This window comes from Idiomarina sp., assembly GCF_019431395.1.
Classification (GTDB): Bacteria; Pseudomonadota; Gammaproteobacteria; order Enterobacterales; family Alteromonadaceae; genus Idiomarina.
The window spans coordinates 2,420,439-2,478,109 of the sequence record NZ_CP080268.1 but is presented as its reverse complement, the minus strand read 5'-3'; the positions used below and the strand labels follow the sequence as shown (position 1 = coordinate 2,478,109).

The window sequence follows — 57,671 nt, the reverse complement described above, 5'->3', positions numbered from 1 at the left end:
AGGCCATCACCGAGAAGTTTTTTGGTGGCGTTCGCAAACCTATTTTTACTTCCAGTAACGCAGCCAATCACCTGATATCGTTGAGCGAAGTCATTGCCATGTATTTGTTGTGCTGGTCTCCACAACCATGGCGCTGGGTAAATATCGAGACGCCAACGTCACTCAGTGAGCAAAATAAACAACGCTTCAACACCGAGTTACAGGCGCTAAATGAATTCAGTGCCAATCTGCCAAAAGCTGCTCGAGCAATGGCCAATATTCCAAACTATATGATTTTCGATGACCATGACGTAACCGATGACTGGAACTTATCGGCACTATGGGAGGAAACAGCCTATGAACACCCCTTCTCCAAACGCGTCGTTGGTAATGCTTTAATTGGCTACTTATTATGCCAAAGCTGGGGCAATCATCGTGACCAATTTCAGCCGTTGATAAATCACCTACAAGAGGGCACCCCATCTGGCTCTATCTGGCCACAATCCATGCAAGATGCCCTTATCGATAAGCTACTGTATTTTGAGCATTGGGATTATGACATTAATAGCCAACCCGCAATTATTGTGCTCGATACCCGCACCCAGCGCTGCCGAAGTCATGTTGAATATTTTTGCGCACCGGAAAACACCTGAACATTTCACTATTTTATCAGGCGATGTGCATTATTCTTTTGCTTACGATGTGCATTTAAAGCACCGCAAGCGATCCCCTCGCATATATCAAATAACCAGCAGTGGCATCAAAAATGAGTTCCCGGATAAACTATTGGAGTGGCTTGATCGATTAAACCGTTGGCTGTTTGCGCCCTATTCACCGCTAAACTGGTTCACTAAACGCCGACGCTTTCGTGTAACACCTCGCCTGCCGAGCGAACGCGACGCCGGGGAGCGCTTGTGGAACCAGTCTGGCATTGGTTATGTCGAGTTCAATAAAGAGGGTATACCGCAGCTAATCCAACAACTTGGTGCATCGCGAGGTGAGTGTACGTTCAACCCTTCGAAAGTTAACAAGGAGTCAACCGAATGAAACAAACCCCGTTTGATATTCAGGTAAACCGTCGAAACAGGGTTTGGGTTGTTTGAACTACTTAGACTCCGCGTATAAGCTCCATGGCTTGCCTCGAACTTTTTCTAACCAGTGACGAAGTTCGTGTTCCAGCGGTCTATCTTCTACTAGCAGTTCGAATTCAGCGGCTAGCGACGCTCGCATTGCCGCCAACTCTGGCCCGGTTTCACGCAGCTTCCCTGCCATACGTTCACGCAGAACACTACCCTGATAGGACGCTAACAAGGTGGCCACTGTCACTTGCTCCGTGAGCTCGAGTACCCGCATACAATCGCGAGCGGCAATGGTTCCCATACTGACTTTATCCTGGTTATGACATTCAGTAGAGCGTGAAAAAACACTCGCTGGCATAGTCAGCTTCAATGCTTCTGCTGTCCAGGCAGAACAACCAATTTGCACCGCTTTAAAACCATGGTTAATCGCTTTTCGCTCGCCTTCAGCCGCCGATAAATTCGATGGCAAGTCATGATTCATTTTCGTATCAAGCAACAACGCCATTTGCCGGTCATGCAAATCGGCCAGGTTCGCTATAGCGGCTTTCATCGAGTCCATGACCATCGCAATGTGGCCGCCGTAGAAGTGGCCTCCATGCAAAACATGCTCGCCAATACCATCAATAATCGGGTTATCGTTAGCACTGTTCAGCTCGTTTTCAATGGTGTCTTTGAACCACGGCAAAGCGTCTTTCAACACACCAATGATGTGCGGCGCACAGCGAATGGAGTAGCGATCCTGCAACCGGGAGGAATTACGCGGATGCTCATGATGATTCAAGTCGTCACGTATCCACTTGGCGACTTGTTGCTGGCCTTTATGCGGTTTAACGGCAAACAGCAGTTCGTCAAAATGGTTTGAATTACCGTCTAATGCAATGCTGGCTAACGCAGTAATGCGGCTGGACAGGCGCGTTAAATAGTCGGCACGATCCCAGGCCAGACAAGCCAGTGCGGTCATCACCGCTGTGCCATTCATTATCGCTAAACCTTCTTTGGGACGCTGTGTGTGAAGTTCGACACCCAGAGCCTTGAAGGCTTCCGCACTTGTCATAATTTCACCGTTAAAGCGAACATCCCGCTCGCCAATTAAAGCGCCAGCAATATAAGACAGCGGTGTTAAGTCACCACTGGCGCCAACACTGCCCTCTTTCGGAATTAGTGGCAGCATATTTTCATTCAGCATCAGTACCAAACGTTCTAACAGCGGCCAACTCACCCCTGAATAACCCTGAGTCAGTGATGCCAGGCGCACCGCCAAAATAGCGCGCGTTTCCTGCTCGTTAAAGTAGTCGCCCAACCCACAGCCGTGGAAGCGTGTTAAATGAATAGGCAGCTCTGAAACCAGGTTATCAGGCACAGAAACGGTACAGCTGTCACCATAGCCCGTGGTCACGCCGTAAATCACGCCATCCTGCTCTAACAGGTCATCGAGGAAACGAACACCAGCGTCAATTCGGGCAACAAATTCCGGCGCTTTACTCAAGGTTGCTGTCACCTCATTGTTAGCAAGCGCTACAACATCCTTTATGGTGACCGGCTGTTCGCCAAAACAAACGTTTGCTGTCGTCATAGTCTTAATTATCCCGTCGCTTTTGCGCATAGCGCGCCAACGTTTCCGCATAAACATAGCGAACTTCCTGGGTAAAGTTCTCAACTGAATACGCCGCAGCACATTCAACCGCTTGTTTTGCCAGTGATTGGCATTGTGTTTTATCTTCGAGTAGGTATTTGACCTTTTCCAACCACAACGCTTGTTGCGCCGGGGTTTTATAGCCGTTAACCCCATCGGCCACGACATCGTCAATACCGCTTGAGCGCACTGCCACGACCGGCAGTCCCGCCGCCATGGCTTCTAGAATAACCATGCCCTGAGTCTCGGACTGTGAGGCAAATAAAAACACATCCCCGAGTTGGTACCATTGCGGCATTTCTTCCGGCGGCACGGCGCCAACGAACGACACCTGCTCGGCCAAACCAAGATCGTTGGACTTTTGCTGTAAGCGCTGGCGCTGATGGCCATCGCCAATCATTAAAAAACGAAACGGTTTATCTGTTTGCGTTTTTAGCTGCGCCAGCGCCTCTAACATAAAGTCGATATTCTTCTCGTTGGACAAGCGCGCCACGCTAACAAATACCGTTTCGTCATTGATATTTTGTTGTGTTTTAAGTTGCTTTATAACTGCCTCGTCGCGCTGTTGAAAACGATCAAATTCAATGCCCGTTGGCTGCACATAGATGGTACTTTTCACACCAATTAAACGCAGGTACTCTTCAGTCGACTGAGTGGGCACGATCACGCTGTCACACTTATTGGCAAACCGCCTGACCAAAAAGTGCGCGATAATATTGCGGAATAGGCTTCCGGGTAAAAATACAAAATGTGCGTAATGCTCTAGCCGCGTGTGATAGGTGTAGACGACCGGTATTTTTAAGCGGCGAGCCATAAATACGCCAACCGAACCAATCCAGAACGGGTGGTGGGAGTGGATAATATCGGGCTTAAACTCGCGGACTTTTTTACGCACATAGCCAGAAAATATGTTGGCAAAACGGAACTCACTCTTATCGCCAAACGAAAACAACGATGGCATGCGAATGACGTTGTTTTCCTTTTTGAGTTTATCTCGATAACGAGGTGCGACAATTAAAACGGTGTCTTTTACCTTGGTTAGGCCGTAGCGCAGGCGTTCGATAGAAATGGGTACCCCACCTATAAACGGCAAGTAGTTGTTGGTAAACATCGCTACTTTTAACGACTTTTTAAGCCATGGTCCGGCATCAATATCATAGTTAGGATAATAATTCTTACCCACAAATACCGCGTTATACAGTTTAATGCTGACCGCCAGGAACAGCGCTAACAATAAGAAAAAATTAACAAAGCCCGTGTAGAATAACGAATAGATAAAAAACCAAAAGCTCTCTAATTGCTTCAATATTGGGTGTTGCCCGACCGGCAACTCGACCACCTGCTGAGAAATGCCATCATTGGCATCGACGGTCACTTTTACATAGTGATAAAAGCTATCATCCTGGTTTAGAACTAAGCCACCACCGCCGCCGGTTATTACATAGGGAACTCCCGCTTCTGTATGCTCCGAAAATACGGAGATATTGGCGGAAAATACGCGATCAACATCAAACTGTTCAAAAGTTGATAATAGCGCCTGGCGAAATGTTTCGGGTTGCAGAAAGTCTTCTTCGTCAGCAAGCAAAAACTCTTCTTTCGGTTCAAACAAGGGGTGTCCAATAAACACAAACCGATGCTCAGATTGATCGGCTCTTAAAATATCCGTTAACCACCGAATCTGCCACTGCCAAGGCGTTTTTCCCGTACTATCCAGAAAGATAAAACGACTGTCACCGGCACTAAAACTGAAAAAGTGTGGCCCGTAATGATCATAAAAACGGAAGCTGCCAAATTCCTCGTACTCGTTTTCGCCAAAAGTTAACAGGTACGGCTTGTTCAAGTGCGACAGCGTTCCCTTTAACGCCCGGTATTTGTCCTCTCCACCACTACTGACCGCATTGCCGGCAGAAATAACAAAATCAATATCGCTATTATTGAGCTCAGGAATGATGCGGCGCTCAAAGATACCCACCGAATTATTAATATTACCTACAACGGCAAAGCTATACTGGGGTTGGCCCTCGATCCGAGCACTAATAGACGATAGCTGCTCACTATGAACCGCAGAGTAATCTACACTCGCGAAGTTTAAATACAGCTTGTAAGCCACCATCGCCAGGAGTATCGCGATATTGAAGTAAAAAAGCAGCTTTAACCACTGGCGTTTATTCATAACCCACCTGCACAGACTGTTTAGAACGGCTAATTAAATAGTGCTGCAAAATAAATAAGCCGATGACCATGCCCAGGTATATGGTTAGCGTGCGCCAGCTAAAGGTTACCAATAACAGATGATGCTGCTCTAATAAGGTATTAAAGAAATTGCCGAACACGCCTTCTGAAATGCCCGAAGCCCCCGGCGTGGGGGAAAAGTACATGATGAACGTTGTCACCACCAACAAACCGACTGATAACAAGTAAGGCACGTCATAGCCCAGTCCCCACATGATCAACGCGGGGAAACTAAACAACGCGAGTAAAAATAGTGCAGTATGTAACACCGACAAGATAATGGCTTTTTTTGGACCGCGCACATAGTCCGAAAAACTTTTTGAAAACTTAAATAACTCGCGCATTAAGGTAAAATTCCAACGACGCATTTTTTCCTGCGAGATCAGGTTAAGCCGATAGAGGCCTTTAACCACTCCCGTCATAGGCGTGACCAACCACACCGCACGCCACAGCAGTACGATAAAAAATGCTAAATAGATAACGGTAAACACAGCTAAGGCCGAGCTGATACTGTTACTTAAGGACGACTCTTGCAACGGTGGAAGGGTCAGCAGAAAAATGGGCGACAATGAGAAAATAAAAAGCACTGCTAATACGGTTCTAATCGTACTACCGGCCATCGCTTTACCCACAGACACCCCGTGTTCGTGCAAAAACCATACTTGCGCAAACCCACCACCGGTCGCCATTGGCGTAATATTGGAGAAAAAGATATTAATAAACACCAGCTTTGTCATAACTTTGGGGCTAACCTTTATACCCAGCGCCACTAGGGTGTAGTAAAAGCGAAGCCCATCACTGACAAAATAGACCGTCAATAAAGCGAGGCTGGCGAGAATAAATTCGGGGCGCAGCAGCTGCCAGTCAAACGTAAGACTACGCCCCGAGAAGTGCTCAAATACCGTGAAAAAGCCTGCCAGTGTTAATGCCACAAACAGCGCAGCAAAAATACTGAGTCGCTTCCATGAAACAGGCTGCTTTTGTTTTTTCACTGACACTCCTTTGTGCGAACAAGTGCTCGAACATGACGCTGTTAGTTATAAGCGGGCATTAAAAATACTTCCCTTACGCAATTACGAGGATGCGCGTTTAAAGCATACAGTACTGCATCTGCAACGTCATCGGGATCTAACTTATCAGGCTTAGGTTCATCAAAAAACGGTGTATTAACCATGCCTGGCGCGATGGTGGTACAGCGGCCATTCCATTCTTTCATTTCTTCGGCAAGGTTTTGGGCAAAGCCGTGCACAAACCATTTGGTCGCACCATAAACTGACCCTTTTAGGGTAATGCGCCCGGCTGCTGAGCCGGTCATTAAAAAATGTCCGGTTGATTCACGCAAATGGGGCAAGGTCAGTTTGGCGGTGTAGAGCAAACCATTGATGTTGACGTCAATCATTGACTTCCACTCGTCTGGATCACCGCCTTCGGTACCTGTTGTATTGACACCAGTGCCTGCATTGGCAAACACAGCATCTAGCTTACCGAAGTGAGCTACGCCCTTATCGACAACCTGCTTGAGTTGCTCGTAGTCGGCTGCATCTGCTGCAACGCCAACGGCATTATCAGCACCCAGTTCACCCACTAGCTCTTCAAGTAACTCTTTACGCCGTGCGGTCAATATGACTTTTATTCCTTCAGTTACGGCTTTTTTAGCTGTTGCTTTACCAATGCCACTCGATGCACCGGTAATTAACAATACTTTGGACATAAATCCTCCACTTACTTTTTAACGTGATATGGAATACTGATCAGTATGACATCTCGATCAATGAAAGGCAGTAATCTAAATCACAGTCTGTCCGTAGTAATAACCACATATTTGACGTTATGGAGTACACAATGTCTGAAGTTAACGGGAAAGTAGTCATTATTACCGGTGCAAGTAGTGGGTTAGGCGAGGCGGCAGCAAAAATGCTGGCAGCTAAGGGAGCCAAGCTGGTACTCGGCGCTCGCCGTGAAGAACGGCTAAAGCAATTAGCCGATGAAATTACCCAGGCTGGCGGCGAAGCCATCTATCAAACGGTCGATGTAACGCATCGTGACCAGGTTGAAGCACTGGCAAAAGCCGCGAAAGATAAGTTTGGACGCATTGACGTGTTAGTTAACAACGCCGGCCTTATGCCGCTAGCCCCGCTTGATGAGTTAAAAGTCGATGAATGGGATCAGATGATTGACGTCAACATCAAGGGTGTTATGTATGGTGTTGGTGCTGTACTGCCGACGATGCGCGAGCAGCATGCCGGACACATTATCAATTTATCGTCAGTGGCCGGTCACGTGGTATTCCCAGGTGCGGCAGTTTACTGTGCGACCAAATATGCGGTTAAAGCGATCAGCGAAGGGATTCGTCAGGAATCTAACGGCGAGATTCGCTCAACCAATATTTCGCCGGGAGCGGTCGCTACAGAATTAACCGACCATATTAGTCATAAAGACTCAAAAGAAATGGCAGACGATTTGTATAACGATGCGATTGACTCAGATGCTATTGCACGCGCCATCACCTTTGCCATTGAGCAACCTGGCGAGGTTGACGTGAATGAAATGATCATTCGCCCAACCAAACAAGAGTTGTAATTGTCGGCCAGCGGTGCCTGACATGTGATTAAAAAAGCCTGCTTTAAACGCAGGCTTTTTTAACAGTCAATGACTTACTTCATTGTCCCTGTTTCTTCAAAACGCTCATGCCAGCTCAACGCTTCGCCGAGGATGTGTGGAGTATGCATTCCTCGCCCAGTCGCACAAGAGCGTTCAAAATAGTCTGATAACTGGTCTTTAAAGTCCGGGTGGGCGCAGTTTTCAATAATTGCCCGCGCTCGCTGACGTGGTGATAACCCTCGCAAATCCGCTAGACCTTGTTCAGTTACAATGACTTTGACATCATGCTCGGTATGATCAACATGTGAAACCATCGGCACTATGGATGAAATTTTTCCATTTTTTGCTGTCGATGGCGACATAAAAATAGATAAGTAGCCGTTTCGTGCAAAATCACCTGACCCCCCAATGCCATTCATCATACGAGTACCCATAATGTGGGTCGAGTTGATGTTGCCATAGATATCCGCCTCAATCATGCCATTGGTCGCAATGATACCGAGTCGCCGAGCAACTTCAGGGTGATTACTTATATCTTGTGAACGCAGGAGTATTTTATCGCGGTAAAACTCAATATTCTCATCGAATTCGGCCAACCCTTCAGGACTTAAAGAAAATGCTGTCGCCGAAGCCATCTCCAGGGTACCCGACTTTAACATTTTCAGCATGCCATCCTGTATGACTTCGGTATAGGCCGTTAAGTTTTTATAGGGGCCACTGTCCAGTGCTTCAAGTACCGCATTTGGGATATTGCCAACCCCTGATTGAAGGGGCAATAATTCTTTCGGTAATCGACCAATAGCGATTTCCCGTTCAAAAAAAGCTAAAATATGCTCAGCAATTTTACGTGAGTTGTCATCAGGCTGTTTAAACGGAGTATTGCGGTCCGGCGCATTAGTTTCGACAACTGCAACCACCTTTTCTATCGGGCAACGCAAGTATTGCTCGCCAATACGCTGGTTAGGTTCCGTCAGCATAATGGGTTTTCGATGGGGTGGTAACGCAACGCCGTAATAAACATCATGCATGCCTTCGAGCAAAGCTTGCTGCTTATGATTGACTTCCAGAATGATTTTGTCCGCCTGCTCAATCCAGGTTTTGTTATTACCCAGTGACGAAGAAGGAATCAGCGAACCATCCTCACGAATCCCCACTACTTCGATAATGGCAATATCCATTTTTCCAAAAAAACCAGACCAGGCGTATTGGGAAACCTCAGACAAATGGTAATCTGCGTAGCTCATGGTGCCGTTATTAATTCGTTCCCGACAAATAGGGTCACTCTGAAATGGCAAGCGCATTTCGATACCATCAACTTCAGCTAACTTACCATCCAGTTCGGGAGCCGTTGAAGCACCAGTTAATACATTGATACGAAACGGTGTGCCACCCAATGCATTATGGCGACGAATACGATCAGCCAGCGCACCCGGCACGGCTTTCGGATAGCCAGCGCCGGTAAAACCACTCATTCCTACGGTCGCTCCGGCAGGAATAAGTTCAGCCGCAGCTTCTGCGGAAGCCACTCGCTTTTGTAACTCTGGATTTAGAATTCGAGACTGCTTAGACATAACATTACCTGTATTGTTAACTCACAAGACTGCATTCTTTGCGGGACAGGGATGCAGGTAGAACGTTTATTGTACGCCTAAAACACTCAGATGAGGTTAGGCTACGACTAAAGTCTACCTAGGGTAGGCTTATCATTTGAACTCTACTTATCTATGCTGGTCTATATCCTCACTATCTGCCCACGATGAGCATCATTATGTTTAAAACATCGCAAAGCCTGATCATTGCATTCGCTGTTATTATTAGCTGTGCCATATTGGGTAGCTTTTTCGTTAAAGGGTTGACCGATTTTCGTGCCATGGAACGCAGTGTGACTGTAAAAGGATTATCCGAGCGTGAGTTTGTGGCAGATACCGTAATTTGGCCTATTCAGTTTGTTTCGGCCAGCAACAGTCTCGAGGACATCTATCAATCCATAGAAACTGGTAAGCAACAAGTAGTGGATTTTCTAACGACTAAAGGCATTCAAACTCATGAGATTTCCATGGGTGCCCCTTCGATAACCGACAAATCGGCCCAACGATACGGCTCGGCTCAAGCGGCAGCGTTTCGTTATACTGCGACACAAACCATCACGGTCTATTCAAGTCGGGTCACGGAAATACGCAACATGATGAGTGCGTTGTCAGAGCTCGGTAAACAAGGGATTGTTTTATCCAGCGACGACTATCAAGCTCAACCTCAATATCTATTTACTCGACTTAACGATGTTAAGCCAGAGATGATTGAGGAAGCGACTAAAAATGCACGTGAAGTGGCTGAAAAATTTGCCCAGGACAGCAATAGTGAGTTGGGCAAAATAAAATTTGCGCGCCAAGGGTTATTTAGCATACAAGCCCGTGATCAACATAACCCACATTTAAAGAAGGTTCGGGTAGTGACCACGGTTGAGTATTATTTATCTGACTAACGCACAATCTTTTTTGTAATTTACGGCTAAAACACGTAGATTACGCGCCTATTTTTTGTTCGGGTGTAAATTGTGATTGCTGCTTCTAATGTCACCATGCAGTTTGGTGCAAAACCTCTGTTTGAAAATATCTCTGTAAAATTTGCTAACGGCAATCGCTACGGTCTGATTGGCGCCAACGGCTGTGGCAAGTCCACGTTTATGAAAATTCTGAGTGGCGAGCTCGAGCCGTCTGTGGGTAATGTCTCGGTAGATCCCGATATGCGGGTTGGCAAACTACGCCAAGAGCAGTTTGCCTACGAACAGTATAGCGTGATTGATACCGTTATTATGGGTCACGAGCAACTGTGGGAGATCAAAACGGAACGCGACCGAATTTATGGTTTAGCCGAGATGAGCGAAGCAGATGGGATGCGGGTCGCCGACTTAGAGACAGAGTTTGCCGAGCTTGACGGTTATACCGCCGAATCACGGGCCGGTGATCTACTGCTCGGCGTGGGAATTCCGCTGGAGTCGCATTTTGGTCCCATGAGCGAAATTGCTCCCGGCTTAAAGCTGCGTGTATTGCTGGCCCAAGTACTGTTTGCCGAACCAGATATCATGCTGCTGGATGAACCTACCAACAACCTCGATATCAATACCATTCGTTGGCTGGAAGATACGCTTAATGAACGCGATGCCACTATGGTCATTATTTCCCACGACCGCCACTTTTTAAACAGCGTTTGCACCAATATGGCGGACATTGATTATGGCGAGCTGCGCGTGTATCCGGGGAATTATGATCAGTATATGTTTGCTGCAACCCAGGCGCGTGAACAGCTATTAAATGATAACGCCAAAAAGAAAGAAAAAATCGCTGAATTACAACAGTTTGTCAGCCGTTTCTCTGCCAATGCGTCAAAAGCCAAGCAGGCAACGTCACGCGCTAAGCAAATAGAAAAAATAGAGTTGGCCGAAGTGAAAACATCGAGCCGCGTTAACCCGTACATCCGTTTCGAGCAAGAGAAAAAACTGTATCGCTTAGCGTTGGAGATGGAGGGATTAAATAAGTCCTTTGACGACAATCATGTGCTGAAAGGTTTAAGCGGTATTATCGAGGTCGGCGAAAAAGTCGCTATTTTAGGTGCTAACGGTATTGGAAAAACCACGCTATTGAAGTGCCTAATGGAACAGTACGATATCGATAGCGGCCTGATTAAGTGGTCTGAGAACGTCAATATTGGCTACTACGCCCAGGATCACGCAGATTGGTTTAAAGACAAAATAACCGTTTTTGAATGGATGAGTCAGTGGAAAAAACCCTACCATGATGACCAGGCGATACGTGGCGTACTGGGTCGCATGTTGTTTTCGCAGGATGACATTAATAAACCCGTTACGATTTTATCCGGTGGCGAAAAGGGTCGCATGATATTCGGTAAGTTGATTCTCCAGCGCCCTAACGTGCTGATTATGGATGAGCCCACTAACCACTTAGATATGGAGTCTATCGAAGCATTAAATCTGGCTTTGGAACAATACGACGGCACGCTGTTATTTGTCAGTCATGACCGCGAGTTTGTGTCGTCACTGGCGTCACGAATTATCGAATTAACCGACCAGGGAATGCGTAACTTTTCGGGAAGTTACGATGACTATCTTAAACAATTGATGTGAGCCAAGTGCAATTCTAGCCAACAGCACTATGCCAAAACGCCGCTATCACGGGGTCTTGTAGTCGCTTTTTTAGACAACATAGACTGACGTGATACGGCTCAATGTCCCGGGGCCGCAGAAATACCTCGATTTGCTCGCGAATCGAACTTTGCTCCACCACAACTTCAGGCACCAATCCAACAGCCAGCCCTAAACCGACCATAGCAACAATGGCTTCGTGCCCTGCCACTTCGGCATAAACGCGCGGTTGCTGACGGTGCGCCTCAAACCATGTAAATAATCGCTCACGCGATAGCCCCATCTGTGCCACCACTATTGGCATGTCGTTCCAGTCAATCTTCCCGGCCAGGGTTTTTTCCCGCACTGCGCATGTCGTTTTCGGCCTAATCATCACTAGCGGCGAGGTGTATAACTGATGCATAAGCACACCATCCGGTACCTGCTCAGGGCGTGTGGCAATGGCAATATCCGTCTGCTGCCGTAACACGTGTTCAAGAGCCAGCGCAGGATCTCCGGTATCAACGCTTAACGCAACGTGGGGATAATTTGGTCGAAAGCCTTCGATAAACTGACGCATAAAAGTCTGCGCTGCTGTTACCGAGCAAAACAATCGTAGCTTGCCTTTTAGTTCGCCGTCATCTGCTAATTGCATTTGCAGCTGCTGCCATTCCGCGAGAATGGATTGACAGCTCTGCAAAGCTTGTTGGCCCTGTTGGGTCAATGTTACGGAGCGGTTATTACGGACGAACAAACGAGTACCCAGGGCATTTTCTAAGCGCTGAATGTGCCGTGATAAAGCAGATGGGCTGACATGCTGTTCCTCACTGGTGCGGCCAAAATGCAATGTCCCGGCCAGTGAAATGAATAACTCCAGAGAACGTAAATCCATGACCTTCCTTATTGTTGCGAGTTGTTGCGACTGTTTGTTGCGGGAATCGCAATACAATAATGCAAATAATTCATTATACGCAACAATTGCTTTGCCGTAAGGTAATCTTAAATTTAAGGAGAAACCTATGGCTGAGAATTACTTTAATCAACTTCCCTTTCGGCGCCAATTAGCGCAATTGCAACAGTGTCGATTTATGCAGGCTAACGAGTTTGAAGCAGGTTGCCAGGAACTTGTTGGTAAGAAGGTTGTAATTGTCGGCTGCGGTGCCCAGGGACTTAACCAAGGGCTTAATATGCGTGACTCAGGCCTTGATGTAAGCTACGCACTGCGACCTGCTGCGATCGACGAAAAACGGCCCTCATGGCAATCCGCGTCACGAGAAAAGTTTTCTGTAGGTAGCTATGAAGAGCTTATTCCAAGCGCTGATCTGGTCATTAACTTAACCCCGGATAAGCAGCACAGCGCGGTCGTTGAAGCGGTGATGCCATTGATGAAAAAAGGCGCAACGCTGGGTTACTCGCATGGCTTTAATATCGTCGAAGTAGGACAAAAGATACGTGACGATATCACCGTCATTATGGTGGCGCCTAAGTGTCCCGGCACCGAAGTTCGCGAGGAATATCTGCGCGGCTTTGGTGTGCCGACATTAATCGCAGTCCACCCTGAGAATGACCCAACCGGCCACGGTCTTGCCTGGGCCAAGGCGTGGGCAGCAGCCACCGGTGGTCACAGAGCGGGCGTACTGGAAAGCTCGTTTGTGGCAGAGGTCAAATCGGACCTCATGGGCGAACAAACTATCCTGTGCGGTATGTTACAGGTGGGCTCGCTGCTGTGTTTTGAACATATGGTCAGTAACGGCATTGAAGCCGCTGAAGCAGCGCACTTAGTCCAGTATGGGTGGGAAGAAATTACCGAAGCGCTAAAATTTGGCGGTATCACCCTGATGATGAGCAACCTCGACAGTGCTTCAAGGGTTCGGGCATACCAGCTTGCAGAGCAGGCAAAAGAGGCGCTAACCCCGTTATTTAATAAACATCAAGATGACATTTTAAGTGGTGCGTTTTCTAAGCAGATGATGCAAGACTGGCAGAATAATGACCATGACTTGCTGAGCTGGCGAGAAAACACGCGACAAAGTGCATTCGAGCAAGCTCCTGATTCTGATCAGCAACGCAACTGTAACGATTTCTTCGCGCGCGGAGTGGTGATGGTGGCACTGGTTAAAGCCGGTGTAGAACTCGCATTCGAAACCATGGTGAATGCCGGTATTCGTTCTGAATCAGCCTACTATGAGTCGTTACACGAGTTACCCTTGATCGCTAACACGATAGCCAGAAAACGGCTCTATGAAATGAATGTTGTTATCTCTGATACCGCTGAATATGGAAATTATTTGTTTGCTAACGCCGCTTATCCGCTTCTGCAAAAAGAGCTTTTTGCTCATATCAGTAGCAGTGATATCGGGTTGGGACTAACTGCTGAATCGGCAACGTTTGACTACCCAGTCTTAAATACAATCAACGAAGCGATTTATCAGCACCCTATCGAGCAAATCGGCCGAAAACTTCGACGTTATATGAAGGATATGCAACCAAAACAAAAAAAGCGTTGACATTAACCTCACGAATGTTAGAACAATAAATAGACACGAACAAAAACAGACCGTTTAGTTAGAGAAAGAGATTTTTACAATGCGTTTAGTTGCTGTTGCAAACATTAACATTCTAGTCCTACTCGTGGTGATTATTAATCGCTGCGCGGGCAGGTGTTGGAATTTGTAAAGCAACAGACAAAAAGCAAAATCCAAAAACCCCCGCTTCAACAAGCGGGGGTTTTTTCGTTTAAGGGCAAAAAAAGGCTAAAAAGTAATGACAGGCGCCGAATCCATCATCGAATTTTTAGAAAGCCAGCACGTTGAGCACGTTTTTGGATATCCCGGCGGCGCTATCATGCCGATTTACGACGCGCTCTATAGATCGCCGGTGCAACATTTCTTATGCCGGCACGAGCAAGGCGCTGCGTTTGCAGCTATCGGCTATGCGAGAGCCAGCGGCAAAACCGGCGTTTGTATGGCAACCTCAGGACCAGGAGCGACCAATCTCCTAACGGCTTTAGCCGATGCCAAACTTGACTCAGTGCCCATCGTTGCTATTACCGGCCAGGTGGATCAAGCCGTGATGGGTACTGACGCATTTCAGGAAATCGATGTACTCGGACTAAGCTTAGCCGTTACCAAACACAGTATATTGGTTAATGAAGCCAGCGAACTTCAGGAAGCCTTGCGACAAGCTTTTCGAATTGCCAGCGAGGGACGGCCGGGGCCTGTCATCATCGACATTCCTAAAAACATCCAGCTGGGCGCTGCCAGCACGACCAAAAAGACAGCAGCTGATCACAGTCCAATGCCGCCACCTCAGCCCTCCCACACGATAAGTAATGCGGCAGCGGTTGCTTTGGCTCGTCACTTGATATCGCAGGCGAAGCGTCCGGTGGCCTATATCGGTGGTGGTGTGACCATGGCAAATGCCGTGCCGCAACTGCGGGAGTTTCTTGCAACAACCCAGTTACCTACCGTATCGACGCTAAAAGCCTTGGGCAGTGTTGCCGGCGACTATCCACATGATTTAGGCATGATTGGTATGCATGGACGGCAATGCGCTAACCTGGCGGTTCAGGAGTGCGACTTGCTAATTAACCTTGGCGCGCGTTTTGATGACCGTGTTACCGGTAAGTTAGCTGACTTTGCGCCCCACGCTAAAGTCATTCACATCGACATTGACCCGGCCGAACTCAATAAAAGACGACGCGCGCTATGCGGTATACACGGTAACCTACGCGAGGTATTGCCATCGTTGCAGGTTACTACGCAGTGTGACGACTGGCGCCAATACTGTCAGGATTTGAACCACCAGTATCCACTGCAGTACCGCAACCCGGAAAAGGGTATTTATGCGCCTAAATTACTTCGCCTTATCAGCGACAGTATGCCGGCCAATTCAGTCATTTGCCCGGATGTTGGTCAGCACCAAATGTGGGTTGCGCAACATATGCGCTTCGCTCAGCCCAACAATCACTTAAGTAGCGGTGGTTTAGGGACTATGGGGTTTAGCCTGCCCGCCGCAATTGGCGCGCAGATCGCTCGCCCTAGTGACAGCGTGTTTGCTATTAGCGGCGATGGTTCTTTTATGATGAACGTACAAGAGCTTGGCACCATAAAGCGCTTTAGCCTGCCGGTAAAAATAATCATCATCGATAATCAACGCTTGGGAATGGTTCGACAATGGCAACAACTGTTCTTTGATGGTTGCTACAGCGAAACAGACCTTAGCGATAACCCTGAGTTTTGTACCCTGGCAAAAGCGTTTGAAATTCCATCTGCTTATATCGATCGTGCCGAGCAGGTGCCTGACGCCATTGACCAACTGCTCAGCAGTCAGGGGCCTTTCCTATTACATGTCCGCATCGATGCCGCCGAAAATGTTTGGCCACTCGTACCGCCGGGCGCTGCCAACCACCAAATGCTGACGGAGAATAACTAATGCATACCATAGTTACCTTACTCGTTGATCATCACCCCATCGCTATTGAACGCATCTTACAGGTCACACGCTATCGCGGCTTTACCGTTACCGGACTTAAGCTGAGCCGCGAGGACACATGTCAACAAAACGTAACACTGGAAATTGCCAGCGACCGAAATATAGAGCTACTCATCAATCAATTAGCAAAAGTCTATCACGTGATGGAGCTAAAAGTCGGTGCCAGTTTGGATATAAACCAAGCCGAACCGGCTATGCAGCAAGCCATAGCGCATTGAACCCATTACAACTGAGCAGTCAACGAGGTTAGTTATGCCCAAGTTACGATCATCAACGGTCACACAAGGAAGAAATCGTGCTGGAGCTCGCGCTTTATGGCGTGCAACAGGCGTAAAAGATACTGATTTTGGTAAGCCCATTGTGGCAGTGGTCAACTCGTTTAGCGAGTTTGTACCCGGTCATGTTCACTTACGCGAAGTGGGCCAACTGGTTGCTGACAGCATCAGCGCCAGTGGTGGTATCGCAAAAGAATTTAACAGTATTGCCATTGATGACGGTATCGCCATGGGTCATGACGGGATGCTTTATAGCCTGCCTTCGCGCGATTTGATTGCTGACTCGGTCGAGTATGTTGTAAACGCCCACTGTGCCGATGCAATGGTGTGCATTTCAAACTGCGACAAGATCACCCCGGGCATGTTTATGGCCGCTATGCGGCTTAATATTCCTGTCGTTTTTGTTTCGGGTGGTCCCATGGAAGCAGGCAAAACGCAGCTTTCTGACCAAATTATCAAACTCGACTTGGTCGATGCTATGGTCGCTGGTGGCAACCCGACGGTATCCGACAGCGATAGCGAGTCGATTGAACAAAGCGCCTGTCCTACCTGCGGTTCCTGTTCGGGCATGTTTACCGCTAATTCGATGAACTGCTTACTCGAAGCGCTAGGGCTGGCATTGCCTGGAAATGGCTCGTTATTGGCCACCCATCAATTGCGTAAACAACTCTTTGTTGATGCCGGCAAAACAGTCATGGATTTATGCCAACGCTATTATCAAAATGACGATGACAGCGCGCTACCACGTCAAATTGCTAACCGCTCAGCTTTTGAGAATGCGATGATGCTGGATATCGCCATGGGCGGATCGACCAACACAATTTTGCACTTGCTGGCCGGGGCTTATGAGGGCGAAATTGACTTTTCCATGGCAGAAATCGATGCGTTGTCACGGCAAGTTCCCAACTTATGCAAAGTAGCTCCTGCAACACCGAAGTTTCACATGGAGGACGTGCATCGCGCAGGTGGCGTAGTAGCCATCCTGGGTGAGCTCGAGCGCATGAACCTGCTAAACCGCGATGTTGCGCACGTCGCCTTCAAGTCCTTGGAGAGCTGGCTTGCAAAATGGGATATACGCCGCACGCAAGAAGAACACGTATTAACCTTTTACCGGGCGGGTCCGGCGGGTATTCGCACCACTAAGGCCTTTTCCCAAGATTGCTATTACCCCAGTCTTGACATTGATCGCGAACACGGCTGCATTCACTCCGGCGACTATGCTTACTCGCAGGAGGGCGGGCTGGCTATTTTACACGGTAATATTGCAGTCAACGGCTGTGTCGTAAAAACCGCAGCGGTTAACGAATCGATGTATGACTTTACTGGCCCCGCGCGGGTTTTTGACAGTCAGGATAGTGCGGTAGAAGGCATTTTAAATGGCGATGTTCAAGCCGGTGAGGTAGTTGTAATACGCTACGAGGGACCTGCCGGCGGCCCGGGAATGCAAGAAATGCTTTATCCCACCAGCTATTTAAAGTCGGTTGGCCTTGATAGTCAGTGTGCACTAATTACCGATGGTCGCTTTTCCGGCGGCACGTCTGGCTTGTCAATTGGTCATGTGTCCCCTGAAGCTGCTGCGGGTGGCGCCATCGGTCTGGTTGAAGATGGAGACACCATCACCATTGACATTACTCGTCGCTCAATAACATTAAACATCTCGGAAACGCTGTTAGCGACGCGCCGCCAGGCTATGAATGAACGCGGCTGTGATAGCTGGCAACCTATGCCGCGACAACGCGCTGTCAGCACCGCTCTGCGCGCTTATGCTGCATTTACCAGCAGTGCCGACAAAGGTGCTGTGCGTGTCTTGCCGTCAGCGAACCCTGGCCGGGAGTTATGATGATTGAATCACTGGATACCAACGAGTTACGGCACTATTTTTTACAGCAAATTCTACTCGCTCCTGTCTATCAGGCAGCGGTAGAAACGCCGTTGCAACGCATGCCGAAATTAAGCCATCGACTGAAACATCAGGTGTTTTTAAAACGCGAAGATCAGCAACCTATCTATTCGTTTAAGTTGCGGGGAGCGTTTAATAAACTTTATCAGCTCCGGCAGCAAGGTCACCACGGTGTAATTTGTGCCTCAGCCGGTAATCATGCTCAGGGGGTTGCCTATTCAGCCGCCAAACTCGACATGCACGCCGTGGTGGTGATGCCGGTAACCACGGCCGAAATTAAGGTGATGGCCGTTCGTGATATGGGCGCAGAAGTTATTCTGCACGGTGTTAATTTCGATAGCGCAAGTGATCACGCGCTGCAGCTGGCTCAAACTCGTCAGCTACATTATGTACCACCCTTTGATGACGAGGCTGTTATTGCCGGTCAGGGTACTGTCGCCAAAGAAATGCTCGCACAGCAGCCCAATCTTGATGTGGTCTTTGTTCCTGTCGGTGGTGGCGGCTTACTCGCCGGTATGGCAGCTTATATTAAAAGTATCCAACCACATATAAAAGTGATTGGCGTGGAGCCGGCAGATGCGGCATCACTCAGCGCCGCGCTTGCTGCTCACTATCCTATGCGGTTATCTCAAGTTGGACTATTTGCTGACGGCACCGCTGTCAAACAAGTAGGAAAGCTGCCTTACAAAATTGCTAGTGCCCTTTGTGATGAAGTAATTACGGTTAGTTCCGACGAGATTTGTGCAGCTATAAAAGATATTTTTGATGATGCCAGAGCTATAGCCGAACCCGCCGGAGCGCTGGCGTTAGCCGGCTTAAAAAAGTTTTCGCGCACACATGAACAACAGCAAAACCTGCGCTTGGCAACAGTGTTGTCGGGGGCTAACCTGAACTTTGACAGGCTCCGTTATATCGTAGAACGAAGTGAGATTGGCGAGCTACGTGAAGCGTTACTGGCTGTAACCATTACCGAAGAGGTGGGTAGCTTCCGGCGCTTTAGCGAATTGCTCGATGGCCGCGTTATTACCGAGTTTAATTATCGCTATGCCGATGATTCACAAGCACATATTTTTGTCGGTATAAAACTGACCGGCGGTGATAACGAACTAATTGATGTTAAACACACATTAGCCACTGCCGGGTATCCGTTTGTCGATTTGTCTCAGGATGAACTAGCCAAACAACATCTTAGACATATGGTCGGGGGACGCCCTCAACAGGTGTTGCAGGAGCGTTTGTATCAAGTGACCTTTCCGGAGCATCCCCGGGCGTTGAGTGACTTTCTGAGTGCGCTGGGCGATCACGCCAATATTAGCTTGTTTCACTATCGCAATCACGGCGCAGCCTATGGTGATGTGTTGGTGGGCTTTACCGATGCTTCTGAGCAAGCGCTTAACCAATTGCTACATGAACTTGGCTATCCATTTATCGATGTGACAAAACAACCCAGCTATCAATTCTTCCTGGGCAGCAGCGCTAAACACGTTGCTGCCCCAAACTAGCCTCTTATCACACGGCAAACGACTGCGGCATAAACCATGGCGCATCGTTTGCCCGCGAATCTTCATAACGGTCAATCGCATCGGCATACTGTTCAGCCATACCAATAAAGTCATTATCGTTTAGCAATTGTTCGCGATCACTAAACGCTAATTCAAAGCTGAAAACCTCACCGTTAGCCAAAATCAGTTCCTGATTCTTTAGGTCAACACTTATCTGCCGTGCCTGTTGGCTATCTGCAGAGTCGCTAATAGACTGCTGAATCGATTCAAGCGCATTGGCTGTCACGCGCGCAGGCAAGAGTTTATTGTTAATGCAGTTGCGGTAAAAAATATCAGCAAAACTACTCGCAACAATAACTTTAAAGCCAAATTGTGCTAATGCCCACGGCGCATGCTCGCGGCTCGAACCGCAGCCAAAATTATGGCCAGCAACCAATACGCTTGCCTCGTTAAACTGGGGTTTATTCAAAACGAAGTCTGGATTTTTAGTGCCATCTTCACGGTAACGCCAATCGTAAAACAGCGCTTCACCAAAACCTTCCCGCGACACCCCAGTCAAAAACTGTTTAGGAATAATTTGATCAGTGTCGACATTATCTACAGCTAACGGACACGCAGCTCCCTGGTGAAAGTAATTGCTCATATTAACCCCTCCCCACTCACTAACGGAGTACTTGATAAATAACCATGTATTGCAGCGCTTACAGCTACCGCCGGGCTAGCTAAGTGCGTTCTTGCCATACGCCCTTGTCGCCCCTCAAAATTACGATTACTGGTTGACACACAGCGTTTACCGGCGGGCACGATGTCATCGTTCATCGCAAGACACATTGAACAGCCGGGTTCACGCCATTCAAAACCAGCGGCTTTAAAAATATCGGCAAGTCCCTCGGCTTCGGCTTCGCGTTTCACTTGTGCTGAACCCGGCACCACCAGAGCTCTTACATGCGGTGCCACTCGCCCGCCTTTTACTACCGCAGCTGCTTGGCGCAAATCAACCAGCCGACTGTTCGTACACGATCCGATAAACACGACATCTACCGGGTAATCCTGCAGGGCTGAGCCAGGTGTTAAGCCCATATAATGCAATGCGTCGGCGACACTGCGCTGTAAGTCGCTGGTGTCGAACTGAGTCGGGTCAGGAACCCGGTCGGTAAGCGCCATAACCTGCTCTGGTGACGTACCCCAGGTGATTTGAGGGCGGATGCTACCAGCATCCAGTACCACTGTTTTATCAAAGGTGGCATCGGCATCTGACTTCAATGTTTTCCAACGCGCTTTAGCTCGATGCCATTGTTGTGCGCTGGGCGCTCGAGGACGTCCTTCCAGGTAACTAAAGGTCACTTCATCCGGCGCGATCAAGCCGGCTTTAGCGCCCATTTCGATGGTCATGTTACAAATCGTCATGCGTTCTTCCATGTCCATCGACTCGATTGCTTCACCGCAATACTCAACAACGTAACCACTACCTCCGGCAGTGCCAACTTTGCCAATCACCGCTAAAATAACGTCTTTTGCAGTAACGCCGGCAGGCAATTGCCCGTCTACTTGCACTTTCATGCTTTTTGCACGTTGCTGGGGTAACGTTTGCGTAGCCAAAACGTGTTCGACCTCGCTGGTGCCAATGCCAAAAGCCAGAGCGCCGAATGCGCCATGCGTTGATGTATGCGAGTCGCCGCAGACAATTGTCATTCCCGGCTGGGTAATACCTTGTTCCGGACCAATTACGTGCACAATTCCCTGATCACGATGGGTGATATCAAGCAACGGGATTCGGAACTCATCGCAATGCTGTTTTAAAGCCGTTAACTGTTGTCTGGAAACGTCACCGGCACCATCGATACGCCGGTTTTGGGTAGAAATATTATGGTCCATCGTAGCCAGTGTTGCTACGGGGTTACGTACGTCTCGCCCTGCTTGTTTTAATCCTGCGAAGGCCTGTGGCGAAGTCACCTCATGGATAAAATGAAAATCAATATAAAGCAGATCAGTACTGTCATTCATAGTCGCTACTTTATGCTGCTGATAGATTTTTTCGTATAATGTCATGCCCATGATGTTGCTTCCTCACTAATGAATCGTGCTACCGCGTCACCGACGCTGGCGGTAGAAACCGCGTTATTGCTGGTTAAATCTGCAGTTACTTGATGTTGTTTTAATGTCTGTGCGACACCTGCCTCAATTGCACAGGCGGCATCGTCGTTAGCAAAGCTGTATCGCAGCATCAGTGCTGCACTTAAAATTTGCGCGATTGGGTTAGCAATACCCAGACCGGCGATATCGGGTGCACTGCCGCCTGCAGGTTCGTAAAGACCAAATCCCCGGGTGTTAATGCTCGCTGATGGCAACAGCCCAAGCGAGCCAGCGATTGCCGCGAGTTCGTCCGAAAGGATGTCGCCAAACAAGTTATCGCAAAGCATTACGTCAAACTGACTTGGGTCCCGAATCAATTGCATCGCAGCATTGTCCACATACATGTGTTCAAGCTTTATGTGCGGATACTGCTTAGCGACGTCATCGACAACTTGTCGCCACAAGACCCCGGTCGCCATCACATTAGCCTTATCGATTGAGGTCACTTTGCCTTTACGGTTTGCGGCGGCTTCGAATGCCTTGGTTGCGATACTATAGACTTCGTTGTAACGATAGGTCTGAGTGTCAGTCGCCTGCTCTGCTGAACGCTCTTTGGCGCCAAAGTAAATACCACTGGTGAGCTCGCGAAAACAGACAATATCCATTCCCTTAGCGGTTATGTCAGCGCGCAGTGGACTTAGTACTTCAAAGCCGTCGTACCAGCGCGCGGGGCGAATATTGCAAAACAGATCAAAGTGTTGACGAAGCTTCAATAAGGCGGCTCGCTCGGGCTGCTGCTGAGGCGGCAAATTAGCCCATTTAGGTCCACCGACTGAACCGAACAAAATAGCATCACTGGTTTCGCATGCCGTTAAGGTGGCTGCGGGAAGTGCGTTGCCGGAGCTGTCGATAGCCGCACCACCAACCTCGGCATAACGATAGCAACACGAAAAATCAAATCGTTGCGCACAAGCATCTAATACCTTGGTCGCCTCATTGACCACTTCAGGGCCAATACCATCGCCGGCTAACACAGCAATATAGTAAGTGTTCATGATGCTTTCTCCTTCGACTCTGTTTGTAAATCAGTCTTGAGAGCACGCACCTGAATAGCCCGCGCAGCCGTGTTCAGCACATGGATATAAGCTTGCACCGATGCCTTGACGATATCAGTATCTAAACCGACACCATGGATGTGTTGCCCATCAAAATTCGCAGTAATATCAACTTGCCCAAGCGCATCCGCTCCACACCCCTTGGCGCTGAGTTGATAGCTCTCTAGCGAAATCGGTTGCTCTATAATGGCTTGCAGCGCGTCATACGCAGCATCAACGGGTCCATTGCCCTCTCGTGTTTGAGTCGCCAAACGACCGTGGCAACCTAGCTTTACCGTCGCTGAGGCTTTGCCATCAGTGTCTGTCTGTGTCGTTAATTCAGCCAGGCTGTAAGGATCGTCCTGGGCCTGCAGGGATTGCGCAAAAACCAAAGCCTCCAAATCGTAGTCAAAGACTTGGCCTTTTTTATCAGCCAGCTCTAAAAAGCTGCTATATACCTCGTTTAAATCGTAGTCCTGATCGCGATATCCAAGTTCATGTAAACGATGTTTAATGACATGCTTGCCACTGCGCGACGTTAGGTTAAAGCAGTTAGCACGCATACCTATCGACTCGGGACGCATGATCTCATACGTGTTTTGTGCTTTTAGTACACCATCCTGATGGATGCCGGAGGAATGAGCGAACGCGTTGCTGCCAACAATGGCTTTATTTGCCTGAATTGGCATATTACAAACTTGACTCACCACTTGTGAGGTTCGATATATTTCGTGACCTTGAATACCAGTATGCCAGGGTAAGGTGTCAGCTCGGGTATTCAGTATCATAGCTATTTCTTCAAGCGCACAGTTACCTGCGCGCTCACCAATACCATTTACCGTGCACTCAACTTGCCTGGCGCCAGCTTCGATAGCAGCTAAGCTATTAGCAACGGCCAACCCTAAATCATTGTGGCAATGAACACTTAATCGAGCTTGATCAATGTTATTCACTCGCTCTTTTAAAGCTGTGATGATATGAGCAAATTCAGTGGGGACGGTATAACCAACGGTATCGGGAATATTAATCGTGGTGGCACCTGCCGCGATGGCGCGTTCAACCATATAACATAAGTCATCAATGGGTGTGCGCCCGGCATCCTCGCAAGAGAATTCAACGTCGTCAGTATATTGCCTTGCTAACCGGATACTGGCTTCTGCTTGCTCGGTCGCCTGTTGTAATGACTTTCTAAGTTTGTACTGCAAATGTAAGGGCGAGCTTGCAATAAACATGTGGATTCGAGCACGTTCGGCTCCTTTTAACGCCTCTCCGCAGGCACGAATATCATCAGGAATTGCCCGCGCTAATCCACACATCACAGGGCCCTTAATTGTCTGAGCAATTTCCGCAACGGCAGAAAAATCACCCGGTGAAGAGGCTGGAAATCCAAGCTCCATCACGTCGACCCCCAAGCGGCTAATCGCGTCGGCGAGCTGAATTTTTTGCTTTTTACTGAGACTAGCGCGTAATGCCTGTTCACCGTCTCGTAAAGTTGTGTCAAAAATCCAAACTCTATTATCTGCTGTAGGTGTCATTGCGTTTCCTCTTCGGCTCTGTTGCTACCTGCCGTCGAGGCAAAAAAAAAGCCCCGACCTGAAGGCGGGGCTTTTTTTGTTCGTTTTTTTTCTATTAACGCATAAAAGCTCCCGCGCGGCTGATTAGACGCACGATGAGTAGTAGGTTAATAATTTGAACGAACATAATTTTAAACATTAGTCTTCTTTTGGCTGTTATTTATTCAACTTTATTTATTGGTATCACGCTAAAACTTGTCATGCAACCGTTTTTATTGGTAGTCGAACAAAAATTCTCTAAGTTGTTGATAATCGGGCTCCATGGTTTGGTTAAGCTCTGCTTTTCCGATAACATGCTGTAATCGTTTTGGCAGTTCTATCGATGCACCCAATATCTGTTCAACAAGCTCAGCAAACTTGGCCGGGTGCGCAGTTCCCACGATAAGACCATGCTCACCCTGTTGCTGTTGCTTTTTAAATGCAGAAAATGCTACTGCCGTGTGGGGCTCACTTAAGTAACCCTGCGAATGCAATGCTTGAAGCGCCTCTACTGTATCCTGCTCAGAAACCGAAACCGATTCAAAGCGGCCACCAAGCTCAGGATTATGTGCTAACAATGCTTCCACTCTAGGCCAATTATTAGGTGCACTAATATCCATCGCATTAGATAGCGTTTGCTTGGTTGGTGATGGCTGCCATTGCCGACTCTGTAAATACCTCGGCACCGTATCATTACTGTTGGTAGCGGCAATCACCCGCTTTATCGGTAAACCGAGTTGCATAGCCAAAAGTGCGGCACATACGTTACCGAAATTGCCACTTGGAACCACTATGGTCGTGCGGTTTTGTTTGTCAGTCGACAACTGTGCCCACGCTTCAAAGTAATAACATACCTGCGCAAATAAACGACTAATGTTAATCGAGTTGGCAGAGTTTAAATTTAGATGATTTACTGCCTCTGCGTCATTAAACAGTTGTTTTACTAGTGCCTGACACTGATCAAAGTCACCATTAACAGCAATACTCTGCACGTTATCGCCCAAGGTCGTAAATAACCGCGCTTGAAGCGGACTCACTTTATTCTGAGGATACAGCACTACAACCCGGGCACTTGATTGACGATAAAACGCGGCAGCAACTGCAGCGCCGGTATCCCCCGATGTTGCAGTGACAATGGTCGACGGTCGATTATCACCATTAACCTCTTTTGCCTTTGCCAGCGCCAACGCCATAAAACGTGCACCAAAATCTTTAAAGGCCAGCGTTGGTCCATGAAATAACTCAAGGCAACTGACCGCTTCGTTTACCGCAACCACAGGGGCAGCAAAGTTAAACGCCTGTTGTGCCATCTCCGTGGCATCTTCAATACTGATATCGCCACCTGCCAGCGCCGACAAAATCACGCCGCTGCGTTGCGCAAAAGGCATGGCCAGCAGTTCATCAACAGGGAGCTTTGGCAGCTCTTCAACCTTTGGAAAAAAAAGGCCCTGACTGCGCCCCAAACCGATACGGACCGCGTCATAAAAACTGACACATTGACTCTCATCAGCGAGATTAACTAATGGCATTTGGTGCCTCCTCCGATACTAATAAACGCGCTCCCGATAAATCTACCCGACAATGATGAGTCATCGCATCCGCATTCGTGTGGTAGTGGTTTTCAAACAGCTGTTGTGCTTGCCGAGCCTGTTCGTCATCGGTACACAATGCAAATAATGTTGGTCCGGCGCCTGAAATACCCAAATGATGAATACCTAAGCGATGCGCCTGCTCACGCAATGATGCAAGCTTTGGAATCAACGGCTGGCGGTACGGCTCTGCAATAATATCCTCGAGCGCATTCAGCGCCAAAGCTTCATTCGCGGTATACAACCCACTAACAAAACTTGCTAAGTTTTTTGCCGCGCGGACGGTTGTTGGCAATGCAATGGTTGCCGGCAAAACCTGCCTAGCCATGGCCGTGTTGATCACAGTGCCTGGGTAACTCACCACAACCGACCAATGACTGAACCAAGGCAGTTTAAGCGTCGGTTCTTCCGGGCTTGGTGTCATCAACTGCATACCTCCTAAAAACGCCGGCGCAACGTTATCAAGATGCACCGAACCGCTTACGCCACCCTCGATTTCTGCCATAAGATTGAGTAATTCCATCGTCGTTAGTGGCTCTGCAAAAAAGTGATTGAGCCCATAACAGGTCACTACCACCGAACACGCGCTTGAGCCTAAACCACTACCTACCGGCAACTCTTTTTGTAGCGTAAAGTTAAGTTCCGGCAATGGCTTGGCTACTAAGCGTCGAAAAGCCGCCCAACAGCGCAGCACCAAGTTATCTTGCGATTTAGTCGGCAACTGATGCCGATAGCGGCCCGCTACTACCAGTTTAGATTTTGCTGAATGTTCAGCCGCGGTCGCTATAACGAGTCGATCACCTAGCAGCTCACCATTAACCGGTGATAGTGCCAGCCCGAGGGTATCAAATCCGACTGAAAAATTGCCGATGGAGGCGGGCGCATAATAGGTTTTTTCCATCACTTAACTCCCTATTCGAACAGTCGTTCAAGCCTGTTGCTGCCAAGCCAGCGTGCGCATGATATCGCTAAAAATGCCAGCTGCTGTCACCGTTGCTCCTGCGCCATAGCCGCGCAGCACAAATGGAATAGGCTGGTAATAGTCACTATGAATCACTAATGCATTTTCACCATTTTTAATCGTTGCCAGAGGGTGATCAGGTTCCAGCTCTAAGATTTGTACCTGGCAGCGGTTATCGTGGATTTCGGCAACGTAACGCAACACCTTTCCTTGCTTATTTGCCTGCTGATAACGTTGTTGATAATAGGCATCCAACTGCGGGAGTTTTGCCATAAAATCGTCAATACTGTCGCTATCGTCGGTAAAACCCGGCGGCAATAAAGGTTCGATAGTTATGTCATTAAGCTCCAGCGGCAAGCCTATTTCACGTGCCATAATCAATAGTTTTCGCGCCACGTCCATGCCTGATAAATCATCCCTGGGATCCGGCTCGGTATAGCCTTTTTGCTTCGCCTGAATTATGGCTTGCGAAAAGCTTTCACCTTCTTCCAGCAAGCCAAATAAGTACGACAATGAACCCGACAAAATACCGCCGAACTGGCGTAACTGGTCACCGGCATGCTGCAACCCCTGTACAGCGTCAATAATCGGCAGCCCCGCGCCAACTGTCGTTTCGTAAAGATAGCGCCTGTGTTTGGCCCGGGCTGTTTCTCGTAACTGCTGGTAATAATCCCACCCCATGGTGTTGGCTTTTTTGTTCGGCGTGACCACATGGAAGCCATTATTCAAAAACTCTTGATAGCTTGACGCAATTTCGACCGAACTGGTGCAATCCACGAGCACAGGGTTGACCAAATGCTGGCGTTTAACGAACTGCTTTACGGCCTCTACGCTGTATGCCTGTTTAGCGTTATCGAGTTTTGCCTGCCACTGGCCTAAATCAATGCCCTTTTTACTGAGTAATAACTGACGGCTATTCGCGATACCAAATACCCGCAGTTTCACGTTACGTTTTTGCAAGAACTGCTGTTGACGCTCAAGCTGTTCCAGCAATTGACGCCCCACCGTGCCGCAGCCCACCAAAAACAAATCGATACTGGGCATATGAGTAAAGAAGTTTTCATGACATACAGTAATCGCATCAGGCGCTTCAGAATCGTTAATAACTGCAGAAACAGCTCGTTCGTTACTATCTTGCGCCATTGCACAAACATTGACATGCGCTTGCGCAAGCGAGGCAAAAAATCGTGCAGCGAGCCCCACCTGCTGACGCATTCCATCACCTATAAGGGATACGATCGCCATATTCTTTTGCACCTGCAGCGGCTTTATTAAGCCAGAGGCTAACTCTAATTCAAACTCGCTTTTTAACGCCTTTTTAGTCTGTGCAACACACCGTTGCTCAATACAAAAACTAATGCTGAACTCTGAGGACGACTGAGTAATCAGGTTGATTGAAATATTACAATTCGCCAGACTCGAAAACACCCGAGCGGAAATACCCGCTACGCCTTTTAAGCCGGGTCCCGAAACAGTCACTAACGCCATGTCTTGTAAACTTGACAGGCCCTTTACAGGCAAGCTGATATCACCTTGCGCATCGATCAACGTCCCCGGAGCGTCTGGGTTATCACTATTTTTAATCCGGCAAGGGACACCAAACTGGGCCAAGGGGGCAATAGTTTTAGGATGTAAAATACGGGCTCCAAAGTGCGATAACTCCATCGCTTCTTCGTAATTCAATCGGGTGATAAGCCTGGCATCGTCTACCGCCCTGGGATCTGCGGTAAAAACGCCATCCACATCGGTCCATATTTCACAACTTTCAGCATTTATCGCCGCAGCGATCACCGCAGCAGAATAATCCGAGCCATTCCGACCCAGTAAGCACAGTCCCCCATCTTCATGGCTTGCCTGGAAACCTGGCACCAGTACCAGGCCAGGCTGACTTTGTTTGAGCCAAAGCTGTATTAACTTTGCTGTTTCTCTAATATTGACCTGCGCATTCAGATAGTCGCCAGACGCACTTATGCACTGTTCGACCGGTAACAGCGGCGTCTTGGCTTGTGTTCTGTTATCAACTAACACCTGCATCACCTTAACGCTTATCAGTTCGCCAATAGCCATCAATTTTGCCCGCGTTCTCGATGTGCATTCTTGCAGCAGCGCTATTCCCTGTAGTTGCTGTTCCAGTCGTTGAGTTAAGTCGTTAATAAACGCCTCAAGACCCGGTTGATCTTTAATAATGAATTCCATGCAGCGCTGTCGCCATTGAGCTAATAGTTCATAATTAGGCTTGCCTGTAAGCGCCTGTGAGATCATCTGTTCAAGTAAATTCGTGACGCCTTTAGGTGCTGATAAAATAACGGTTAGCTGCGTGTTGTTTGCACGCTCAGTGATAAGGTCACTCACGCGTCGCATGTGTGCCATCGATGCTAATGACGAACCGCCAAATTTCAGTACCTGCATTGTCTTATCTCCACTTTTAGGCAAAAAAAAACCCACGGTTTTTAGGCCGTGGGCTTTTTGTTTTCTTAATTTTATTTAAGTCAACAAAGCTCGCCACAGGCCCGCAGGCTTGTGGTTGTAATTAGGGTTAGGCTCTGTTGTGTAATATTCATGTTAGCCAGCATCGCTTTTTACCATGCACTTGTCAATGCGTTAACTGCCGCGGTGATGTAGAATGGCGTCAATTATCACTATTAAGTTGCACATTTATACATGACTTTTTCTGATCTCGGACTGTGTCCGGAAATCCTTTCTGCCCTGACTCGTCAGGGCTATACCAAGCCCACTCCGATTCAAGCGCAAGCAATTCCTCCTGTACTTAACGGCAATGACGTTATGGCTGCGGCTCAAACCGGTACCGGGAAAACCGCAGGATTTACCCTGCCGATTTTACAGATGTTGAAAGATGGTGAGCGCGCTAAGTCGAATACAGCACGGGTTCTTATCTTGACCCCGACGCGTGAACTTGCAGCCCAGGTGGGTGAAAGTGTCGCCACCTACGGCGCAGGCTTACCACTAAACTATGCAGTGGTCTTCGGTGGCGTTAAAATTAACCCACAAATGATGAAGCTGCGTAAAGGCGTCGACATTCTTGTCGCCACACCCGGACGACTGCTCGATCTGTACCAACAAAACGCCGTTCGCTTCCCTAAACTCGACGTATTAGTGCTGGACGAAGCCGACCGTATGCTGGACATGGGCTTTATTCATGACATCAAGAAGATCATCAAGTTATTACCGGCAAAACGCCAGACACTGATGTTTTCGGCAACGTTTTCTGATGAAATCCGTACACTGGCCAAAAGTTTAGTCAACAGCCCGGTAGAAGTGTCTGTGGCGCCACCTAATTCTACCGCAGAGCGCATCGAACAAACCTTGTATGCAGCGCAAAAGAGCGAAAAGCCTCGCATGCTGATGCAAATTCTACGCAACCTTAACTTACCTCAAGTACTGGTGTTTTCGCGCACTAAGCACGGCGCAAACCGACTGGTTAAACAGCTCGATGCGGGTGGTTTCTCGGCTGCAGCTATTCACGGCAACAAAAGCCAAGGCGCGCGCACAAAGGCCTTGGGCGACTTTAAAGCCGGTAAGGTACAAGTACTGGTCGCCACCGATATTGCCGCGCGTGGACTCGACATCGAAAAGCTGCCCTATGTGATAAATTATGATCTGCCACAGGTGGCTGAAGACTACGTTCATCGCATCGGCCGCACCGGTCGTGCTGGTCAGGTGGGCCATGCTATTTCATTGGTAATGGATGAAGAATTTAAAACCCTGAAGGCGATTGAAAAGTTGATTGGCCAACCGATAAAACGCGATCAACTGGAAGGCTTCGCTGACGTTGAACTGAACGGCAAAACGCCACCACCGAAGAAAACTCAACGACCACCGCGCAAGCCAAAGCCGGGCGGTGCTCGTGGTCGCAAAAATAATCGGAAAAGCGGTTAATACACGACTGTGACTTTAGTCAGCCGACATCACGTCAAAGGCTTTGCCAACCATGTCATTGTTCTTCAGGCAGCCCAATAACACATGAGCGACATCTTCTCGCGGTATCGAACCCGCGGGCAGATGTTCACCAATGTCGACTCGACCAGTCCCTTTTTCATCAGTCAGGGCCCCAGGCCGAACCACGGTCCACGACAAATCGCTGCGCATCAATTCCCGGTCGGCGTAATGCTTAGCAGCATAATAGGGCTTAAGCTCGTCTGCCCAGTTCTCCCGGTTGTTCGCCTGCCAGGCGCTGACCATGATAAAGCGCTTTATACCAGACTCTTGTGCGGCTTCCATTGTCTTTATGGCGCCATCCAGATCCACCAGCAAGGTTTTGTCATCACCACTCGAACCACCTGATCCGGCGGCAAAGACAATAGCATCGACACCGGTTAACCGACTTTTCAAATCCACCACCGGGCCCTCAAGATCCAGTAACCGCGCCTCAACACCCTGCCGTTGCCATTGCTCCAATTGCTCTTGCTTTCTAACCAGCGCTAATGCTTCATGTTCATTTTCTTGCTGAAGTAATCCAACCAACCGTTGACCAATTTTTCCATTTGCACCGACTACAGCGACTCGCATAGCGACTATCACCTTTAGTTTTTGAATGTGTATTGGGTATTACCGAAAAAACATATCAATAAGATCAAAGTCACCGGCCAATGAACCAATTACAGAGGCTTTACGTTTTAGCTCTTTACTACTAAAAATTTAATCAGCAACACTATTACTGCGTGGTTTTAAAATGAAAAAGATGACTGGTTTTGCCGCCCTGTTGTGCCTCAATAGCTTTATCGTCCAACCGGCTTTTGCACAAGCTGAAGAAACGGCGATGGTGCCGCTGCCCTCGCAAGACGACTTCTCTAAAGGTGAGGATGGCTGGAGCTTCGGCCTGGGATTAACGGTGGAATATGAAACCGCCTACGAAGGTTCGGACGAATTTGAGTTTGAGCCTCAGCCAGCGGGTGCTGTGCAATGGCGCAGCGGTGACAACATTTTCTACTTTGCGGGAGAAGCACTCGGCTGGCGAGGTTTGCGCGCCGAGCACTGGCTTTTAGAGGCGGCCATTGGCTTTGATGAGGGCCGTGAAGAGAATGATTCCGAGGACGGCTATTTGGACGGACTTGGTGACCAGGAGGAAGGCGCTGAACTGGTACTGCAAGCGCGTCGTGCGCTCGATGCCGACTGGCGCTACTGGTTGGTGAGCCGTGTGGTAGCCAGTGACGAGGGAAATCTTGCCCTGTTTGGTATCGGCCGTCGTTTTGGCGACCAAGTTGACGGTACGGGTTCAGAAGTTAATTTAGTAGCGACGTTCCACGACAGTGAGTATGCGACCAAGGGATTTGGCATAGACGCGGGCCAGGCTGCTGCGTCCGGTTTGCCACAGACATCAATGAGTGGCGGATTGCGCTCGATAGGCGTTGATTTTAATTACCGCCAATACATCAATGAGAATTGGCAGCTCTACGGTGAGGCTTTGTTTGAATATTACAGTAGTGATGTTCGGGATAGTCCGATTGCTCGTAGCAACTACGAAGCAGAGGTCGGTATAGGTTTCATTTACATCTTCTAGTCGCGCAAAATGCGCGGCCTACCGAGTAAGACGTGCAACCCCTCGCACTTCGCGGAATGATAGTGAGATGTATCATTCCGCGATAATGAATAAATCTAACTAAAATAGGCAACAAAACTATGAAACGACTGCTTACAAGCTTGCTTGTATCTGCGGCGCTGGGGGCGTCCGCGTCTGATGGTAGCTCAGAACGACCTTTGATTATGCAACCCGAAATTAGTCCTGATGGGACGCGAATCGCCTTCAGTTACCAGGGCGATATTTGGACAATGTCGACATCGGGCACCAATCCAAACCGTTTAACCATCCACGAAGGCTATGAAAGCTCACCGAAATGGTCAAAAGACGGCAGTTCCATAGCATTCAGTAGTGACCGCTTTGGTAATGATGACGTGTTTATCATGCCAAGCGAGGGCGGCCGTCCCGATCGCTTAACCTATCACAGTGCCCCCGATCGTGTTTTAGGGTTTAGCAACGATAACCAAGTACTCTTTAATACTCGCCGTTTATACGCTGAAGTTGAACGCGAGTGGGAAGTCTATGGTGTAGCTCCGACAGATGACGCTACCGAATCGCGGTATATGGACGCTCTGGGCTTTGATGCAGTGGTTTCTCCGGACGGCACAAAGATTGCTTTTGTACGCAGTACCGCCAGAGTATCACGTGAGGATTACCGTGGCCCTGCCAATCGCAATATCTGGATTTATGACACCGAAACCAGTGAATACGAACAGCTAACCGACTTTGATGGCAATGACTTTATGCCTAAATGGTCGAGCAATAACGAGTTGTACTTTATTTCTGCTCGCGCCGGTAAATACAACGTGTTCAAGCAGAAGCTAGGTTCGAGGCGTGCAACACAAGTCACCGATGAAAGCGAGTTTGGTGTAGAGCACTTTAGTATTGATAAACAAGCAAACCATCTTGTTTATCAGGCAGCTGATAAAGTTAAACTTGTCGCTGATGGTAAGAGCTCATCGCTCGACCTGTCAATTCCTACGGACTTTCGTTTTGACCCCGTCACCAAAAAATCAACCACGGACTCACTGGATGAATACAGTGTATCCCCTGACGGTAAATTAATTTCTTATGTCGTGCGTGGCGATTTGTTTGTAAAACGCAACGATAAAGAAGATAAACGGTCAGTCAGACTAACAACAGGTGCCGCACGAGACAGAGATGTTACCTGGCTTGACGACAACACCTTGTTGTTTGTGTCCGACCGCGATAGACAAAACGATATATTTGCGCTGACATCGGCTGACTCTGAAGAGCCAAACTTGTTTAAATCGCTGAAGCATTCAGTAACACCTGTCACACGCACCGATGCGCAAGAACGCCAGCCTCTGGTCTCTCCGGATGGCAAAAAAGTGGCCTATCGTGAAGGGCGCGGTAAATTGATTGTCGCTGACATTACTGCAGACAAGTCATTAACCAATAGAGTTACCTTGTTAGACGGCTGGGCAACACCCAGCGGCGTAAGTTGGTCACCAGACAGTAACTGGTTAGCTTACGCTAAATCGGATCTTTCGTTTAACAGCGAAGTCTTTATTCATGCTGCCGATAGCTCACAAGAGCCTGTTAATGTCAGTATGCATCCGAAAGGCGATTACAGCCCAGTTTGGTCGCCCGATGGCAGCAAACTAGGCTTTACGTCCATGCGTAATAACGGTGATTACGACATTTGGTTTGCCTGGTTAACAAAAAGCGATTGGCAACGCTCAAAAGAAGAGTGGAAGCGCGATGAGTTTGTAGACGAAACGGCTGATGCCAAAAAAGACGAAGACGACTCGGAAGTTGATGAAAAAGCAGTCGAGCCGATGCAAATTGATTTAGATCGCATCTATGAACGACTGGTTCAGGTCACGCGTTTTGCCGGTAATGAATCGGGCTTAGCGTTCGACAAAGAAGGCGAGCACGTTTATTACACCATTGGTGGTGCTGGGCGTCAGAACTTTAAAATGGACCAGGATCTGTTCAAGATTAAGTGGAACGGTGAGGACAAAAAGCAGGTCATTGAGGGTAACAAAAGCCCACGTAGCTTATCGTTGAGTAACGACGGCAAGCACTTGTTTGCGTTAACCGGTAAAGGCCAGTTAGTCAAAGTGGACACCAAAAAAGATGAGCCTGAAACCTTATCGACCGTGTCTCAACAGAACATCGAGCATATGGCCGAGCGTGCACAGATCTTTGATGAAGCCTGGCAAGCACTTAATGCCGGTTTTTACGATCCTGAATTCCATGACAATGACTGGCAGGAGCTAAAAGAAAAGTACCGTCCATTAGCATTAAAAGCGTCAACCAAAGAAGATTTTCAGTATATCTTCAACTTGATGCTGGGTCAGGTTAACGCCAGCCATATGGGTTTATACCATGGCGAAAACCAAAAACAGACCCAAAAAACCCAAACCGGCTTAGTGGGTGTTGAGGTTATACCAACCGATGCAGGCTTAGAGATAACTTCTGTTCTTAACAAAAGCCCTGCAGCACGCGATGACAGCCGCTTGCAAGTCGGTGATGTCATTACTCAAGTCAATCAACAATCGGTCAAAGACGCCAACTTCTATGAGTTGCTGAATGGCTACGCAAACCAACGGGTGTTGCTCAACATCAAACGCGCCAATGAGGACACCGAAGTCGTGTTGTGGCCAACCACCAGCTTGAGCGATGAGAAGTACGACAACTGGGTCGAGACGCGCCGTGCAATGACCGAAGAGTACTCCGACGGACGCTTAGGTTACTTGCATATTCGCGGTATGAACTGGACCAGCTTTGAGCGTTTTGAGCGCGAATTGATGGCTGCCGGTTACGGCAAAGACGGTATCGTCATTGACGTGCGTTATAACGGCGGCGGCTGGACAACCGACTACCTGATGGCCGTATTAAACGTTGAGCAACACGCTTATACGATCCCTCGTGGTGCCACAGACGACCTGGACAAAGACCAGAAGAAATTCAGAGACAAATACCCCTACTCTGAGCGCTTACCATTGGCGGCGTGGACCAAGCCATCTATTGCCATGAGTAACGAAAACAGCTATTCAAATGCTGAGATTTTCTCTCATGCCTATAAAGCCTTAGGCATCGGCAAATTGGTTGGTCGCCCCACCTTTGGTGCGGTAATCAGTACCGGCGCTGAACGTCTTGTTGATGGGTCTATTATCAGGATGCCATTTAGAGGCTGGTGGGTTAAGGAATCCGACGCCAATATGGACTTTACCCCGGCACAGCCCGATATCGAGGTATTCAACCCGCCGGCTTATAAAGCCAAAAACGTGGATCCGCAGTTAAAACGTGCGGTTGATGAGTTATTGAAAACTCTGTAGAGCGTTTTATTGAGAGGTAAAGAGGGAAAGTGAGCTCTGTCGCAGGGGCTCACTTTTTTTGTGGTAAAACGTTAGTTCTGAGTCGCTATAGTCTGAATCGTGCATAAAGCGGGTTGTGATCGGACACGTTACTGGTATCAATAGCTAGTGTCTCTTGCAGTGTGAGATCCCGGTAAAAGATGAAATCAAGAGGATGCTGTCGGTAAGTCTTAACATGATGTGGGTCGACCATAATTGCTTGCCGAAGACCCACACTTCGACAGAACTGCAACAAGCTTAGCCGGCGCTGGCGACTCCACACGTTAAAATCACCCGCCACAATAAGCGGTCCTTTATGTTCTAGTATTTCTTCTTTGATGAGCTCTATTTCTTGAGAAAATTGGCGCGCACGAACAAAGTTAATCGCGTGAACATTGACGACCAGCAGTGAGCCGCCCTCTGCCAACGAGTGATGAGAGAGCATGTAACTTTTATGAGTTGCGAACATGCCTTCGCGCTTGCTGCTCAGCCGAGCCTGAGCTTCTTTAAACGCATAACCGCTTGCCGTGAGAACACCATAGACAGAGCGCCGGGTTTGCATATTCGGCGCCACCGCATAAGACCAGTTCGGCAGCAGCCAATTATTTTTTGCACTCAGCTTCACCTCCTGGAGCAACAAAAACAAACTCGGATAATCTGTTAAAACGTCTGCTAAGGTACGCTGAAACGCCGGCTTTTCAGTCAGTTTTTGCGTATTCCAGCACAGCACGCCAAACTCTTCCCCATGATGAATAGGGTGTTTGTGAATAAACTGCTGAGGAAATAAAACTTTGGGTTTAAGCACACGCCCGCCTCGTTAATAACCAACCTTTAGTACGTTATCTTGGCATCGATGGTTTTATCGAGTGTTCTCTAAAGTCTTTGGCTGTACCTGCGCATACCATTGAAAATTGACTCGGCAATAAAACTGGGAAACCACCCAGGCAAGTCGCGAGTAACTTGCACTATGACACTCTCGGTACGTGCAGCCATATCATCTAATATCTCATTCATGGCGTCTTGGCTGAAGCCAACCTCTTTAGCGGTTGCCAGGAAGTGCTCTCGACGGATCATTCGACATTCATACTTTCTTCCGTGACTGCCCTTAAGCGACATGGCAAGCTTCAGATCTTTTTCGTGCAAACCCTTTTTATTAATAGCTGGAAACGCCGACAAGATATCGTAGAGTGGCGTTAATCGATATTGGTTTTCACGCTCTATAAAAACCGAAAAGTTTTTGGCATGGCCGTCTGTCGCACCTAACAGCCAAAATAAGACTTGGGCTCGCATGAAGGTATAACGATCCTCAATGGGTGTAATCGACCCTAGCAGCTCCTTCATAATGTGCGAAATGGCCGGACCACCATCGGTTTCATATTTTCTTGCCGGTGATGTACCAGTCACCTGGCAAAAATCCTCTTGCGGAAGACGTATTATCCATGCCCCGTCTGCGCTTTGCTTACGGTCAAAACGCTCTACGGCAAGCGCTTTCATACCATCAGGCGTAATGATTTCGCAATTTGCGGCTTTAAACCCATACGCTTTTGCAATTTGCAGACATAAGTATTCGTTCTCAACGCTATGTCTCATGTCAATAACTCGGTCATGAGACTGTATCTCACCGATGGGTAGCTTGATTATGTGAGTCGTTGGTGTCGCGTTGCGCGGCAAGCACCACTGGTCGTTATGAAATAATAAAGCGGTTTTCTCCTGGGCCCCTGCAAGAGAAATACGAAAATCAGCCTCATCTCTTAACATACCCAGCGGGGTTTTAGATTGATACCCCTTCAAGATTTTCGCTAGCTGCTTTTCAGGTAGAGGGCTCAGGTCAATGCGCTTCACATTGGGTGGCTGTGTCTTATGAGGTAAGAGCTGTATAGCGCCAACACAGTCCCGCCCGATTTGCGTTAAAATATCAAATGGCTCAGTAGAGTCAGCCTGAAAACGTGCAACGATTCGCTCGCGAATTTCCCGGGAGTCGGGAAGTAAGTTGTCAAAATAATTATAGACTTCCGGCCCCGCATAGGCCTTGCTCCGAAGCGGCAGTGACAGCGATATACTGCGTCGCCCCGGCGACGCCAGCCAGCTATCATCATAACTAAATGTATTTACCCCACTGCGGCTACGGCTGTACTCCCCCACTTTTAAACCGTTCATGTAAACACCAAGCTTATCCATTGTTTACCACTCTTCAGTCCATTCTGATGAATCGCCCTGGCTTCCGGCGTCTCGCGTATTTATATCTATTTTTAAATTAAGCGCGGCCAGAATCTTAAAGAAGGTCTCTAGTTTGCAGGATTGGGGTTTATTTTCGAAATCCGACACTGTGGCAACACGAATGCCCACAAGCTTTGCAATATCAGACTGAGTGAGGCCGCTTTTACTGCGGTAGTCCTTGATAAACGCACTAAGCTGCTCAGGTCTTGTGATATTCATGATATTTACCCGTATAGTCGCCGTTCAGATTAGACTCTAAGTATACGGTAAAGCGTAATACTAGCAAGTATACTCTATACCGTATATTAAATATAAATACGCTACAGAGTAAAACAGTAGTTTGTGCTAAGTCCTGACTCCTCCCGACAACCATTTTTAATGATCTCTGAAGCGCAGAAGTTAAATTGACCATAAATAGTTGGCCAGGTTTTATTAACCACTACAGTTGTTGTCTTATTGCTCTTGGCGTCAGTACTCGCGGGGGGTGTTTATATTTACCAGATGGGTGCATACCTTATGAAGGAAGGGTTGTCTGCCTACGCAGATGCGCATTTTTTTTGCGCGCTGTTGGGTTGGTGCCAATCATGGCTTTATTCATAGGTTGGCATCGCCGGTGGCTGTCCAAAGAAAAACGAAGTAAAACGAGACGTGGGTTTGTCTATTTTCTGCTCTTATTACTGTTTGGTGTCGTGACGCTGATGTTTCACCCGGAGATTGTCGTGAGCTTCCTTCTGGCGTATGCAGCAGCCTGGTTGCTCATTAAGTTGGGAGTCATCTGTTGGGGGTAAGCTTAAAAATTGAAATAACACAACGCTCTCGTGTATGTAGTGACAGACTAAACCCGAACGCTCTTTTAAGTGGTAGTATTACCCTTAACGAAGAAGTGTTCAATGGCAAGAAGACAACGTCGATCATTTACTCCTGAGTTCAGGTATGAGGCCGCTAATTTCGTGGCTGAGCTGTAGTGGTCAAGAAAACTGGCTACCGGTTTATAGCGCATCCAATATTTTGCTCTTCCTGATTCGGACTAAAACTATTATTACGCCAATGCGGCCGGAATTGGCTGAATAAACCCCAGAGTTTTCCTGGGCCGTAAATTCAGGCGTTGCTGATATTTAGCCATCAGCTCGTTTGTTACAGTGCGCAAATCAGTACCTTTTGGCACATATTGACGCAATAACCCGTTCGCATTTTCGTTCGCGCCGCGCTGATACGAAGCATACGGATCAGCAAAATAAACGTCTGTATCTAATTCTTCTGCAATTCGCTCATGGTCTGCGAATTCTAAACCGTTGTCGGCCGTGATGCTGTGAACCAACGCCTTAAAAGGCTGCAGCATTTCAATAGTCGCATCGGCAACGGCATCAGCATGTTTGCTTGTGACTTTTTTCACAAGATAAAAACGGCTTTTACGCTCTAGTAGAGTGACGATAGCCCCGGTTCCGCGCTTGCCGATAACGGTGTCGATTTCCCAGTCGCCGTAGCGTTCCCGGTCATCAATAATTGCAGGCCGAACGTGTATCGAGCGACGGCCTAATATGCGACCACGTTGCTTATGCAATCGTTTTTTATAGCGTCTTAACCGATGGCGTAGGTGAGTAAATAAACTACCACCGTCATAAAAATCAGCCAGTACAAAATTGTAAATCCACTCGTGACTGACTGGATAACCTATCCGCGTACAGATAGCTGATATCTGCTCGGGACTCCAGTCCATCTTGAGCATAAGCTCTACAGCGTTGCGAGTATTCTCGCAAACCCTTTTGGGCTTTGGCTTGGAGCGCCGTTTTAACATGCGCTCTTGAGCTTTTTGAGGGTCATAAGACCCACACAAATTGTTGTTACGTCGCACTCTCGATGGACGGTCGAGGGCGCAATGTTCAGCTTTCTTGCAATCTCTCGTTGTGAAAATTCTTCTGAGAGCAACGCAGAAATCTGGTATCGTTGTCCCTCGATCAGCTGCCGATAACTCATGTTGGAACTCACTTTTTTTGGTCGAAAAGTAAGACTACCACATGTTGGTAGCTGACCTCCCTTCGACCTATCCCATTACATGAGTGTTGCGGTTATTATCTGAATTCAGGATGATTTTCTTTGTAAAGTCCGAGTAGTGCGTATGCAAAGGTGCCGTTTAGCACGATAATTTTAGGTTAGAAGTGGTAGAAAATTTGAATCAGGTTTCATGGATAAAGAAGTGGTATAACCCTCAAACTGTTGTGCTAGTTATGGTGTCATTAATTAGTTTAATTGCATACCTAACACTAGAGACAACGACTAAAGACTTGCTATTTAAGTCTTTATTCTTGATAGCTTTTGGTCCAATTGCTATCGCCTTAGCTGTTGGTATTATTTTTTCTACGAGAACTTATCCATCACGGATAACTTTCGATTTTGAAAAAGAACGTATTTTTCTTGGTGGGGCCTTGACTATTAATTTTGATGAGCTGGAGATAGGGCTAGTGCACTCAAAGTTTGGTTTTATAGGGATGGAACTAGTCTTGGTTAGCGGTCAGGAATATATTTATCGAAATTTTTTCACGTGTAATATCGATGAAACTGAGTTTGCGTCATTGCTCAAAAATATTCCTTCGATAAAATATATTTATGAAAATAAAATTTAAAGGTGAGAAAGCTTCCGGGCATAAGTGGAAGAAGCCATTATTGAGCTTAACAATTTGAGATCTGTCTTTGTCCTGGTCGCTGTCTTAGTCCCAGGACAGGACGCCAAGCTCTTATAAGGACTTAAATCAAATCTAGGACAAAATTTGCGTGTGTGGGACTAACTGTGGGACTTTTTGATAAATCTGGAGTGAGTCAGTGGAAACTAACGCTGTAGGCCTTTAAATGTGGCGCACCCTATAACCTTTGCCTCCGGAGTATACCCCAACGAAAAGTGGTTAAGTGGTACCATACCTACGAAAGTGGTTTTATCAGGTGTGGCGAGGCTTACAGACGATTTTTGATGAGGCCATTTAGCCAGGTATTTCAACTAGTGAGGCCAACAAGCTGCAAAACATGACACATCGAACTATGCCAAAAAGGACACTTAGCCAGAAATGCATCGGATTTAAGGCCAACGAAAGTTTTCGGAGGTAACTCCGAACAAATAGCACATGAAAAAGAATATAAAAACTGCGCCAAATTTGAAATAAAACTGAGTGAATGTGCTACCTTAAGCCCATAGGGCTTAAGGCAAGGGATACGGGGTAAAGTGGTTTGGGAAGAACGCAATGCGCGTTATGAACTGAGAGCTACCTTAAGTTTGTTATAAGCTATCCGATGCCTTTCCTCACTCATTTTTTCAAGGTTACTCAGTTTCCAACGAACAGCAGGCAACTGCTCAATATTCGCAATTCCGAGTAATGACCAATCCGGTTTGCGTGACTTAAACGTCAAAAGAAACGACCTTTCCTCGTCAGTAAATGTCGCATGCATACGTTTTACAATTTCCTCACGCGCAGCCATAAGCTCCACCAGCGGGACATCAATGTCCGCCATCGACTTAAATTCCCCCTCATAAAGGGCAGCAATATCTTTGAAATTGGGTCGTAATAATTCCGAAATAGGACGCGGGTGGCTGATCATATAAACAATTAACGCTTTACGAATATCATCAGTGAGGCCTTCATTATCCAAGAGTAGTTTGACGTCAAATAAGTCCCTAGGATGTTGCCGATCGAGAGCAGCGCAAATTTTACCAGCATAGAGGTCGGCAAAACTGACTACTGAAATTTCTGCGAATCCGAATTCATTTTCAACCGCTTCAGTAACACTTAAAGCGTTTGATTCGTAGACCGTTCCTCGAAGAACAGGTGACAGCTCTATCTTTATCTGAACCTTTCTACCACCAACATCACGCTCCACCAATAAACGGAGCGCGTCCTTTTTAACTTCAAATGAGCGTATGACAGTCACATCTTGCAGCGCTGCGGTAAGGCTCTTTGCTATTTGCTCCAGGTGACTTGTGATCATTTGAAGTGCCTCACCCCGATCCATCATAGGTAAAAAGACGAGGTCAATATCAACCGACAGCCTTGGAAAATCTCTGACAAATAGGTTAATCGCTGTACCGCCTTTGAGCGCAAAACAGTGATGAGCCGCAACAAATGGTAGCACCTGCATAAGCAGCTGAACCTGGCGATAATAAACGCTATTTCTATCCATGATAATTTACATCTCCTTGGGAACCGTAATTTGCCATTTGTTTTCCAGGCGACCATTTACCGCTACGACTCTCTTACCTGCTCCTAAGTCGTAATCCTCTGACTTCAAGTATTTAAACCAAGGCTGTTGATTACGCTCCGCTAACCAAAAAAATAACCGTTTCACTTTTACATTAAGACAGCCTTTTAACAGCGTATCCAACTTACGAGGTGACAAGTTATGTAACCCCTGAAGAAGCACGTCAGCATGCTCGAAACTGACGTGCTTAGGCACCTCGTTGAGTACTTCCAGATAGGCTTTTTCAACGCACGAATACGTTATTTCCGGAAGACCTTTTGACCATTCATAAGGACGTAGAACGCGCTGGTCGTGCATGAGTGACTCAGGCCACAATCGCTTCGTTCCATGCCATTCGAAAGTAGCTTTCACACCAATTTTATCAACCCATCCAGGAAGCTTCTCAGGGCAATATAGACCAATCGTGCGTTTTCCACTTTGATTTACGTAATGGCTTACACCATTTAACTCTAGAGCGGTCAGCCCCCCCACATTGACTGCGAACGTCGCCATTCGCTGCAGTGAAGCGACCACGCCCTGCCAAGTCGGACGGGCTTCATCTCGGTAATAAACACCGGGAACGGCTACGACTAAGGCCCCTCTTCGAACGGAATTGTCGATGTAATGCAAACTTAACCCCTGCTCTTGTAGCCAGCGTTTCGTTGCGACCATACCAAGCGGAAGTTTTTGCTTTAGCGTTTTGCCTGCTTCGTGATTTAGCATGTGATGCTCTTTTGGGTTTGCAATGTCATCTATCTACGTTGATTATTGACGTGGATTTAATATTAGTCAAACTGACTTGGTTTGATAATAAAACTAAACACGCCGATAAACAACGTATATTTGTTACTTATCAAACCATTTAAGCTCAATAACATCGTGCAGCCACCATAAATAGTAATCATGTAGCTGTATGATTTTTGTGCTTGTTGAGATCAATTAACTCTTGTATCGTCCTAAATAGAAACGAATCCAAAATGGATGTGCATCAATCCGCTACCAACGTCAAGGAGAGTTATGTTGGAGATCTATGAGAGAGTAATTGTCGCTAACGACCAGTCATGTACTTCTGGTAACGCTAAAACGGCTGTCGTACATGCCTGCAAAAGTCCATGCCATCAGGGAGAGATTGGTTACCGCGGCAACCTACCAAATACCCATCCTAATTACTTGGTACTCGAAAAAGAGAACGACTTATTTCTCAATATAATCGATCCTCCGGTACCGCTGTTCAAGCCGGCTCTCTTTATCACGTTTTTGGATTTTGCTAAAAATCATTGGGAGCAAGGGCAAACCATACTCATACATTGTAATCAGGGCGAATCAAGAGCACCTTCACTCGCAATGCTCTTCTTAGCGAAGAGCATTGGCTCCATTCCCGACACTTCTTATGAGGCAGCAAGAGCAGCATTTGAAAAGCTATATCCGCGATATAATCCGGGGCAAGGCATTCAAACTTACTTCTCAAAACATTGGCTGCTCTTGGGAACTGATTTTTAGCAGGGTATTAAGAAATCGGCTTAGATACCTGCTTTATATAAGGAAGCAAAACAGTGTCATTAATTGATAGCTACAGAAATACCCTTCAACGAAAACGAGAGGAAGTAGCCAAGTTAACTGCCAGCAAGGCCAAAATACATAAAAAATATGCTGAATACTCAGTTAAAGCACAAAAAGCTTCCGAGGCAGCTAACAAATCCAAATCATCCTCTACGATAAAAACTAAATTAAGAGAGGCTGAGCGTTTCAGCAAAAACGCCAGCAAGGAAGCAGAGAATTTGGCAAAAATTGAAGCGAAAATCTCTAGTAAGCAGAAAGAAGTAGACAGAGCCCTTCGTCAAGTTAATGACTTAGAAGAAAAGCAAAGCAAAAAACAAAGTAAAGAGCAGGAAAAAAGGTTTGAGCAAGTAAAAAGAACCTTATCGAGACTGTAAAAAATTTTGTGTAAATGGCTGTTTGCACTGTTAAATCCGATCCTGATACATGATCTCGAATTGCGCCATGGCCGGTTTCCAGTTGCGTATGGGCATCGTCCACTTTTTCGATGCCTGATGCAAGGCTAAGTACAATACCTTCATGATGGCCTCATCATTCGGGAACGACCGGCGAGTCTTGGTAATTTTACGCAATGACGCGTTCAGCGATTCGATGGCGTTAGTGGTGTAGATAGCCTTACGTATCTCCGCCGGGTATTCGAAGAATACGCTTAAGCGTTCCCAGTTTGCCCGCCATGAGCGGCTTTATGGTCGGATGCTCTTCATCCCACTTTTCAGCGAACTCTTCCAGCGCCTGCTCTGCTGCAGCGCGGGTGGCAGCACCATAAATTAGCTTTAAGTCAGCTGCGATGATCTTGCGTTGCTTCCAGTTTACGTAACGCAGAGAGTGACGAATTTGATGCACGATGCACAGCTGTACCTGAGTCTTCGGGTAAACCGCTTCAATGGCTTCGGGGAAGCCCTTCAGGCCATCGCAACAGGCGATAAAGATATCATCGACGCCGCGATTTTTAAGCTCGTTCATCACAGATAACCAGAATTTAGCGCCTTCGGTTTGCGCCATCCACAGGCCAAGGAGCTCTTTTTCACCGTCGGTGTTAATACCAAGCGCCAGGTAGACTGACTTATTTTGAACAACGCCAGAGTCACGGCTGCGAACCACCAGGCAATCAAGGTAAACGACCGGGTAAAGCTTTGCCAGTGGTCGATGTTGCCAGGCCTTTACTTCGTCCATCACCTCGTTTGTAACCTGAGATATGAATGTGGGAGATACTTCAACACCGTAGGCTTCTTCAAGGTAAGCCTGGATATCCCGGGTAGTCATGCCTCTGGCATAGAGCGCGACGATGCGCTCATCGAATCCGTTAAGCTGACGTTCACCTTTGCGAACCAGTTTAGGCTCAAAGCTACCGTTGCGATCACGGGGAATATCCAGCTCGACGTCACCGTTGGTGCTACGAACAGCCTTCTTGGTTTTACCGTTGCGGGAGTTACCGCTGTTATTGCCGGCCGCATCATTTGGGGCGTAGCCTAAATGGGCTTGCATCTCGGCTTCTAAAGCGCGTTCAGCGACCTTCTTGGTAAGCTGCTTGAGCAGCCCAGCTTCACCTAAAATGTCGTCGGGTGAGTCACAGCCATCAAGCAGCTGATCGATGAGTTTGTCTGATATTGGCATTCTGATATCCTTCTTCGATATTGCTAAGAATGCCATTTACACAGATATTTTTACACTCTCACCTTATCAGAGCATGATCGCCTTCACCAATCTACAATCATCGAACTCGAGCAACTGACGAAGCTACCAGAGAAGATTGCAATAGCCTTTTTCGCCGCTAACCCGCTTGATCAAGACTTGCTGCGCTTAGATGAGGAAGTTCGCTCTATTCAAGAAATGCTGAGAAAGTCGCTACATAGGGACTCCATTACGTTTCATTCATTTTGGGCGACTCGCTCCATTGACATTCTTCAGTCGCTCAACGAGACCAACCCGACGGTAGTGCATTTTAGCGGTCATGGTTCGGATAGAGATGAACTCGTACTCCAAGATAATAAAGGCGATACAAAACTGATAACCAAGGAAGCTATAGTTCAAACCATGGTCGCAACAGAAAGCAATATTCGCCTTGTGTTATTCAATACTTGTTTTTCAGAAGGCCAGGCAGAAGCTATTGTCCAGCATGTTGACGCGGCTATAGGTATGTCAGACAGCATTTCCGATGACGCAGCAAGAATTTTTTCTTCTCAATTTTATTCGTCTATCGGCTTTGGACTCTCAATTGCTTTGGCTTTTGAGCAAGCCAAAGCAGCGTTGATGCTGGAGGGGATTCCTGAGTCTGAAACGCCACGGCTTTTCGTCAGGGAAAATAAGGACCCTAATAGCATGGTCATAGTGAAGCCGGAAGGAGTAGTTTAAGTCGATAATTGACGACCCACATGGTCTTGTTCAGGCGTCTATTGCTAGTTAAAAAGTAGTGCGATTAACACCCTTGTACCCAATAACTTTCCAAAAAATAGCCTCTCAAGCCTAAAAAATCCCAGCTGTTTGAAAAAAACACACAAATTCCATGCACCATTTTTTCTCTATTTTTAGAGAAAAAATTTCAAATGATTCGTGAAAGTCCTTTTATACCGTGCTCCCCAAGGTTTTCTCCTGATCAGATCCGATATTATAACTTCATAACATACATCGCTTTTTGGCGCTGCTGAAGCAATGTTTCAAATATTAGGGATCGGATATGAACGCAATAAAAGGACGCCTTACAGAAGTAGAAATCGAGAGGGTATTTATCTTATCTGAAGCACGATTGCCCTTCGACCTTTCGTGTCAACTGCTTAGACAATGTGACAGCAACTCGTCCAGTTTAGTTGAATCAAGATTGATACAAACTGAATACCCGATTGCGGTGAAATCAGAAAATAATTTTGGCGTGTTTTCCGGCTGGAAAGAGTTGCGGGATGCAGATAAAAGTATTGAACTGATTTGCTTTTCAGCTCTACCGGTGACCGAGATATCTTTACACGCATGGAGATACGTATATCTCGATATGAGCTCACAACTCAAAAGTAACACTTACCTCGCCCAGCTTAAAAAGTTTATGGAGATGTGCCCCGTTGAGATTCTGAGTCAGCTTACCTCCACCGAGGGAAAGACTGCCTTGGCCCGAGCTTATAATCTTGCCAATGCTGATTACAAAAGTGCGATGCGACACATTCGAAACCTAGAGCAATACCGAACCGGGATTGTAGGGGGAGTTTTAAAATGATTTTGCCACCCTCAGACCGACATAAGAAACGTTTAGCGAAACGGTATGCATTTGAACATGCTAGGCGCAATATAAAATATGGCAATGCTTCCCTAAATAGACTAACGATCCCCACTCTCAAAAAAGTCGTTGAACATTGCGAGGCTCATTCTGATGAACTTGTAGCCAGTCTGGCTTTAACAGTATTGTTCACAGGTCGAACCGTCGCCGACATCGTAGGTGAGAACGTTTCCTTTTCTTTGACTCCCAGTGGGTTGGGTCGATTAGGCCTGAGTTGGAAGTTACGATTTGGTCGTCCGGAATCATCTTTGCTTGTTACCTTTGCAAAGGAAGCAGTTGAGGCTGATCCATATATTCTGGTTCCCACCGAATTAGCCAAGGCAATTGATGTCATACGGCAACAGAAAAAAGGTGTTCAGGCTTGGGAAAAGCTTCTTGATAACTTCCTATCTGAGTTTCGTGGACCAGGCGAGCAACTGGTCACTCGTGTGCGGCTGCAAAAAGCAATCGATTATGAACATTGCACAGTCGGGATGAGCCGCTACGAGCGCGATTATGTTGCAAACCGACCCATCGACGATCACATGCAAAATTTTTATGCATCATTTCCCTTAGATAGCCTCCACCAGTCATTGCGCCGATTCGGGCAGTTATTTCTATTACCTGAGTACTTGAATGGATACGATTTCGAAGTCGAAACTAGCGGTTTATTAATCGGTTCTAACCGCAGACTCAACGCTTCCGGCGTTCAAACCATTTTTGAATTGATCACAGACGCCGTCGGTTCCGCGCTGAGTTCGAACGAGTTGAAGACGATTTTGAACGCTTGTGCAACATACACAATTCAGGTTTTGTCTCTCGCAACGCTTCACCGTCCGACCAAAAGACCGTTTGGAACGATTAATGATTTTTACGGGGATTTCTCTCACGTTGAGATCGAAGATAAAGGACCGGAGTCCTTTAGGGTTGTTCCTCTATGTAAATTCGCGCGCAACTCGATACGTGAATATTGCAAAGTCTTGGAAGCGGCAAAAGTTCGACTTCGCTTTCAGCAGCCTAATGAATATGCGTGTATTTGCGAGATGCTGGAGGGGAAATCCGCTCTTTTCAGGAGACTCACAACTAACAGTTTCTTAGCCGACTTCTCAGCATCAACGGAAGACGCTGAAGATCCGTTTTTACTAAGAAGTAATTGGCATCGACACACTATTTCATCAGAGCTGATCAGTCGTGGCATCGATCGCGATCTTTTATCTGCTTTCATGGGACACCGACAGAAGTTCGACACGCCTCTCTCTGACTTTTCGGCTTTTAACCTTTCCGATCTACAACAAGTAAGTCGCGCAATAGATGCGCTATTTGACCTATACAAAGTTCGGACTATTTCCGGACTCTACAAGCAAATTTAGGGGGCACGTATGGACATCACCAAAGAACTCATAAAGAAATTTGGAAATTCTACTCAGCAGGATAAAAAGAAAAATGCCGACTCGTGCGCGGCAGCAATAATATCTGTTTGGCTGAATGGGGTAGGACTAGAAACAGTCGACACAGGGTTGCGCGAATTACTGTTTCTCGAAACAAAAAATGTCGCAAAAAAGGCTGATGTCACTAGCACCTTTGTAAAATACATGCTGGATTCACTGCACCGCACTCTATTCAACGTTGGTATTTACCGTAGCGTTAAAAAGCCTCCCCTCATGAATCCGAAAGTTTCGCGAGCCACCAACCTGATATCCGGCGTTTATGAGAAAGAAATCGAACGCCTAAAAACTCAAAAAGAAGGGCTCAGTCCGACAGATCATCTTGATAGCGCCTTATTTTTTGCTGCTTTCGAATCAGGCTTGTGTTTTGAAGAGGGGTTAGAAGCTTTTCAAACTGCAGTTTTGACCTATCAGAAGCCACCGACGAGTATAAGCGACGACATATTTTTTAACTTGTGCTACGAGCGTCATAATCATAAGCATAATCGTCGAACTGCTGGAGTTTCATACACAGAGCGAAAGTTTTTTCCAGTGGGGCTCACTCTGCTAGCGGTTACAGGCTTCTTAAAATCTAGGCCACTTTTATGTGTCGAGCAAACAGCCACACAACGATTACGAAAAAAAATCGAGGCTCACGTATCACATGGAACCTTAAATAACGTCAGTACTGCATTGCTGCTACAAGCAGTGGCAATGTCCATCAGTCAACGAGTAGGCGCGCAAATGCCAAGTTTTTTGATGCACTATGCGTCAGGTAAAGTGTGCAGCACATCAACATTTGATGAATCGTTACTGGCCATGCACGCGCAGCATGTTAACCACAATAGCGGCACTAAACTGGAACAACGCGCCCTATTACCACGCGTGCAAAAATCATCACTCAAAAAGCGAAAATTGAACTCGTATAACTTTGAAATCAACCGTCAGCTCAGGGAACTGTTCAAACAAGAGCATTCAACACCTAATATCGACGAAGCCTGCCGCAAAGAAGTGATAGCAGCGCTTCAAGCCCTCAAGCGACGCGAAGTAAACAGTCTGTCTGAGCCTGAATATCTTTTACTCGAATGGCTACTCCACCAGTTCACTCACGGTACGCTTCGCAGATTTGGATCTGGCGCGAGATATCTGAGTGCGATGGGAACCATCTGGTTGCACCTAACAGAGCGAATTGCTGTTTCTGGCCTCGAACCTGACGAGATCGATGAACTCTACTCCGAGCTGCAACGAATGGGGCAGAATTCTGACTCAAGCTTTCCAGATATGTTGGAAAACTTAATGGAATACCTGCATAAAGTGCACGATATTGAGCTACCGACCCCGTTGCAAAAAACCGATGCGAAAAAGTCAGAATTTGTCCGTTCAGCTCTTCCCTCATCTGCCCACCTCGAACAGTTACTCGTTGATGTAGACAAGATCTATTCCAACACAACTGCGCATATTCGCGATTCCCTACTAGCAATGCTGATTATCATGATGCGGATAGGGCTTAGGCCACACGAAATCGCCAACCTTGAAATCAAAGACGCAACTCTCAACGGCACTGGACATATATTTGTTCGTAGAAATCCACATTACAAACCAAAAAGCGCTTCTTCGCCGCGTCAAATTCAAATTGATACCTTACTAAAACAGCAGGAGCGTGAATTTATTCGTCGATTTATCAGGCGCCGGCAGGACGAAGTAAGCGACGTTAAGCAGCGGCAAGTAAAATCAGCGCTGCTTTTTACAACGCACCCTGGGCGTAACGTACCATTTGACATGCGCGAGGTCAGTACCCATGTAACAGCGTTGCTTAGCCAATACTCTGGAGTAAGAACACCGCTCTACCAGTTGCGCCATTATGCATTAACGATGTTCCAATTGATTTGCTTCGCCTCAACTGAGCGAGTTCGTCACTTTAGCTCATACTCAGTTGATGAAATTGAAAGAATCAGGCGATACTTTCAGCCCTCCGATTCATTCAATATATTGTATAAAATCGCATCAGTTGCAGGCCATCTGACACCAGACACCGCATTATCAACTTACTGCCATTGCACCGATTTATTGCTGCATGAAGCAGTGCTCCGCACAGAAGCTTCAATCGACTTTTCAGTAATACAAAAGCTCTCCCGAATTCAGTCAGCCAAGCTCAAATCACTGGCTGAACAAACCCAGGTCCAAACACAGCGGATGAACAATCCTGAACTGCTACAGCTGGCCAAATTAGCTTTGCAACAGGAGCGAACCCGTTGGACAAACAACCTCAAACCAAAACGCTCTTAAGGAGTATCAAAATGAATCATCATGTACTTGAATATTGAGCGACAATTACGGTGGCCGGTCTAGCGGCAATTATCTTGGCCGGTTGATCTGATAAGGTTCGGCACAGCAGAACGGAGGGAGTTCACTGTGCCGGGAACACGAATCACGGATCAACAGGTCATGATCTATATGAAACACAGAACACGAAATAGCCAAGTTGTCGCTGCTGCTAAGGCAGGCATTTCAGAGCGATCAGCCCGGCGCCTTGATAAAGCCAATCAACAAACGAACGACGGTAAGCGCCAGTGGCGCACCCGCAAAGATCCGCTTGAAGCGGTATGGGATAGCGTTGTTGTTCCCATACTCAAGCAGGATAATGACATTACGCCAGTGGGCGTTTTTGATCACCTTTGCGAATATCACACCGATAAATTCAGTCCCGGCTCGCGTCGTACACTTGAGCGCCGCATCCGTAAATGGCGATCGTTACACGGGCCAGCTAAAGACGTTGTGTTTATACAAACGCATGAATATGGTGCGCTCGGTATTACCGATTTTACTCATGTGAAGTCACCGGTCACCATTGCCGGCGAGCCATTAAAGCACATGCTGTTTCATTACCGGATGCCGGCCAGCGGCTGGGCGTTTGTGCAGGTCATCTACGGTGGTGAAAGCTTTGCGGCTTTCTCTGACGGATTACAAAATGCGCTACACGCCGCCGGGGGAGTGCCTCGGGAAGCCCGTACCGACAGCCTGAGTGCCGCTTATAAAAACCACTCATCGGTTGATGACTTAACCGAACGCTTCAACGACCTTGTGAAGCATTACGGTTTTAAAGCAACACGCAATAATCCGGGTGTTGCTCATGAGAACGGTGCTATCGAAAGTCCGCACGGGCACACCAAGTCCCAAGTCGAGCAAGCACTAAAAATCCGCGGTAGTTACGACTTCGACAGCCGTGATGCGTATGAAGTCTTTGTCGCCAATGTGGTAGAACGGCGTAATCGTCGCGTCAGCGACAAATACCAACTCGAGCAGCGGCAATTACAGCCGCTGCCCCGGGCAATGAGCGTCAATTACACCGAGCATTATGTCACGGTGTCGCGGACAAGCACGATTTGCCTCAAGCGCGTCACCTACACGGTGCCATCACGGCTTATTGACAGTCGATTACTGGTACGACTTTATGATGACCGGTTAGCGCTATTTTACGGCACCGACTTTGTGATGGAGCTTGAGCGAGTCTATGCCGACAAAGGTGGTCGCGCCCGCAGCGTCAATTACCGGCATGTGATTGATGCGCTGGTGAAAAAGCCACGCGCCTTCCGCCATTCACAGTTGCGCGATGACCTATTACCGGACGACAATTACAAGGCCATCTGGGACTATGTCGACGACACGCTAACGGCCGATAAAGCCAGCTATTACATGGTAAAACTGCTTCATTTAGCCAAACAAAGTGGTTGTGAGCGTCAATTAGGGCGCTTTATTGCCGCGTCAATTACCCAGCGACAATTACCGGCCATCCGGGAATGCGAAGAGCGCTTTTTAGTTATCGAGCCGAAAGCACCATCACTAACCATCAAGCAACACAGCTTAAGCTCGTATGCCAGCATGATACCGGGAGGCCTGCATGGATAACGCAACGGCCTCATTATCACTCATGCTCAAACAGCTTAAGCTAGCCACCATGGTTAAAGAGTGGGATGCGCTGGGCAATAAAGCCGTTAAAGAGCAATGGAGCCCTCAGCAGTACTTATCGGAGCTCTGCCATATCGAGCTGGCAAACCGCGAAGATAAACGCTTACAGCGGTTGCTGAAAGACGCCAAGTTACCGGCTGGAAAAAACCTTGGCAACTTCGATTTTAATCTGGTCGACGGTATCTCAAAACACCAAGTCATCGACCTGGTTAACCAACCCGGGTGGCTGAAACTCGGCTCTAACGTCTTACTGTTCGGAGCCAGCGGACTGGGTAAAACCCATATCGCCAGTGGCATCGGTTACGGGCTTATCGAGCAGGGCTATAAAGTTAAGTTCATCGCGGCGTCAGCCATCGTGCAACAGCTACAGCAGGCTAAACAACATCTTCGATTGCAGGATGAGCTGCTGAAACTGGATAAATACAATCTGCTTATCGTGGACGACGTAGGTTACGTTCGCAAAACCGAGCAGGAAACCAGTGTGCTGTTCGAGCTAATCGCACATCGATACGAAAGACACAGCATGATCATCACATCAAACAAGTCGTTCGAGCAATGGGATGAACTGTTCGATGACTCAACGATGACCATCGCCGCCATCGATCGGCTGGTGCATCATGCGACAATCCTTCATTGCGAAGGTGAAAGTTACCGGCGCAAAATGGCAATGAGCAACGGTAGTTAAAAATCGGTATCAACCGGCCAGGATAATTGCCGGAAAACCGGCCAAGGTAATTGACGCTACATAACTTGAACGCCCAGCAACTTTTTCCGTTGATAGGATAAGCCAAATCTTAACTGCATTCGACAGGGGAATAGACGTAACTGAAATTTCCGACGTCTATAATGTGGACTTAAGGCGAGTTCATAGTGTCATTCAGGCCGCTCAGCGAATTGCTAAGACCTACGTTACAACAAAGTCTTGCCCCCGCCTATACAGTAGTGAGTCTAGAAGTCTCAGCGTGCCTATGCCAGCAATAACTGGCGAAGTGCTGGAGTCTGCTCGGATACTGCACAAATTATCTCCACCATCAGGGGAGCCTTTAAGTGCAGAGCTTAAACGAGCAATTCATGAGTTTCTTAAGATGACCACACATGCACATCGTTACGTCTCTTTATCTACGCCAGAGCAGCTAAAGCTAATACTCGACCCCCTTCAAGTTGCAGTAAAATCAAATAGGTGGCTCCTTGTGATAGAAGTTAGCGACAGTATGACTAGAGAAAAAGTACAACAGTCATGGGACGAAGCGCAGTCCCGAGTAGGTAAAATAAAGATGCGAAGAAAGAGCGGTGTTTCACAAAAATACTTACATGGAATGTAAGCGTAACTCGAACCACACCTATTCAGTCATAGTTTAAAGCCATAGGCTACCATCAAGTTTAACCAATAAGGTGGTAGCATCATGAGCCGAGCATACCGAACTCGCGAGCAATGGCGTGAGCTCATTGCTGAATTTGAACAAAGCAACCTGAGTCAGAAAGACTTTTGTGAGCCACGCGGCATAAATTCTGCCTACTTCAGTCAACGTCGAGCAGAGCTTAAGCGCGAAGCTGAAGATAATGACACGAGCTTTGCTCTAGCGGTGCCTCAGTCGGTCACCGCGCAGCAAACCTTGCAGCTTCGTCTTGGCCAAACCGAATTGGTGTTGCCGTTGTCGGTATCACCGCGTTGGGTCGCGCAATTGGTCAAAGAGCTCAGCGCATGAAGATGTTCGTTGAGCCACCGGCAATTTACTTACACAAGGCGCCGGTCGACTTTCGTAAAAGCATTAATGGCTTGAGTGCCATTGTAGAGAGTGAAATGGCGCTCTCACCGTTCAGTGGTGCGCTATTTATTTTTTGCAATCGCCAACGCGATAAGCTCAAGGCTCTGTATTGGGATAAAACAGGCTTTTGCTTGTGGTACAAGCGTCTTGAGAAAGCCAGGTTCAAATGGCCGAAAAAGATGTCAGGCAGCACCATTTCCCTGACTGAGCAGCAATGGGCATGGCTTTTGGATGGTCTGGATATTACCCTGATGAAAGGCCATCAACCACTGCATTTTAGCTCGATAACATGATCGTTTTTTTCATATAGGGATCAAGCATAAACCATGATTTTTCGATCACTAATCGGTCTAAGAAAGCCTTTATCTGTTGCGGTTTAGCGCCGATTTATGCGGTATAATGTCCGCATGAAAAAGATTGATGCAAACACACTTCCAGACGATGTTGAAGCACTCAAAGCTATGCTGCTTGAGCAGCAGGCTGAGAAGGCTCGCCTGCAACAAGAAAGTGAGCGCTGGAAGCGTGACTTCTATCAGTTATTTGAAAAATGGCAGCTTGAGCTGAAAAAGCGTTTTGCGGCCAGTGCTGAAGGTCTTCCGGGTCAAGGCGACTTGTTCAACGAAGTGGAAGACATCCTCAATCCTGATGAGGAAGAGGTCGCTGTCGAACAACACGTTGCCTACACCCGAAAACTACCGCGCCGTGCCAGACTCGATGCATCATTGCCGCGTAAAGAAGTCATTCACGATATCAGCGATGACGATAAAACCTGCGAATGCTGTGGCACGGACATGCATCGCATGGGCGAGGATGTCAGCGAGAAGCTCGACTTCATCCCGGCTAAGATGCAGGTGACTCGACATATTCGACCTAAATACAGCTGCCGCACTTGTGAGCAGCAAGGCACTGAAACCAGGATAAAGCAGGCACCGGTGCCGGCAAGCATGCTGCCAAAAAGCATCACTACGCCAAGCTTACTGGCCCAAATCATTACAGCGAAGTTCCAGTATGGCCTGCCGCTGTATCGCCAGGAAGCCATGTTCAAGCAGTTCGGCGCCGATATCAGTCGCCAGACCATGAGCCGTTGGTTGGTAGCGGTGAGTCAAAAACTTGAGCCACTGTACCAGCGCATGCATGACCTTCTCGTGCAACAGCCTGTGCTGTGGGCGGACGAGACAACAATAAAAGTCATCCAGTCTGAGAAAAGAAAATCCTACATGTGGGTGTATGGTTGCGGCACAGATAAGCCGCCGCCCGGTAATACCTCATCACCACCCAACATCGTACTGTATGACTACCAGGATGGTCGCGGCGGGTCACATCCGAAGGACTTCCTGCAGGGTTACCGTGGGCCATTGCAAGTGGACGGCTATCAAGGTTACGAGCAAACTGATGCTATCCTTGCCGGTTGCTGGGCACATGCCAGACGTAAGTTCGTGGACGCCAAAACCGTGCAGGGGAAAAAGAAAACCGGTAAAGCAGATGTTGCGATTGCGTTTATTCAAAAGCTGTACCGTGTTGAACGGCTGATGGCTGATAAGTCAGCGGATGAGCGTTTGCATGCACGGCAAAGCGAATCCGCAGCTGTAATGAGCGACTTGAAAGAGTGGCTTGATACGCAGTTAAACTGCGTATTTCGGTGATTCCGAACAGCGATTCCGGAGTTATCCGATCACCTGTTAGCCGTTCTTTTTCATAACCCTCTTTTTACGCTAAGTGATCGGATTGGTCTAGTTTTCTCATGGATTCTCCTGTCAGTTCGATTCGGTGACTGTTGTGCAATAAGCGGTCAAGTAAGGCGTCGGCAATGGTGGGACTGGGTATCAGCTTGTACCACTCGCTGGTGGGGATTTGACTGGCGATAATGGTACTGGATTGTTGGTAGCGTATTTCCATCACATCAAGCAGGTCATTCGCCTGACGAGCACTTAACTTCTCCATGCCCCAGTCATCAAGGATAAGCAGTTTTCGCTTCGCTAATATTCAACTGCTGTCGGTAAGAGCCGTCAGCATGTCCAACGTGTAACTCATCCAGCAGCTCTCCGAGGCGGTAATAACGAGCACTGTGATGTTGTTCACTGGCCTGCGTTGCCAGCGCACTAGCCAGGTGGGTTTTACCACAGCCTGTTGCCCCGGTGATGATAATGTTCTGGTTGTAGTGCAGATATTGCCCGCTTAGTAGCACCGCTATTTTTTCTTTCTTAAGCCCACGCCCACTGCGGTAATCGATACCGCTCGGGCGGGCATCGAAGCGCAGCTTTGCCTGGCGGGTCAGACGTTTTACTTTGGTGTTGTCACGGCACAGTATTTCGTGGGTGGCAAGCAGACCGAGACGCTCTTCGAAGCTCATGTCGGTATAGGTATCCGGTTGCTCTTGCTGCTGTTGTAACGCCTGAGAGAAGTGCCCCAGCCGTAATGCACGCAGTTGTTCATGGAGTGATGATAAACTCATAATGATCGTCCTTATTGGTAGTAGTGTTGTCCACGGATGTTGGGATGGTTAACCGCCGGCGAGTCGTCGGCTTCGGTATGCGTGAGGTCTTGCTCTTTATTATTTGCCAGCAGGTTCAGAATGACCTTGCGGTGTGGTTGCTCGAGCACTAGCGCTTTCTGACAGGCGGCTTCAAGCCGCTCCTGTCCGTATTTACTGCCCAGGTTAAGGATAGCGAGGCAGCTTTTTATTGCCTGCTCCGGATGTTGTCGACGAGCCAGTTGGGCTGCGATAACCGCACGAGTGCCGCTGCCGATGGTTTCAGCCCAGCCAAGCAGGCGCTCAACACCCCAGCGCTGTTTTACGTGAGCATCCGGCATATGCTCTTTAATCGTACTAAACGCGCCGGGCTGATGTTTTCTGGGGTGCTGTGCCACGACCTTACCCTGATAGTAAAAGCAGATGATTTGCGCTGTTGCTTCCAGTGTAACGGTCTGTCCGACCAGGTTGTGGGGTACAGAGTAAGCGTGCTTAGCGTACAGAACATGGTAGTCCGGTCCGACCCGGGCTTGTTTACTGTCGATGTATTGATAGCCATACGCAGGCAACGGCATTAGCGCTGGTTTATCAAGACGGATATAAAGTTCGTGCCGTGAGCCCGGGTGAACGCGTTGCTGACGGTGATTAAGCTCAACCAGCAGCTCCCGGATCCGCTGATTAAGGCTGGATAGCGTATAAAAGTGATCATGTCGCAGACGCATTAAGATCCACCGCTCTACGATAAGAACGGCGTTTTCTGCTTTTGATTTGTCTTTGGGTTTATAAGGTCGGGCAGGCATGATGGCGGTGTTGTAATGACGCGCCATGCGCGCATAGTTTTCAT

General features: G+C 47.7%; 47 protein-coding genes and 2 pseudogenes (2 of these 49 cut by a window edge). 25 read left to right on the top strand and 24 right to left on the bottom strand.

The genetic code is table 11. From position 1 onward, the window contains the following. Nucleotides 1-632, top strand: partial view of a hypothetical protein gene (locus tag KZ771_RS11940; RefSeq protein WP_290653685.1) — the 3' end only. It extends 640 nt beyond the left edge of the window; only the last 632 of its 1,272 coding nucleotides appear in the window; its start codon lies off the left edge, out of view; it ends in the stop codon at nt 630-632. Beyond that, nucleotides 598-1,026, top strand: a complete 429-nt coding sequence (locus tag KZ771_RS11935; protein WP_290653683.1) for a hypothetical protein — start codon at nt 598-600, stop codon at nt 1,024-1,026. The genes KZ771_RS11940 and KZ771_RS11935 overlap by 35 nt, the downstream gene beginning before the upstream one ends. 57 nt (nt 1,027-1,083) lie before the next feature. On the opposite strand, the gene KZ771_RS11930 is transcribed toward KZ771_RS11935, so the two are convergent. The 4 genes from KZ771_RS11930 to KZ771_RS11915 are packed head-to-tail and all read right to left on the bottom strand — an operon-like array spanning nt 1,084 to nt 6,634. Further along, complete coding sequence (locus KZ771_RS11930; RefSeq protein WP_290653681.1) at nt 1,084-2,631, bottom strand: aromatic amino acid ammonia-lyase; 1,548 nt, start codon at nt 2,629-2,631, stop codon at nt 1,084-1,086. Between the two features lie 4 nt (nt 2,632-2,635). Then, a complete protein-coding gene (locus tag KZ771_RS11925; RefSeq protein WP_290653679.1) occupies nt 2,636-4,864 on the bottom strand; it encodes a glycosyltransferase in 2,229 nt (742 codons plus the stop codon). Then, nucleotides 4,857-5,915 (bottom strand): lysylphosphatidylglycerol synthase transmembrane domain-containing protein, encoded by a 1,059-nt coding sequence (locus tag KZ771_RS11920; RefSeq protein ID WP_243734526.1) that lies wholly within the window; start codon nt 5,913-5,915, stop codon nt 4,857-4,859. Before KZ771_RS11920 ends, KZ771_RS11925 begins: the two co-directional genes overlap by 8 nt. Before the next feature lie 41 nt (nt 5,916-5,956). Next, nucleotides 5,957-6,634: an SDR family oxidoreductase gene (locus KZ771_RS11915; RefSeq protein WP_290653677.1), complete on the bottom strand. Its 678-nt coding sequence runs from the start codon at nt 6,632-6,634 to the stop codon at nt 5,957-5,959. 131 nt (nt 6,635-6,765) lie between these two features. Between KZ771_RS11915 and KZ771_RS11910 the strand changes: the two genes are divergently transcribed. After that, nucleotides 6,766-7,503, top strand: a complete 738-nt coding sequence (locus KZ771_RS11910; RefSeq protein WP_290653675.1) for an SDR family oxidoreductase — start codon at nt 6,766-6,768, stop codon at nt 7,501-7,503. Nucleotides 7,504-7,577: 74 nt separating this feature from the next. Here the strand turns inward: KZ771_RS11910 and KZ771_RS11905 are convergent, their stop codons facing one another. Next, the gene (locus KZ771_RS11905) at nt 7,578-9,095 is read right to left on the bottom strand and encodes an acetyl-CoA hydrolase/transferase family protein (protein WP_290653673.1); all 1,518 of its coding nucleotides are present in this window, start codon (nt 9,093-9,095) and stop codon (nt 7,578-7,580) included. Nucleotides 9,096-9,292: 197 nt separating this feature from the next. On the opposite strand from KZ771_RS11905, the gene KZ771_RS11900 reads away from it, so the two are divergent. Further along, nucleotides 9,293-10,006 carry an SIMPL domain-containing protein gene (locus KZ771_RS11900; RefSeq protein WP_290653671.1) on the top strand — a complete coding sequence of 238 codons (714 nt, stop codon included), beginning with the start codon at nt 9,293-9,295 and terminating at the stop codon, nt 10,004-10,006. Between the two features lie 72 nt (nt 10,007-10,078). Next, nucleotides 10,079-11,665, top strand: coding sequence for an ABC-F family ATPase (locus KZ771_RS11895; RefSeq protein ID WP_290653669.1), 1,587 nt, complete (start codon nt 10,079-10,081; stop codon nt 11,663-11,665). 13 nt (nt 11,666-11,678) lie between these two features. Here KZ771_RS11895 and ilvY read toward each other — a convergent pair whose 3' ends face one another. After that, nucleotides 11,679-12,554 (bottom strand): HTH-type transcriptional activator IlvY, encoded by an 876-nt coding sequence (gene ilvY / locus KZ771_RS11890; RefSeq protein WP_133539959.1) that lies wholly within the window; start codon nt 12,552-12,554, stop codon nt 11,679-11,681. 127 nt (nt 12,555-12,681) lie between these two features. Here ilvY and ilvC point away from each other — a divergent pair, with 127 nt between their 5' ends. The 5 genes from ilvC to ilvA all read left to right on the top strand — a co-directional run bounded on the left by ilvC (nt 12,682) and on the right by ilvA (nt 19,833). Further along, entirely contained in the window at nt 12,682-14,169 is a 1,488-nt protein-coding gene (ilvC, locus tag KZ771_RS11885) for a ketol-acid reductoisomerase (protein ID WP_290569760.1), read from the top strand. A 256-nt stretch (nt 14,170-14,425) separates the two neighbouring features. Beyond that, nucleotides 14,426-16,096: an acetolactate synthase 2 catalytic subunit gene (gene ilvG, locus KZ771_RS11880; protein WP_133539961.1), complete on the top strand. Its 1,671-nt coding sequence runs from the start codon at nt 14,426-14,428 to the stop codon at nt 16,094-16,096. Continuing rightward, nucleotides 16,096-16,374: an acetolactate synthase 2 small subunit gene (gene ilvM / locus KZ771_RS11875; protein ID WP_133539962.1), complete on the top strand. Its 279-nt coding sequence runs from the start codon at nt 16,096-16,098 to the stop codon at nt 16,372-16,374. The genes ilvG and ilvM overlap by 1 nt, the downstream gene beginning before the upstream one ends. Nucleotides 16,375-16,408: 34 nt before the next feature. Next, nucleotides 16,409-18,271 carry a dihydroxy-acid dehydratase gene (ilvD, locus tag KZ771_RS11870; protein ID WP_290653665.1) on the top strand — a complete coding sequence of 621 codons (1,863 nt, stop codon included), beginning with the start codon at nt 16,409-16,411 and terminating at the stop codon, nt 18,269-18,271. Continuing rightward, entirely contained in the window at nt 18,268-19,833 is a 1,566-nt protein-coding gene (gene ilvA / locus KZ771_RS11865) for a threonine ammonia-lyase, biosynthetic (protein ID WP_290653663.1), read from the top strand. The genes ilvD and ilvA overlap by 4 nt, the downstream gene beginning before the upstream one ends. Nucleotides 19,834-19,840: 7 nt before the next feature. Here the strand turns inward: ilvA and leuD are convergent, their stop codons facing one another. The 7 genes from leuD to thrA form a co-directional block, all read right to left on the bottom strand. Continuing rightward, nucleotides 19,841-20,476 (bottom strand): 3-isopropylmalate dehydratase small subunit, encoded by a 636-nt coding sequence (gene leuD, locus KZ771_RS11860; protein ID WP_133539965.1) that lies wholly within the window; start codon nt 20,474-20,476, stop codon nt 19,841-19,843. Continuing rightward, nucleotides 20,473-21,888, bottom strand: coding sequence for a 3-isopropylmalate dehydratase large subunit (gene leuC, locus KZ771_RS11855; RefSeq protein ID WP_133539966.1), 1,416 nt, complete (start codon nt 21,886-21,888; stop codon nt 20,473-20,475). Before leuC ends, leuD begins: the two co-directional genes overlap by 4 nt. Then, complete coding sequence (gene leuB, locus KZ771_RS11850; protein WP_208107621.1) at nt 21,879-22,961, bottom strand: 3-isopropylmalate dehydrogenase; 1,083 nt, start codon at nt 22,959-22,961, stop codon at nt 21,879-21,881. Before leuB ends, leuC begins: the two co-directional genes overlap by 10 nt. Continuing rightward, nucleotides 22,958-24,535: a 2-isopropylmalate synthase gene (gene leuA, locus KZ771_RS11845; RefSeq protein ID WP_290653661.1), complete on the bottom strand. Its 1,578-nt coding sequence runs from the start codon at nt 24,533-24,535 to the stop codon at nt 22,958-22,960. Before leuA ends, leuB begins: the two co-directional genes overlap by 4 nt. Nucleotides 24,536-24,786: 251 nt before the next feature. Next, the gene (gene thrC, locus KZ771_RS11840; protein ID WP_133539969.1) at nt 24,787-26,082 is read right to left on the bottom strand and encodes a threonine synthase; all 1,296 of its coding nucleotides are present in this window, start codon (nt 26,080-26,082) and stop codon (nt 24,787-24,789) included. Next, a complete protein-coding gene (gene thrB, locus KZ771_RS11835) occupies nt 26,069-27,043 on the bottom strand; it encodes a homoserine kinase (protein ID WP_290653659.1) in 975 nt (324 codons plus the stop codon). Before thrB ends, thrC begins: the two co-directional genes overlap by 14 nt. Before the next feature lie 27 nt (nt 27,044-27,070). Beyond that, nucleotides 27,071-29,512: a bifunctional aspartate kinase/homoserine dehydrogenase I gene (thrA, locus tag KZ771_RS11830; protein WP_290653657.1), complete on the bottom strand. Its 2,442-nt coding sequence runs from the start codon at nt 29,510-29,512 to the stop codon at nt 27,071-27,073. Nucleotides 29,513-29,764: 252 nt separating this feature from the next. Here thrA and KZ771_RS11825 point away from each other — a divergent pair, with 252 nt between their 5' ends. Continuing rightward, complete coding sequence (locus KZ771_RS11825; RefSeq protein WP_133539972.1) at nt 29,765-31,000, top strand: DEAD/DEAH box helicase; 1,236 nt, start codon at nt 29,765-29,767, stop codon at nt 30,998-31,000. A 15-nt stretch (nt 31,001-31,015) separates the two neighbouring features. On the opposite strand, the gene KZ771_RS11820 is transcribed toward KZ771_RS11825, so the two are convergent. After that, nucleotides 31,016-31,630 (bottom strand): SDR family oxidoreductase, encoded by a 615-nt coding sequence (locus KZ771_RS11820; RefSeq protein ID WP_290569754.1) that lies wholly within the window; start codon nt 31,628-31,630, stop codon nt 31,016-31,018. Between the two features lie 163 nt (nt 31,631-31,793). Here KZ771_RS11820 and KZ771_RS11815 point away from each other — a divergent pair, with 163 nt between their 5' ends. Both KZ771_RS11815 and KZ771_RS11810 read left to right on the top strand, forming a co-directional pair. Further along, nucleotides 31,794-32,621, top strand: a complete 828-nt coding sequence (locus KZ771_RS11815; protein ID WP_290653654.1) for a MipA/OmpV family protein — start codon at nt 31,794-31,796, stop codon at nt 32,619-32,621. 119 nt (nt 32,622-32,740) lie between these two features. After that, nucleotides 32,741-35,947, top strand: a complete 3,207-nt coding sequence (locus tag KZ771_RS11810; RefSeq protein ID WP_290653652.1) for a S41 family peptidase — start codon at nt 32,741-32,743, stop codon at nt 35,945-35,947. Nucleotides 35,948-36,032: 85 nt separating this feature from the next. Here KZ771_RS11810 and KZ771_RS11805 read toward each other — a convergent pair whose 3' ends face one another. The 4 genes and pseudogenes from KZ771_RS11805 to KZ771_RS11790 form a co-directional block, all read right to left on the bottom strand. Next, complete coding sequence (locus KZ771_RS11805) at nt 36,033-36,770, bottom strand: endonuclease/exonuclease/phosphatase family protein (protein WP_290653650.1); 738 nt, start codon at nt 36,768-36,770, stop codon at nt 36,033-36,035. Nucleotides 36,771-36,838: 68 nt separating this feature from the next. Further along, nucleotides 36,839-38,143, bottom strand: a complete 1,305-nt coding sequence (locus KZ771_RS11800) for a type II toxin-antitoxin system HipA family toxin (RefSeq protein WP_290653648.1) — start codon at nt 38,141-38,143, stop codon at nt 36,839-36,841. A gap of 3 nt (nt 38,144-38,146) precedes the next feature. Then, nucleotides 38,147-38,401: a helix-turn-helix domain-containing protein gene (locus KZ771_RS11795; RefSeq protein WP_133539976.1), complete on the bottom strand. Its 255-nt coding sequence runs from the start codon at nt 38,399-38,401 to the stop codon at nt 38,147-38,149. Nucleotides 38,402-39,221: 820 nt separating this feature from the next. After that, nucleotides 39,222-40,156: pseudogene (locus KZ771_RS11790) on the bottom strand (IS30 family transposase). Nucleotides 40,157-40,338: 182 nt separating this feature from the next. Between KZ771_RS11790 and KZ771_RS11785 the strand changes: the two are divergent. Continuing rightward, on the top strand, nt 40,339-40,803 hold the full coding sequence (locus KZ771_RS11785) for a hypothetical protein (RefSeq protein WP_290653645.1): 465 nt from the start codon (nt 40,339-40,341) through the stop codon (nt 40,801-40,803). Nucleotides 40,804-41,419: 616 nt separating this feature from the next. Here the strand turns inward: KZ771_RS11785 and KZ771_RS11780 are convergent. Continuing rightward, a complete protein-coding gene (locus KZ771_RS11780) occupies nt 41,420-42,346 on the bottom strand; it encodes a nucleotidyl transferase AbiEii/AbiGii toxin family protein (RefSeq protein ID WP_290653643.1) in 927 nt (308 codons plus the stop codon). A 6-nt stretch (nt 42,347-42,352) separates the two neighbouring features. Beyond that, the gene (locus KZ771_RS11775) at nt 42,353-43,126 is read right to left on the bottom strand and encodes a type IV toxin-antitoxin system AbiEi family antitoxin domain-containing protein (RefSeq protein WP_290653641.1); all 774 of its coding nucleotides are present in this window, start codon (nt 43,124-43,126) and stop codon (nt 42,353-42,355) included. Between the two features lie 294 nt (nt 43,127-43,420). Here KZ771_RS11775 and KZ771_RS11770 point away from each other — a divergent pair, with 294 nt between their 5' ends. Together KZ771_RS11770 and KZ771_RS11765 are read left to right on the top strand one after the other, a co-directional pair. Further along, the gene (locus KZ771_RS11770) at nt 43,421-43,903 is read left to right on the top strand and encodes a hypothetical protein (protein WP_290653639.1); all 483 of its coding nucleotides are present in this window, start codon (nt 43,421-43,423) and stop codon (nt 43,901-43,903) included. 53 nt (nt 43,904-43,956) lie between these two features. Beyond that, nucleotides 43,957-44,337 carry a hypothetical protein gene (locus KZ771_RS11765; protein ID WP_290653637.1) on the top strand — a complete coding sequence of 127 codons (381 nt, stop codon included), beginning with the start codon at nt 43,957-43,959 and terminating at the stop codon, nt 44,335-44,337. A gap of 30 nt (nt 44,338-44,367) precedes the next feature. On the opposite strand, the pseudogene KZ771_RS11760 reads toward KZ771_RS11765, so the two are convergent. Then, nucleotides 44,368-45,574, bottom strand: a pseudogene (locus KZ771_RS11760) (IS256 family transposase). Between the two features lie 177 nt (nt 45,575-45,751). On the opposite strand from KZ771_RS11760, the gene KZ771_RS11755 reads away from it, so the two are divergent. The 9 genes from KZ771_RS11755 (at nt 45,752) to KZ771_RS11715 (ending at nt 56,000) form a co-directional block, all read left to right on the top strand. Further along, nucleotides 45,752-46,312 carry a CHAT domain-containing protein gene (locus tag KZ771_RS11755; RefSeq protein WP_290653635.1) on the top strand — a complete coding sequence of 187 codons (561 nt, stop codon included), beginning with the start codon at nt 45,752-45,754 and terminating at the stop codon, nt 46,310-46,312. A gap of 322 nt (nt 46,313-46,634) precedes the next feature. Further along, nucleotides 46,635-47,162 carry a hypothetical protein gene (locus KZ771_RS11750; protein WP_290653633.1) on the top strand — a complete coding sequence of 176 codons (528 nt, stop codon included), beginning with the start codon at nt 46,635-46,637 and terminating at the stop codon, nt 47,160-47,162. Beyond that, entirely contained in the window at nt 47,159-48,571 is a 1,413-nt protein-coding gene (locus KZ771_RS11745; RefSeq protein WP_290653631.1) for a hypothetical protein, read from the top strand. Before KZ771_RS11750 ends, KZ771_RS11745 begins: the two co-directional genes overlap by 4 nt. Before the next feature lie 9 nt (nt 48,572-48,580). Then, the gene (locus KZ771_RS11740) at nt 48,581-50,911 is read left to right on the top strand and encodes a hypothetical protein (RefSeq protein ID WP_290653629.1); all 2,331 of its coding nucleotides are present in this window, start codon (nt 48,581-48,583) and stop codon (nt 50,909-50,911) included. A 126-nt stretch (nt 50,912-51,037) separates the two neighbouring features. Beyond that, entirely contained in the window at nt 51,038-52,531 is a 1,494-nt protein-coding gene (gene istA, locus KZ771_RS11735; RefSeq protein WP_290653627.1) for an IS21 family transposase, read from the top strand. Further along, nucleotides 52,524-53,276, top strand: coding sequence for an IS21-like element helper ATPase IstB (gene istB / locus KZ771_RS11730; RefSeq protein ID WP_290653625.1), 753 nt, complete (start codon nt 52,524-52,526; stop codon nt 53,274-53,276). The genes istA (KZ771_RS11735) and istB overlap by 8 nt, the downstream gene beginning before the upstream one ends. A 718-nt stretch (nt 53,277-53,994) precedes the next feature. Further along, complete coding sequence (locus KZ771_RS11725; protein WP_051018781.1) at nt 53,995-54,297, top strand: hypothetical protein; 303 nt, start codon at nt 53,995-53,997, stop codon at nt 54,295-54,297. Next, nucleotides 54,294-54,650: an IS66 family insertion sequence element accessory protein TnpB gene (tnpB, locus tag KZ771_RS11720; RefSeq protein WP_034821960.1), complete on the top strand. Its 357-nt coding sequence runs from the start codon at nt 54,294-54,296 to the stop codon at nt 54,648-54,650. The genes KZ771_RS11725 and tnpB overlap by 4 nt, the downstream gene beginning before the upstream one ends. 114 nt (nt 54,651-54,764) lie before the next feature. Beyond that, nucleotides 54,765-56,000: an IS66 family transposase gene (locus KZ771_RS11715; RefSeq protein WP_290653618.1), complete on the top strand. Its 1,236-nt coding sequence runs from the start codon at nt 54,765-54,767 to the stop codon at nt 55,998-56,000. Between the two features lie 64 nt (nt 56,001-56,064). Here the strand turns inward: KZ771_RS11715 and KZ771_RS11710 are convergent, their stop codons facing one another. The 3 genes in view from KZ771_RS11710 to istA (KZ771_RS11700) are tightly spaced (at most 11 nt apart) and all read right to left on the bottom strand, a layout consistent with a single transcriptional unit that may run on beyond the window. After that, entirely contained in the window at nt 56,065-56,298 is a 234-nt protein-coding gene (locus KZ771_RS11710) for an ATP-binding protein (RefSeq protein WP_290653616.1), read from the bottom strand. 10 nt (nt 56,299-56,308) lie between these two features. Further along, nucleotides 56,309-56,809, bottom strand: a complete 501-nt coding sequence (locus KZ771_RS11705; RefSeq protein WP_290653615.1) for an ATP-binding protein — start codon at nt 56,807-56,809, stop codon at nt 56,309-56,311. A gap of 11 nt (nt 56,810-56,820) precedes the next feature. Beyond that, nucleotides 56,821-57,671, bottom strand: partial view of an IS21 family transposase gene (gene istA, locus KZ771_RS11700; RefSeq protein ID WP_290654853.1) — the 3' portion only. The gene runs 607 nt beyond the window's last position; only the last 851 of its 1,458 coding nucleotides appear in the window; the start codon falls outside the window, past its right edge; it ends in the stop codon at nt 56,821-56,823.

Bases quoted from the DNA above. Each gene is read 5' to 3' on its own strand.
- KZ771_RS11770 (WP_290653639.1), top strand. From the start codon at position 43,421: ATGTTGGAGATCTATGAGAGAGTAATTGTCGCTAACGACCAGTCATGT.
- ilvA (WP_290653663.1), top strand. From the start codon at position 18,268: ATGATGATTGAATCACTGGATACCAACGAGTTACGGCACTATTTTTTA.
- KZ771_RS11930 (WP_290653681.1), bottom strand. From the start codon at position 2,631: ATGACGACAGCAAACGTTTGTTTTGGCGAACAGCCGGTCACCATAAAG.
- KZ771_RS11820 (WP_290569754.1), bottom strand. From the start codon at position 31,630: ATGCGAGTCGCTGTAGTCGGTGCAAATGGAAAAATTGGTCAACGGTTG.
- thrA (WP_290653657.1), bottom strand. From the start codon at position 29,512: ATGCAGGTACTGAAATTTGGCGGTTCGTCATTAGCATCGATGGCACAC.
- ilvC (WP_290569760.1), top strand. From the start codon at position 12,682: ATGGCTGAGAATTACTTTAATCAACTTCCCTTTCGGCGCCAATTAGCG.
- KZ771_RS11900 (WP_290653671.1), top strand. From the start codon at position 9,293: ATGTTTAAAACATCGCAAAGCCTGATCATTGCATTCGCTGTTATTATT.
- KZ771_RS11775 (WP_290653641.1), bottom strand. From the start codon at position 43,126: ATGCTAAATCACGAAGCAGGCAAAACGCTAAAGCAAAAACTTCCGCTT.
- KZ771_RS11925 (WP_290653679.1), bottom strand. From the start codon at position 4,864: ATGAATAAACGCCAGTGGTTAAAGCTGCTTTTTTACTTCAATATCGCG.
- KZ771_RS11745 (WP_290653631.1), top strand. From the start codon at position 47,159: ATGATTTTGCCACCCTCAGACCGACATAAGAAACGTTTAGCGAAACGG.
- ilvY (WP_133539959.1), bottom strand. From the start codon at position 12,554: ATGGATTTACGTTCTCTGGAGTTATTCATTTCACTGGCCGGGACATTG.
- KZ771_RS11750 (WP_290653633.1), top strand. From the start codon at position 46,635: ATGAACGCAATAAAAGGACGCCTTACAGAAGTAGAAATCGAGAGGGTA.
- KZ771_RS11815 (WP_290653654.1), top strand. From the start codon at position 31,794: ATGAAAAAGATGACTGGTTTTGCCGCCCTGTTGTGCCTCAATAGCTTT.
- leuD (WP_133539965.1), bottom strand. From the start codon at position 20,476: ATGAGCAATTACTTTCACCAGGGAGCTGCGTGTCCGTTAGCTGTAGAT.
- KZ771_RS11910 (WP_290653675.1), top strand. From the start codon at position 6,766: ATGTCTGAAGTTAACGGGAAAGTAGTCATTATTACCGGTGCAAGTAGT.
- leuB (WP_208107621.1), bottom strand. From the start codon at position 22,961: ATGAACACTTACTATATTGCTGTGTTAGCCGGCGATGGTATTGGCCCT.
- thrC (WP_133539969.1), bottom strand. From the start codon at position 26,082: ATGCCATTAGTTAATCTCGCTGATGAGAGTCAATGTGTCAGTTTTTAT.
- tnpB (WP_034821960.1), top strand. From the start codon at position 54,294: ATGAAGATGTTCGTTGAGCCACCGGCAATTTACTTACACAAGGCGCCG.
- leuA (WP_290653661.1), bottom strand. From the start codon at position 24,535: ATGACACCTACAGCAGATAATAGAGTTTGGATTTTTGACACAACTTTA.
- istB (WP_290653625.1), top strand. From the start codon at position 52,524: ATGGATAACGCAACGGCCTCATTATCACTCATGCTCAAACAGCTTAAG.
- ilvM (WP_133539962.1), top strand. From the start codon at position 16,096: ATGCATACCATAGTTACCTTACTCGTTGATCATCACCCCATCGCTATT.
- KZ771_RS11915 (WP_290653677.1), bottom strand. From the start codon at position 6,634: ATGTCCAAAGTATTGTTAATTACCGGTGCATCGAGTGGCATTGGTAAA.
- thrB (WP_290653659.1), bottom strand. From the start codon at position 27,043: ATGGAAAAAACCTATTATGCGCCCGCCTCCATCGGCAATTTTTCAGTC.
- leuC (WP_133539966.1), bottom strand. From the start codon at position 21,888: ATGGGCATGACATTATACGAAAAAATCTATCAGCAGCATAAAGTAGCG.
- ilvD (WP_290653665.1), top strand. From the start codon at position 16,409: ATGCCCAAGTTACGATCATCAACGGTCACACAAGGAAGAAATCGTGCT.
- KZ771_RS11780 (WP_290653643.1), bottom strand. From the start codon at position 42,346: ATGGATAGAAATAGCGTTTATTATCGCCAGGTTCAGCTGCTTATGCAG.
- KZ771_RS11825 (WP_133539972.1), top strand. From the start codon at position 29,765: ATGACTTTTTCTGATCTCGGACTGTGTCCGGAAATCCTTTCTGCCCTG.
- KZ771_RS11705 (WP_290653615.1), bottom strand. From the start codon at position 56,809: ATGAGTTTATCATCACTCCATGAACAACTGCGTGCATTACGGCTGGGG.
- ilvG (WP_133539961.1), top strand. From the start codon at position 14,426: ATGACAGGCGCCGAATCCATCATCGAATTTTTAGAAAGCCAGCACGTT.
- KZ771_RS11740 (WP_290653629.1), top strand. From the start codon at position 48,581: ATGGACATCACCAAAGAACTCATAAAGAAATTTGGAAATTCTACTCAG.
- KZ771_RS11810 (WP_290653652.1), top strand. From the start codon at position 32,741: ATGAAACGACTGCTTACAAGCTTGCTTGTATCTGCGGCGCTGGGGGCG.
- KZ771_RS11905 (WP_290653673.1), bottom strand. From the start codon at position 9,095: ATGTCTAAGCAGTCTCGAATTCTAAATCCAGAGTTACAAAAGCGAGTG.
- KZ771_RS11725 (WP_051018781.1), top strand. From the start codon at position 53,995: ATGAGCCGAGCATACCGAACTCGCGAGCAATGGCGTGAGCTCATTGCT.
- KZ771_RS11795 (WP_133539976.1), bottom strand. From the start codon at position 38,401: ATGAATATCACAAGACCTGAGCAGCTTAGTGCGTTTATCAAGGACTAC.
- KZ771_RS11800 (WP_290653648.1), bottom strand. From the start codon at position 38,143: ATGGATAAGCTTGGTGTTTACATGAACGGTTTAAAAGTGGGGGAGTAC.
- KZ771_RS11710 (WP_290653616.1), bottom strand. From the start codon at position 56,298: ATGGAGAAGTTAAGTGCTCGTCAGGCGAATGACCTGCTTGATGTGATG.
- KZ771_RS11715 (WP_290653618.1), top strand. From the start codon at position 54,765: ATGAAAAAGATTGATGCAAACACACTTCCAGACGATGTTGAAGCACTC.
- KZ771_RS11935 (WP_290653683.1), top strand. From the start codon at position 598: ATGTTGAATATTTTTGCGCACCGGAAAACACCTGAACATTTCACTATT.